This window comes from Cupriavidus pauculus (assembly GCF_022179805.1).
GTDB lineage: Bacteria > Pseudomonadota > Gammaproteobacteria > Burkholderiales > Burkholderiaceae > Cupriavidus > Cupriavidus pauculus_E.
Map to the genome: position 1 here is coordinate 56,091 of NZ_BPUO01000014.1, position 57,671 is coordinate 113,761.

Annotated in this window: 45 protein-coding genes (2 of these 45 cut by a window edge); 30 read left to right on the top strand and 15 right to left on the bottom strand. The window is 64.9% G+C overall.

The window, feature by feature from the left end; translation table 11 throughout:
• The 6 genes in view from MFF62_RS24095 to MFF62_RS24120 are tightly spaced (at most 1 nt apart) and all read right to left on the bottom strand, a layout consistent with a single transcriptional unit that may run on beyond the window.
• Positions 1 to 77 carry the start of a DUF3833 domain-containing protein gene (locus MFF62_RS24095; RefSeq protein WP_238265643.1) on the bottom strand. It extends 460 nt beyond the left edge of the window, so the window shows 77 of its 537 coding nt (coding positions 1-77); it begins with the start codon at positions 75 to 77; its stop codon lies beyond the left edge, outside the window.
• Complete coding sequence (locus MFF62_RS24100) at positions 74 to 1,339, bottom strand: MFS transporter (protein ID WP_238265644.1); 1,266 nt, start codon at positions 1,337 to 1,339, stop codon at positions 74 to 76. Before MFF62_RS24100 ends, MFF62_RS24095 begins: the two co-directional genes overlap by 4 nt.
• Positions 1,336 to 1,857, bottom strand: a complete 522-nt coding sequence (locus MFF62_RS24105; protein ID WP_238265645.1) for a chalcone isomerase family protein — start codon at positions 1,855 to 1,857, stop codon at positions 1,336 to 1,338. Before MFF62_RS24105 ends, MFF62_RS24100 begins: the two co-directional genes overlap by 4 nt.
• Position 1,858: 1 nt before the next feature.
• On the bottom strand, positions 1,859 to 3,088 hold the full coding sequence (locus tag MFF62_RS24110) for an SAM-dependent methyltransferase (RefSeq protein ID WP_238265646.1): 1,230 nt from the start codon (positions 3,086 to 3,088) through the stop codon (positions 1,859 to 1,861).
• Positions 3,085 to 3,915 (bottom strand): DUF1365 domain-containing protein, encoded by an 831-nt coding sequence (locus tag MFF62_RS24115; RefSeq protein WP_238265647.1) that lies wholly within the window; start codon positions 3,913 to 3,915, stop codon positions 3,085 to 3,087. The genes MFF62_RS24110 and MFF62_RS24115 overlap by 4 nt, the downstream gene beginning before the upstream one ends.
• A complete protein-coding gene (locus MFF62_RS24120; RefSeq protein ID WP_238265648.1) occupies positions 3,912 to 5,204 on the bottom strand; it encodes an NAD(P)/FAD-dependent oxidoreductase in 1,293 nt (430 codons plus the stop codon). Before MFF62_RS24120 ends, MFF62_RS24115 begins: the two co-directional genes overlap by 4 nt.
• Before the next feature lie 110 nt (positions 5,205 to 5,314).
• On the opposite strand from MFF62_RS24120, the gene MFF62_RS24125 reads away from it, so the two are divergent.
• Positions 5,315 to 5,926 carry a TetR/AcrR family transcriptional regulator gene (locus MFF62_RS24125; RefSeq protein ID WP_238265649.1) on the top strand — a complete coding sequence of 204 codons (612 nt, stop codon included), beginning with the start codon at positions 5,315 to 5,317 and terminating at the stop codon, positions 5,924 to 5,926.
• 2 nt (positions 5,927 to 5,928) lie between these two features.
• Here the strand turns inward: MFF62_RS24125 and MFF62_RS24130 are convergent, their stop codons facing one another.
• Positions 5,929 to 7,125, bottom strand: coding sequence for a hypothetical protein (locus tag MFF62_RS24130; RefSeq protein WP_238265650.1), 1,197 nt, complete (start codon positions 7,123 to 7,125; stop codon positions 5,929 to 5,931).
• 435 nt (positions 7,126 to 7,560) lie between these two features.
• Here MFF62_RS24130 and MFF62_RS24135 point away from each other — a divergent pair, with 435 nt between their 5' ends.
• The 15 genes from MFF62_RS24135 to MFF62_RS24205 all read left to right on the top strand — a co-directional run bounded on the left by MFF62_RS24135 (position 7,561) and on the right by MFF62_RS24205 (position 33,961).
• On the top strand, positions 7,561 to 18,768 hold the full coding sequence (locus tag MFF62_RS24135; RefSeq protein ID WP_238265651.1) for a VCBS domain-containing protein: 11,208 nt from the start codon (positions 7,561 to 7,563) through the stop codon (positions 18,766 to 18,768).
• The gene (locus MFF62_RS24140; RefSeq protein WP_082926183.1) at positions 18,765 to 20,489 is read left to right on the top strand and encodes a TolC family protein; all 1,725 of its coding nucleotides are present in this window, start codon (positions 18,765 to 18,767) and stop codon (positions 20,487 to 20,489) included. The genes MFF62_RS24135 and MFF62_RS24140 overlap by 4 nt, the downstream gene beginning before the upstream one ends.
• Positions 20,486 to 21,274: an efflux RND transporter periplasmic adaptor subunit gene (locus tag MFF62_RS24145; protein WP_238265652.1), complete on the top strand. Its 789-nt coding sequence runs from the start codon at positions 20,486 to 20,488 to the stop codon at positions 21,272 to 21,274. The genes MFF62_RS24140 and MFF62_RS24145 overlap by 4 nt, the downstream gene beginning before the upstream one ends.
• 4 nt (positions 21,275 to 21,278) lie before the next feature.
• Positions 21,279 to 22,646, top strand: coding sequence for an efflux RND transporter periplasmic adaptor subunit (locus MFF62_RS24150; RefSeq protein ID WP_238265653.1), 1,368 nt, complete (start codon positions 21,279 to 21,281; stop codon positions 22,644 to 22,646).
• Positions 22,647 to 22,653: 7 nt separating this feature from the next.
• On the top strand, positions 22,654 to 24,777 hold the full coding sequence (locus MFF62_RS24155) for a site-2 protease family protein (protein ID WP_238265654.1): 2,124 nt from the start codon (positions 22,654 to 22,656) through the stop codon (positions 24,775 to 24,777).
• A 144-nt stretch (positions 24,778 to 24,921) separates the two neighbouring features.
• Positions 24,922 to 26,037 carry a hypothetical protein gene (locus tag MFF62_RS24160; protein ID WP_238265655.1) on the top strand — a complete coding sequence of 372 codons (1,116 nt, stop codon included), beginning with the start codon at positions 24,922 to 24,924 and terminating at the stop codon, positions 26,035 to 26,037.
• A 42-nt stretch (positions 26,038 to 26,079) separates the two neighbouring features.
• On the top strand, positions 26,080 to 26,661 hold the full coding sequence (locus tag MFF62_RS24165; RefSeq protein ID WP_238265656.1) for a UGSC family (seleno)protein: 582 nt from the start codon (positions 26,080 to 26,082) through the stop codon (positions 26,659 to 26,661).
• Positions 26,661 to 26,996 (top strand): thioredoxin family protein, encoded by a 336-nt coding sequence (locus tag MFF62_RS24170; protein WP_238265657.1) that lies wholly within the window; start codon positions 26,661 to 26,663, stop codon positions 26,994 to 26,996. Before MFF62_RS24165 ends, MFF62_RS24170 begins: the two co-directional genes overlap by 1 nt.
• A gap of 63 nt (positions 26,997 to 27,059) precedes the next feature.
• Complete coding sequence (locus MFF62_RS24175) at positions 27,060 to 28,289, top strand: CaiB/BaiF CoA transferase family protein (RefSeq protein WP_238265658.1); 1,230 nt, start codon at positions 27,060 to 27,062, stop codon at positions 28,287 to 28,289.
• 60 nt (positions 28,290 to 28,349) lie between these two features.
• A complete protein-coding gene (gene trxB / locus MFF62_RS24180) occupies positions 28,350 to 29,324 on the top strand; it encodes a thioredoxin-disulfide reductase (RefSeq protein WP_238265659.1) in 975 nt (324 codons plus the stop codon).
• 57 nt (positions 29,325 to 29,381) lie between these two features.
• A complete protein-coding gene (locus tag MFF62_RS24185; RefSeq protein ID WP_238265660.1) occupies positions 29,382 to 30,365 on the top strand; it encodes a Bug family tripartite tricarboxylate transporter substrate binding protein in 984 nt (327 codons plus the stop codon).
• 87 nt (positions 30,366 to 30,452) lie between these two features.
• Complete coding sequence (locus tag MFF62_RS24190) at positions 30,453 to 31,385, top strand: LysR family transcriptional regulator (protein WP_238265661.1); 933 nt, start codon at positions 30,453 to 30,455, stop codon at positions 31,383 to 31,385.
• A 143-nt stretch (positions 31,386 to 31,528) separates the two neighbouring features.
• Positions 31,529 to 33,211 carry a thiamine pyrophosphate-binding protein gene (locus MFF62_RS24195; RefSeq protein WP_238265662.1) on the top strand — a complete coding sequence of 561 codons (1,683 nt, stop codon included), beginning with the start codon at positions 31,529 to 31,531 and terminating at the stop codon, positions 33,209 to 33,211.
• Positions 33,208 to 33,510, top strand: a complete 303-nt coding sequence (locus tag MFF62_RS24200) for a hypothetical protein (protein WP_238265663.1) — start codon at positions 33,208 to 33,210, stop codon at positions 33,508 to 33,510. Before MFF62_RS24195 ends, MFF62_RS24200 begins: the two co-directional genes overlap by 4 nt.
• Before the next feature lie 109 nt (positions 33,511 to 33,619).
• A complete protein-coding gene (locus tag MFF62_RS24205) occupies positions 33,620 to 33,961 on the top strand; it encodes a hypothetical protein (RefSeq protein WP_238265664.1) in 342 nt (113 codons plus the stop codon).
• Here MFF62_RS24205 and MFF62_RS24210 read toward each other — a convergent pair.
• Positions 33,928 to 34,257 carry a hypothetical protein gene (locus tag MFF62_RS24210; RefSeq protein WP_238265665.1) on the bottom strand — a complete coding sequence of 110 codons (330 nt, stop codon included), beginning with the start codon at positions 34,255 to 34,257 and terminating at the stop codon, positions 33,928 to 33,930. The two genes, MFF62_RS24205 and MFF62_RS24210, sit on opposite strands and share 34 nt — an antisense overlap.
• Positions 34,258 to 34,499: 242 nt before the next feature.
• On the opposite strand from MFF62_RS24210, the gene MFF62_RS24215 reads away from it, so the two are divergent.
• The 5 genes from MFF62_RS24215 (at position 34,500) to MFF62_RS24235 (ending at position 40,594) form a co-directional block, all read left to right on the top strand.
• A complete protein-coding gene (locus MFF62_RS24215; RefSeq protein WP_238265666.1) occupies positions 34,500 to 35,117 on the top strand; it encodes a glutathione S-transferase family protein in 618 nt (205 codons plus the stop codon).
• Positions 35,118 to 35,162: 45 nt separating this feature from the next.
• Complete coding sequence (locus MFF62_RS24220) at positions 35,163 to 37,250, top strand: 2Fe-2S iron-sulfur cluster-binding protein (RefSeq protein WP_238265667.1); 2,088 nt, start codon at positions 35,163 to 35,165, stop codon at positions 37,248 to 37,250.
• Positions 37,251 to 37,315: 65 nt separating this feature from the next.
• The gene (locus MFF62_RS24225; protein ID WP_238265668.1) at positions 37,316 to 38,230 is read left to right on the top strand and encodes a LysR substrate-binding domain-containing protein; all 915 of its coding nucleotides are present in this window, start codon (positions 37,316 to 37,318) and stop codon (positions 38,228 to 38,230) included.
• Between the two features lie 175 nt (positions 38,231 to 38,405).
• Positions 38,406 to 39,416, top strand: coding sequence for a helix-turn-helix domain-containing protein (locus MFF62_RS24230; RefSeq protein WP_238265669.1), 1,011 nt, complete (start codon positions 38,406 to 38,408; stop codon positions 39,414 to 39,416).
• A 176-nt stretch (positions 39,417 to 39,592) separates the two neighbouring features.
• Positions 39,593 to 40,594: a hypothetical protein gene (locus MFF62_RS24235; protein WP_238265670.1), complete on the top strand. Its 1,002-nt coding sequence runs from the start codon at positions 39,593 to 39,595 to the stop codon at positions 40,592 to 40,594.
• A gap of 46 nt (positions 40,595 to 40,640) precedes the next feature.
• On the opposite strand, the gene MFF62_RS24240 is transcribed toward MFF62_RS24235, so the two are convergent.
• The 5 genes from MFF62_RS24240 to MFF62_RS24260 form a co-directional block, all read right to left on the bottom strand.
• Positions 40,641 to 41,090, bottom strand: a complete 450-nt coding sequence (locus MFF62_RS24240; RefSeq protein ID WP_238265671.1) for a YidH family protein — start codon at positions 41,088 to 41,090, stop codon at positions 40,641 to 40,643.
• Positions 41,091 to 41,119: 29 nt separating this feature from the next.
• Entirely contained in the window at positions 41,120 to 41,983 is an 864-nt protein-coding gene (locus tag MFF62_RS24245; RefSeq protein ID WP_238265672.1) for a hypothetical protein, read from the bottom strand.
• An 82-nt stretch (positions 41,984 to 42,065) separates the two neighbouring features.
• Complete coding sequence (locus tag MFF62_RS24250) at positions 42,066 to 43,577, bottom strand: arylsulfatase (protein ID WP_238265673.1); 1,512 nt, start codon at positions 43,575 to 43,577, stop codon at positions 42,066 to 42,068.
• Positions 43,578 to 43,675: 98 nt separating this feature from the next.
• The gene (locus tag MFF62_RS24255) at positions 43,676 to 44,698 is read right to left on the bottom strand and encodes a formylglycine-generating enzyme family protein (RefSeq protein WP_238265674.1); all 1,023 of its coding nucleotides are present in this window, start codon (positions 44,696 to 44,698) and stop codon (positions 43,676 to 43,678) included.
• A gap of 104 nt (positions 44,699 to 44,802) precedes the next feature.
• Entirely contained in the window at positions 44,803 to 45,000 is a 198-nt protein-coding gene (locus MFF62_RS24260) for a hypothetical protein (protein ID WP_238265675.1), read from the bottom strand.
• Between the two features lie 44 nt (positions 45,001 to 45,044).
• Between MFF62_RS24260 and MFF62_RS24265 the strand changes: the two genes are divergently transcribed.
• On the top strand, positions 45,045 to 45,548 hold the full coding sequence (locus MFF62_RS24265) for a hypothetical protein (RefSeq protein WP_238265676.1): 504 nt from the start codon (positions 45,045 to 45,047) through the stop codon (positions 45,546 to 45,548).
• A gap of 2 nt (positions 45,549 to 45,550) precedes the next feature.
• Here the strand turns inward: MFF62_RS24265 and MFF62_RS24270 are convergent, their stop codons facing one another.
• Positions 45,551 to 46,471, bottom strand: a complete 921-nt coding sequence (locus tag MFF62_RS24270) for a LysR family transcriptional regulator (protein ID WP_238265721.1) — start codon at positions 46,469 to 46,471, stop codon at positions 45,551 to 45,553.
• 120 nt (positions 46,472 to 46,591) lie between these two features.
• On the opposite strand from MFF62_RS24270, the gene MFF62_RS24275 reads away from it, so the two are divergent.
• The 3 genes from MFF62_RS24275 to MFF62_RS24285 all read left to right on the top strand — a co-directional run bounded on the left by MFF62_RS24275 (position 46,592) and on the right by MFF62_RS24285 (position 52,304).
• Positions 46,592 to 47,344, top strand: a complete 753-nt coding sequence (locus MFF62_RS24275) for an SDR family NAD(P)-dependent oxidoreductase (RefSeq protein WP_238265677.1) — start codon at positions 46,592 to 46,594, stop codon at positions 47,342 to 47,344.
• Positions 47,345 to 47,772: 428 nt separating this feature from the next.
• Positions 47,773 to 50,568, top strand: coding sequence for a hypothetical protein (locus tag MFF62_RS24280; RefSeq protein WP_238265678.1), 2,796 nt, complete (start codon positions 47,773 to 47,775; stop codon positions 50,566 to 50,568).
• Complete coding sequence (locus MFF62_RS24285) at positions 50,565 to 52,304, top strand: phospholipase D-like domain-containing protein (RefSeq protein ID WP_238265679.1); 1,740 nt, start codon at positions 50,565 to 50,567, stop codon at positions 52,302 to 52,304. Before MFF62_RS24280 ends, MFF62_RS24285 begins: the two co-directional genes overlap by 4 nt.
• A gap of 466 nt (positions 52,305 to 52,770) precedes the next feature.
• On the opposite strand, the gene MFF62_RS24290 is transcribed toward MFF62_RS24285, so the two are convergent.
• The gene (locus MFF62_RS24290) at positions 52,771 to 53,685 is read right to left on the bottom strand and encodes a LysR family transcriptional regulator (RefSeq protein WP_238265680.1); all 915 of its coding nucleotides are present in this window, start codon (positions 53,683 to 53,685) and stop codon (positions 52,771 to 52,773) included.
• A 92-nt stretch (positions 53,686 to 53,777) separates the two neighbouring features.
• Between MFF62_RS24290 and MFF62_RS24295 the strand changes: the two genes are divergently transcribed.
• The 5 genes from MFF62_RS24295 to MFF62_RS24315 all read left to right on the top strand — a co-directional run.
• On the top strand, positions 53,778 to 54,755 hold the full coding sequence (locus tag MFF62_RS24295; protein WP_238265681.1) for a Bug family tripartite tricarboxylate transporter substrate binding protein: 978 nt from the start codon (positions 53,778 to 53,780) through the stop codon (positions 54,753 to 54,755).
• 14 nt (positions 54,756 to 54,769) lie between these two features.
• A complete protein-coding gene (locus tag MFF62_RS24300; protein WP_238265682.1) occupies positions 54,770 to 55,744 on the top strand; it encodes a hydroxyacid dehydrogenase in 975 nt (324 codons plus the stop codon).
• A 47-nt stretch (positions 55,745 to 55,791) separates the two neighbouring features.
• Complete coding sequence (locus tag MFF62_RS24305) at positions 55,792 to 56,499, top strand: RraA family protein (RefSeq protein WP_238265683.1); 708 nt, start codon at positions 55,792 to 55,794, stop codon at positions 56,497 to 56,499.
• Between the two features lie 249 nt (positions 56,500 to 56,748).
• Positions 56,749 to 57,555, top strand: a complete 807-nt coding sequence (locus MFF62_RS24310) for a major royal jelly family protein (RefSeq protein ID WP_238265684.1) — start codon at positions 56,749 to 56,751, stop codon at positions 57,553 to 57,555.
• Between the two features lie 12 nt (positions 57,556 to 57,567).
• Positions 57,568 to 57,671: the 5' portion of a hypothetical protein gene (locus MFF62_RS24315; RefSeq protein ID WP_238265685.1), read on the top strand. The gene runs 97 nt beyond the window's last position; 104 of the gene's 201 nt are visible here — the first part of the coding sequence; it begins with the start codon at positions 57,568 to 57,570; the stop codon falls past the right edge of the window.

Below are 57,671 nucleotides of genomic sequence, written 5' to 3' on the forward strand. Positions count from 1 at the left end.
TGCGAGACGTCCGGGGCGGAACAGGCGGCGCACAGCACCGTGGCACTCGTGACGGTCCAGCGGGCAAGGGGTCTCATGGCGACGGCTCCGGTGAGATGCGCCTGCGGGTGGTCAGGCAGGCCATGGCGCAGAGTTTCAGCAGACACGGCACGCCGGCGTACATCCAGGCCAGTGCATGCCCGGCCTGGCCCGAGGCCAGCGTGCCGGGCTGGTAACCAAGCGATGCCAGCACAGGCAAGGTCAGGCCGGCCAGCGCCAGGCACAGCTTGCCCAGCAGGGTCCAGACGCCGTAGTAGGCGGCGGGGCCTTCGCCGGCCGGGATACGCGTGGCCAGCAGGACTGGCGGCAGCGCCAAGTCGGCACCCAGCGTGAGCCCGGAGATCGCGCAGATGACGAGGAACGGCATCAGATCGCCGGGACCCAGCAGGCTGGCCCAGGCAAATGCGAGCACGGCCAGCAGCATGGCGATGCGCCACGCCTGCAGGGTGCCGATACGCGCGGCAACGCGTACCCAGCCAGGCAGCCCCGCCGCGCCAGCCAGGAAGTAGAGCGTCAGGCATGGCGCCACGGCTGCGGGTTCGCCCAGCCGATCCTCGATGAAGAAGATGGCGAGCGTGGCGGGAACGGCAACCGCCAAGCCATTAAGGAAGTAGGGCGGCAACAGCGCCCGAAACGCACGGTTGGCGCGCAGTGAGTGCCACGGCATCGGCGTGGGATTCGGCGCGGCCTGCCATGCTGGCGCGAATCTCACTACGATCCACAGTCCGCATAGCAGCAGCACCGCAAACAGTGCCGAGAAGACGGTCATGGCCGTGCGTGGCACGGCGTCCGGCGCGGACAGCAGCCACGCGGGCAGGGCGCTGGCAAGCAGTACGCCGACCAGTCCCGCGCCTTCGCGCCATGCCGCCGCACGGGCAAGCGTCCGGTCGTCGCCGGATATCCGTGCGCCCCAGGCCAGGTAGGCGACGTTGAGCAGGCTGTGCCCCACGTAGATCGCCACGAGTGTGACGGCGAGCCAGATCGCCAGCCACGTATCCCCCGAGACCGGTGGCAGCCATAGCGCCGCGAAGGCGATGCCCAGCAATAGCGCGCCCAGCCACATCACCGGAAGCAGGCGGCGGCGTTGGACAAGGGTGTCGATCCATCGGCCCAGCAGCGGGTCCTGGGCGGTGTCGAACAGGCGCGCCGCGAACATGACTATGCCGGCGAGCGAGAGCGACAGGCCGAGCCGCGTGGTGTAGTACGCGGGCGCCTGGACGTAGACCGGCAACGCAGCCATGGCTAGCGGCAGGCCAAGCGCGCCGTAGGCGGCCAGTCGGGCGTTGCCGGGCGCGTTCATTCCGATTGCCCCAGCAACTTCAGCCGCAGGGCCGGCGCCCGCGTGGCGGGGTCTAGCCAGATGGCAAAGAACGCGTGCGCGAGCGCCGCGTCGTCGATCTGGCCGGTCTCGCGGTCATTGGCGTAGAAACGGGCACCCTGGCCGGGCAGGTAGACGCCGGTCAGGCTGTCGCCGGCACGGACATCGACCAATATCTGGCGCAGTGCGTCGCGCCAGCGTTCAAGCGTGGCGTCGGTGATCTTCGAAGCGCCGATGCGTCGGATTTCATCGACGCTGCTCTCGGCCAGCGTCCGGGCGGTGAAGGCCCGGGCGTAGGTAATCCGCAGCGCAAAAGGAGCGTCCAGGCTGGGCGGCAGGCGGGCGGACCAGAGCTGCGCCGTGTAGAGGCGCATGCCAAACCAGCGGTACTCGCCCTCGCCGCTAAGCTGCGCCTGCGGCAGTTCCGCGCGCCAGCCCTCGGCCGCCGCGCAGCCAAGCGAGGCCATCGCCAGCAGGAGCGCGGTCAGCAGGCGGGGCATGCTATGCCTCACGCGTGAGCAGGAACTGCATCACGTCCGTGCGGTCTTCGTCGAAGCCTGCCTCGCAATAGCACAGGTACAGGTGCCACAGGCGCATGAACGCATCGTCGAAACCCTGCGCCATCACGCGGTCGTGGCGGGCCGTGAACTGTTCGCGCCAGAGGCGCAACGTCTCGGCATAGTCGTGGCCGAAGGCCAGCACGGTTCGGGACGTCAGGCCAGACCGGGTGGCCGCCCGGGCAAAGCGCTCGGGGCTTGGCAGCATGCCGCCCGGAAAGATGAACTCGCGGATGAAGTCGCTGCTGGCACGGTAGGCGTCGATACGGTGCTCGGCCATCGTGATCGACTGGACCAGCGCCCGGCCACCGGGGCGCAGACGCTTGTTCAGCATGTCGAAGTACGTGGGCCAGTAGGCTTCGCCCACCGCCTCGAACATCTCGATGGACACGATGGCGTCATAGCAGCCGTCAAGATCGCGATAGTCGCGCAACTCCAGCGTGACGCGGTCCGTCAGGCCGGCTTGCGTCACGCGTTCTTGTGCCAGTGCCAGCTGCGCGGGCGATATCGTGATGCCGTGCACGCTTACGCCGCGCCGGGCCGCATGCAACGCGAAGCCGCCCCAGCCGCAGCCGATTTCCAGCACGCGCATGCCGGGCTGCAGGTCCAGTGCGTCGACGATATGCGCGTACTTGGCTTTCTGGGCGTCGTGCAGCGACTGTTGCGGGTTGTCCGCAAACCATGCCGCGGAATAGGACCACGTGTCGTCGAGCCACAAGGCATAGAAATCGTTGCCCAGGTCGTAGTGCGCGTGGATATTGCGACGGCTTCCGGCGCGCGTGTTCTTGCGCAGCAGATGGCGCAGCTGATACCAGCGGCGCGACAGCCAGTTGCCGGCGACGGTACGCGGAAGCGCGTCCTCATTGCGGAGGGCCAGCCGCAGCAGCGCGGTGACGTCGGGGCTTTCCACCCAGTGATCGCGCCACGCCTCGGCAAAGCCGATGTCGCCGGCACGCAGGATGCGTGCGCAGGCGCGCCAGTCTCGCAGTGTCAGTCGCGCCCCCGGCGACGCATGCGGATCGCCGAAGATCGTCTCGGTGCCGTCCGGCAGCGTCAGCACCAGATGCCCCACTTGCACGCGCGCCAGCGTGGCCAGGAATACGCGGCCGGCGATCGGCATCTCCGTGGACAGGTGGCGGGACAGGGCGCGCAGGCCGAACGTGGAGCGGATCATGGGCGAATATCGTCGAGCGACGATTCCGTGGCCGAGCAGGGCGAGGAGGGCGAGGACGGCGAACGTTGGGCGTGCGCGGGCGGGTGCTTGCCGTGGAAGGGCACGCGCAGCAGCCAGAGCCGCAGCGCCTGCCAGTGGATGCGCGCGGTGACCGACAGCGTGAGCCACGGCTGGCGCAGTACGGCGGCCAGCATTGCTGCGCCTGTCAGCGGGCGTTTGTGTCCGCTGATCGCGGTGCGCAGCAGCATGCCGTCATCGTCGAGGTAGTCGATGCCGACGAACGACGTGGTATCGGATTCGCGCAAGTGCATGGCGTAATGGCCGCGTACGTCGTTGAAGGGCGATACGTGCAGCAACTTGCGCGTGGCCAGCACCGTCCTGTCGTGGATCGGGCCGAGATCCGGGGCTGTCACCATATAGACGTGGCGGCCGCCAAACGTGTTGTTGACCTCGGCCACCAGTGCGCGCAGTTGCCCGTCGCGGTCATGGCAGAACCAGAAGCTCACGGGGTTGAAGACGTAGCCGAAGAGGCGCGGGAAGGTCTGGAGCCAGATCGCACCGTCGTCGGGTAGCCCCATGGCGCCTAGTTGCACCCGCATCCAGGCCGAGAGATCGCTGCCGTCGCGCGGACCGTAGTCGCGGGTGCGCAGGCCGATGAGGGCAGCCCGGTCCACGCCGAACCACCATGTGTCGAGCAGCGGCAGGGCGTCGATATCCAGCCGCAGGCAGAACACCGGATAGACAAAGCGGTGCCGCACCGGCCGCAGGCGGTCGTGCATGACGCGACAGTTCAGCAGCCAGGCTTGAGGGGCGTGAGGGACGTTCATGGCCGGGCCCACTCAGGCAGCGTGCCGAAATCGCTGGCCACGCGCAGCGCGGACTTCAGTCCGTCTTCGTGGAAGCCGTAGCCGGTCCAGGCACCGGCGAACCAGGTACGGCGGGTGCCTTGCAGCGCCGGCAGCGCCTGCTGGGCGGCAATGGCACGCAGGTCGAACAGCGGATGCTGGTACGTGAAGCGGCGCAGTTCGGTGCCGGGCGCGGGGTCGCGGAACGCGTTGAGCGTGACCACCACGGGCGTGCGGAACGGCAATGGCTGGAGTTGGTTGACCAGGTAGCTGACGCAGACCGCCCGCGACATGTCGGCACGCTGCCCGCCCAGGTAGTTCCAGGCGGACCATACGCGCGGGCGGCGCGGCAGCAGCGTGGGATCGGTGTGCAGGATCGCCACGTTAGGTGCGTAGCGCACGGCGCCCAGCAGATCGCGTTCGGCGTCGCTGGCGTCCACGAGCATGCGCAGGCTGTCCGGTGCGTGGGTGGCCAGCACGATGGCATCGAACCGTTGCGTGCCGTCGTCGGTCATGACGCTCACGCCATCGTCGTCACGCCCGATTGCGCGTACCGCGGCGCGCAGGCGCACGTCGGCAAGCTGCGTGGCGATGCGTCGAACATACTCGCGCCCGCCGCCGGACACGGTGCGCCACTGCGGCCGGTTGGTGATCTGCAGCAGCGCATGGTTCAGGCAGAAGCGCAGGAAGGTGGCCGCCGGAAAGCGCAGCACATCGGCCGTGGCGCAGGACCAGATGGCCGCCGCCATCGGCAGCAGGTAGTGCTGGCGGAAGGGCACGCCGTAGTTGCCGGCGATCAGCAGGTCGCCGAGCGAGCAGCCGGTATGGTCCGCGTGCACGAGGTTGCGCCGCGCGGCGCCGTTGAAGCGAACGATATCGCGCAACATGCCCAGAAACGTGGGCGAGAATGCGTTGCGTCGCTGCGCGAACACCGTGTTCAGGCTGGTGCCGGCCCACTCCACGCGCCCGTGATCCATCGACACGGAAAACGACATGTCGCTCGGTTGCGATGCCACGCCAAGCGCGTCGAACAGGGCGACCAGATTGGGATAGGTGCGGTCGTTGAATACCAGGAAACCGGTGTCGACCGGGCCGGTCTGGCCGTCCAGCGTGACATCCACGGTGTTGGTATGCCCGCCCAGGTAATCGCCCGATTCAAACAGCGTGACCTGGTGCCGGCGGGACAGAAGCCATGCAGTGGCCAGGCCGGAAATTCCTGCGCCGATCACCGCGATGCGCTGTCCCTGTGGTGTGACTGATGAAGCATTCACGACCCGTTCCCCTTTGATCTTGTGCTTTTCCGGTGCGTTTTTCGCAGCCGGTGCTAAGATGAGGCTACCGCTTTGGAAAGAAGACTACTACATAGTAGCGAGATTTACTAATGAGTATTTTCGGCAGGCTCAGCTTCAAGGACCAGGCATTCCAGTTGCGTGAGGACGCCATCCTGGACGCGGCCACGCGCATTCTTGCTGGCAAGGGGTTCGACCTGATGACCATGGATGACGTGGCAGGCGAGGTCGGCATTTCCAAGCCCAGCCTCTACAAGCACTTCAAGTCGAAGGACGAACTGGTGGGGGCGGCGATGATCCGCCTGATCGACGGCGCGCTCACGTTCCTGGATGAGTTGGCGCCGGACCTGACCGCGCTGGGGCGGCTACGGGCGCTGCTGGAGTGGGCGCTGAAGGTGCGGCTGGAAGGCGGCCTGCCGTTCCTGCCATCGACGAGTCCCGCCGTGCGCGACATGCTGACGCGCAACCTGCGCTACGTCACGCGCGTGCTCAAGCTAAACGGCATCCTCAAGGGGCTGGTGGCCGACGCCAAGAAAGCGGGCGATCTCGACAGCAAGCTCCCCGACGACGTGATCCTGTTCAGCTACTACTCGCGCACGTGCGATCCGGCCGTGGAATACCTGCGCGTCTACGCCAAGATGGACAACGAGGCGATCGTCAGCCATATGCTGGGCGTGTGCTTCCACGGGATCGGCGCGAACTAGCCTTACAGCAACGTCATCAGAAGCTTGCCGAGCGTGGCCTTGAGCGGCAACTGCGAGCCTGCCAGCACAAGCATGGGCAGCGCGGCCGGCACCACCCCGGAGAGCAGCACCAGCTTGTTCACGAGCACGCCGCGCATGGCCGCCACGGCTTCGTAGATGGCGTGGATATCGGCCACCGGCCCGAGCTCCGGGGCATCGAGCAGCGGGTCGTCGGGATCGCCGGGCTCGCCGTGAATCCATCGCCGGTCCACCTTGCGGCCATGTTCGGCCAGCAACGCGCCGTAGTCGAGCAGGGCCTGCCTGCGCGTGTTGGCGAGCAGCGGCGTGAAGGTCAGCATGGGAATCATCACCAGCACCGTCAGTACCAGCACCAGCGTGCCCATCTGGAAATGCAGCGATGGCAGGGCCACGCCGTGATAGACCACTTCGTGGCCCCAGGCGGAGGCCATCACCGCTGACACGGCGAACGAAAACGGCGCGAAGATAAACGGGATGCGGGACAGGAATCCCAGACCGCCTACGTGATCGGGATGGGTCGGCACGATGCGCAGCGGCAACGACGCGATGCGCATCAGCAGCACGGTGGCCAGCACCAGGCGCCACAGCCAGGCCAGCAGCAGCACATTGAATATCGGCCGTGCCACCAGCAGGAACCACCAGATCGCAAAGCCGCTGGCGCCGCCCATGTCGCCCCAGCGCACCTCGTCCGGATTGGGCGAGACCGATACCGCGATGGCCCAGGCCGCCACCAGTCCGCCGATGATGATCCATGGATAGGCGCGGTCGCGCAGCCGGGCGCCGCTGGCGATGATCGCCTGGAAGCGCGGCGCGAGTTCGGCGTCTATCAGGCCGTTGCGCACCAGTTGCGTCAGGCACAGCGGCACCACCTGATGCGCAATGGCCTCCGCGCCGATCAACAGCGGAATGCCCACCAGGCAGCGGACGTGCAGCGAGTAATGCGCGAGCAGGTATTCGCCGTCGGAGCCGATCATGCGGTCGTTCAGCAGTGCCCAGATGGCAAGGGGCAGCCACGTCAGCATGCTGAAGAACAGGGCGCGCCGGATGATGCCCGTGCCGTGCTCGGGGATCAGGCCGATACGGCGCTGTAGCCGGTACAGCCAGTCACCGCGAACCAGCGAGAACGATGCGGCGATCTCGACGCCGTCCGTGGCATGAACTGCTGGATGACTGGTTTGCATGGTGACTCTCGATCGTCCGTCGCCGCATGTCTCGCGCATCCTTGCAGCGCCGACCTTGCGCGGGAAGTGAATTCTTTGTTCGAACGATCTTAGATGTTTGGGAATCTGGCCGGTATCACGATGGCGAGTGCAACACGTGCGCCATTGCCTATGCTGTGGAGAACGGGTGGCTGGATGGCGGTCTCGTCATCGCGCAAAGTGCCGTTTGCGCTCCATCCGGACGGATTGTGTCGAAGGAAATAATCTCGGCTTGCAGAATCATTCACTTCCTTAATTTCTCCGTAAGGAGAAGTATTCGTATGTAGTCCAGGATTGGGCGAGTTCTCGGACCCTTGTGGTCGAAAGTGAAGGCGAAGATTCATGCGACCCCGCCGGGACATGCGGCGGGACCAGGCAAGGCGGGGCTATGCATCTGCCAAAAGGACGACGCTCCCAATGTCCGATACCAGTACGACGTTTCTGCCGGCCAGCCGTGCGCTCGCACTAGAACTCCGCCTGCTATATGACGCCGCTGCGGGTGTCGCCGTCGAGCATCAGCAGCAGGCACAGCAACCGCAGCCCGACGGCGCGCCGCCGCCCACCCAGGCGCCCGATGCCCATGACGCCCATCCCGCCGGCAAGCAGTTGCTGGTGATCGATGCCCGGGTCAACGGGGCCAGCGAACTCGCGCAAAGTGCGTCGCCCGGTACCGAAGTGCTGGTGGTTGAGGCGGGACAGGATGGCGTGGCCGCAGTGCTCGCCGCGCTGGAACGCATCGGCCAGGTCAGTTCGATCCAGATCCTGGGGCACGGCACGCCCGGTGAAATCACCCTCGGCACCAGCGAGCTGACCGCCAGTTCGGGCGATACCGGCCGTGCCGCCGGCTGGGCCAGTCACCTTACCCAGGACGCCGACATCCTGTTGTATGGCTGCCGCACCGGCGCCGGCGCGGAAGGCGAGGCGCTGATCCAGCGGCTGGCCAGTGTCACTGGCGCGGACGTGGCCGCCTCGACCAACGATACGGGTTCGGCCAGTTCGGGCGGCGACTGGGTGCTGGAAGCCAGCACCGGGCCGATCGAAAGCCACCTCGACGTCAACGCCACCGAACTCGACCACTACAGCGGCCTGCTGGCCAATGCCGCCCCGACCACAACGCTGGGCAGCACTGGCGAAACCATCCTGATCGGCGGCGATGCCTCGGTCAACGTCACGTTTACCAATCCATCGTCGCAACCGGGGTACGCGCCGTATCTCGACGTGCTGATGCCCACCACTGGCTATGACGGCGACGATGGCGTGAGCTTTGTCTCGGCGACCTATCTCGGCACGCCGCTCGTGGCCCACGTGGTGACGTTTGGCGCCGACGGCACCGCACTGCACCCGATTGCCAAGGACGCCAGCGGCAATCCGCTCGTCATCCGCGCCTCCGACTACGGCTACCGCGCGGGCGACCAGCTCGTGGTGCTGGAACTGCCTTACGCCAGTTTCAGCAATGGGCAGCCGTCGGCGACGGTGACCATCAACGTCCATATGAGCGACCTGGCCGATGCCAACAAGCCGCACGTCATCAGCGTGCGCGGCGGCTTTCAGTTCGGTAACGATGCACTGGACAACCCCGCGCAAGACCCGTCGCTGGTGGAGACCGCGTTCGACACCTTCACGCTGCAGTCGACCCCGCTGGAACTGACGCAGACCACCGACATGGTGGAAGGCGAGACCGCCACCGGCGAGAACTTCGAGCATTCGCTGACCGTCACGGCCACGCCGGCCCCCGGCCAGACCTTGAACAACGTATCGATATCGCAGAACCTGCCCGGCACGATCCTGGTCGACAGCATCACGCCGGCCGCGGGCGGCAATATCACGTCGCTGACGCTGGCCGACGGCACGGTCTACACGAACGCCGGCGATATTGCCACGGTGCTGGCTGGCGGCGCTTACGTGAAGTCGTACACGGTGGTCTACGCCGCGATCACCGGGCCCACCAATACCGTGGTGCGTTTTATCGTGCCCCAGACGGACAGCGACGGCAGCAACGTGCTCGACCCGGTCAGCGGCGACGACCGCGGCATTACCGTGGCCGCGCCGCAGGCCACTGCCGACTGGACCCCGCTGGACCCGCGCGATGTTCCCCTGGCGCCCGCGCCGCCGTTCGTCGAAGTGGCGGCCAATGGCGACCCGCTGAGCTTTACCGCCAAGTCGATCACACTGCACAAGAGCGTGAGCATTGGCAGCGATACCGGCACGGCCGGGCTGTCGCCGGGCGACACGCTGGCCTTCCAGTACGACATTGCCGTCTCCGACTATTTCGCGTTCGGCCAGACCCTGCTGCGCACGGGCCAACTCACCATCACCGACACGCTTGGCGACGGCATGACGTTCACCGGCACGCCGGTCATGACGTTCCAGCAGAACGGCCAGTCGTACACGGTGCCGCTGGTCTTTACCCTTGGCGCCAAGGGGCCAAACGGCACGGTCATCACATTCGACCTAGCGCGGTCCATCCGCAATGCTGGCCTGCCGATCGGCATCCTGGCCGGCGACCTGTCGGGCAACAACACGCGCGAAGGCGCCACCATTGCCACCATCCGCTACCAGGCCACGGTGGACGAGGCGTATCAGGCCACGTATCCGCAGAGCGAGATCAACGAGGGCGACAGCCTGGGCAATACCGCCCAGATCGACGGCGTCGTGGCGCTGGACGCCTTCAACTCCGGCGGCGACCAGTCCGATGGTTCGCAGACCACCGTCACTGTGCCCACCAGCTCCATCAGCACCGACGTGTTCCTGGTCAACGGCGTGCCGCCCCAGGGCGACTTCGAATTGCACCCCGGCGATGTGGTCACGTTCCGCATGAGCTATGACCTGACCACTGGCGACTACGAGAACTTCAAGCTGACGGCCTATCTGCCGTTGCCACTGTTCGATGCCAATGTGAGCTGGAGCAATGGCATCGGCGTCAACCAGTGGAGCGCCGGGCCGGGCGACTCGCATCCGGGCTCGGTGATCAGCGTGACGCCTGGCCCCGGCAATTCCGTGATCTTCGATTTCGGCAGCTTCGTGCTGCGCGGCAATATCGTCGGCAACAACCGCATCGAGCTGCTGTTCACGATGCGCGTGGGCGACCAGCCATTTGCCGACCAGCGCTCGATCACCGTGCTGGGCCAGTCGCAGCAGACCACCACCATCGGACAACAGCCGCTGATCAGCACCGATCCGGCCCTGGTGCAGTCGGTGGCCGAGCCGACGCTGAACATCAAGCACGGCGTGGTGTCCAGCACGGGCGGTACCGTCAGCGGTACCACGGGCACGTGGTCGGCGGCGGGCACCGGCGGCGCGGCCTTCACGGGGGCGGTGACCGACCTCGCGGCCGTGGACGGCATGGTCACGAACATGGATGCCGGCGACATCATCCGGCTGGCCACCGCCATCGAGAACACGGGCGGCGGCGGGGCGTTCGATGTCAGCACCACCATCACACTGCCGTCCGGACTGGCCTTCCTGAACGGCAGCCTAAGCGCGGCTAACCTGCGCATCAGCCGGGGCGATGGCACGCTGCTGGTGGCGGGCGTGGACTACACGGTCTCGGGCAACAGCATCACGTTCCTCGATGCCAACAATCAGGCATCGTTGCTGGCGGGGCGTCCCGGCAGCGTCAATGACACCAGCGGCGCCAACGTTGTGGTCATTACCTACGACACGGTGGCGCAGCAGGGCGTACTGGCCGGGCGGAACCTGCAGAGCTCCGGGGTGCTTACGCACTACGCCAGCGTGAACGGCGGCACGGACTTCACGCCGACCGACCTCGTCGACACCGCCGCCGAACTGGTGGCCGTGCCCGTGGTGACCAAGTTCTTCCAGGACGGCACCAGCGTGCCGGCCGACAGCGCGTCCAGCGCCAGCCAGACCACCGGGGCCAACCTCGTCGTCGGCGAGACCATGGTCTACGACATCGTCGTGACGCTGCCCGAGGGCAGCACGCAGAGCCTGTCGCTGACCGATATCGTGCCGGCCGGCATGATGCTCGACACGAGCTTTGGCAACGGCGGCTACCAGCTCATCACCACGCGCTCGGGCAGCGGGGCGCTGGCGGGGGATTTCAACGGCACGGTGACCGTGGCAAGCGTGGGCACGACCGACGGCAACCCGGTGGCCGATGGGTCCGATGCCCGCATCGTCTTCAGCGCTAGCAGCGCGCTGGGCGATAACGTGGTGACCAACAACAGCTTTGTGATCCGCGTGCGGCTGGTGGCCAGTAACGTGATCGGCAACCAGTCCGGCACGCAACTGCCCAACAGCGCCAGCGTGACCTACACCGATCCGGACGGCGATACGCCCAACGGCACGACCGGCGTGGACCGTACCGTCAGCCTGACCGGCGCGCGTCCGACGGTGAGCGTGGTGGAGCCGACCCTGGTGCTTGGCCAGACCGTGGCGACCACGGGTTCCATCGCCGGCGTGGACCGTGGCGACGTGATGACGTACACGATCACCATCAGCAACGGCACCGGCTCCGGCGATTTCAATGCCTATGACGTGCAGTTGCGCGACGTTTTGCCGGAGGAACTCGATGGCGTGACGATCATCGGCGTGACGCTGTCGGGCGGTGCGACCATTTCGGGCCCGGGCGATTTCGTGATCGTCAACGGCGTGCTCCAGACGGCGGCGGGCAGCAAGCTCGACATCCCGCGCGGCGCGAGCGTCGTGATCCAGATCCGTGGCACGGTCAACGCACTGGTGGGTACGTCGGGCTCGATCGACAACCCGGTCAACGTAAGCTGGACCAGCCTGAGCGGGGCCGTGGCCGGCGAACGCACCGGCGCCGATGGCCTGCTCAATACCGGCGTGTTGAACGACTACCAAGTGCAGAACGTCAACGAGACCCGCGTGGCGGCGGGCGGCGCGATCAGCCACGTGGGCGGCATGCTGGACACGCCGCTCGGCACGCCCACCACCGCCGATCCGGAAGATTTGGCCGTGGGTGAGATCGTCCACTACCGCGTGGCCATCCTGGTGCCGGAAGGCGCCACGGCGGACACGTCCGTCCAGGTCGTGTTGCCGGAAGGCATGACGTTCATCAACGATGGCTCGGCGCTGCTGAGCTTCATCTCCGATCCGACCGCTGGGGGCTCGCCAGGGCTGCAGACGCTGGACGGCAGCTTCATCATCGGCGGCACGCTGTATCTGAACGGTGGCGTCAATAATGCGGGCGATACGCTGCTGCAGGGTGACCTGAGTGGCCCGCTGCGCGCGCAGGGCGTGATCGATCCGTCGCGGATCGACACCAGCAATCCACGCGTCGTCACCGTGCGCCTCGGTTCGCTGGTCAACAGCAACCAGGACGCCGATTTCGAGGGCTTCTACTTTGAATTCAATGCGCGGGTGGACAACAGCGCGGGCGTGCAGGCCGGCACCCAGCTACCCGTGCACGCGGTCTTCCTCAGCGGCAGCACCGTGCGCACCACCACCGCTGACGTGATCGAGCGCGTGGTGGAGCCGCAGATCACCAACCTCGACAAGTCGGTCATCGCCTTCAACCCCGGCGTGGGCACGCCGTTCGGCACCGCCACCTACAGCCTGGGATTCAGCAACACCGGCACGTCCACAGCCTACGACGTGGTACTGAGCGACGTGCTGCCGGCGGGCGGGCAGGGGCTTGCGGTGCAGAGCGTGACCATCGACGGTGTGGCGTTCGCGCCCAATGCGCTGCCGGCCGGGTTCACGCTGACGGCGACCGGCAACCAGCTCACGCTGAACATCGCCGCGCTGCAGGCCGGCCATTCGGTGGGCCTGATCTATACCGCCAGCCTGCCCAACAACGTGCTGCTGGCCGACACCAGCGCGACGGTCACGTACACCAGCCTTCCCGACACCTTTTCCAATTTCGCGGGCACCGCGGTCGGCACGGCGGGCAGCGTGACCGGCGAACGGACCGGCAGCCTGTCCGGACCCAACGACTACCAGGACGCCGACGGCGCTGGGGTGAGCTACCTGAGCGGCACGCTCTGGAACGATACCGATTCGGCCACGACCAGCAGCACGCCCGACGGTCCCGGCATCGCCGGGCAGACCGTCACGCTGACCTGGGCGGGCGCCGACAACGACCTGACCACCACCGCCGACAACCAGGTCTACACCACCACCACTGACGCCAACGGCTTCTACAGCTTCGGTGTGCTGGGCCGTGGCGTATTCCGCGTCGATGCACCGCCAACCATCGCGCTGGCGAACCCCACTGGCACGGTCAATGCCCGCATCGACAGCGATGGCGCCACGCAACTGGCGCGCATCCAGTTCACCGATGGCGACGGCGGCGTGGCCGTGGCGGGCAATGTGGGCTACGTGGAACGCAACGACCCGCCCGTCAACAGCCTGCCCGCATCGCCGTCCGTCAACGAGGACACCCCGCTGGCCATCGTCGGCCTGACCATCAGCGATCCGGACGCCGGCACCGGCCTGATCAACGTCACGCTGTCCGTGTCGCACGGCGTGCTGACGCTGAGCCCGGGCGCGGCGGCGATCGTGGCCGGCGCACTCGGCACCGGTTCGTTCACGCTGCAGGGCAGCCAGGCCGACATCAACGCGGCGCTGGCTACGCTCGTATACACGCCATCGGCCAACTTCAATGGCAACGAGACGCTGGTGATCCGCACCGATGACCGGGGCCAGCGCGGCGACGTGGACGGCGACGGCATTCCGTTCGAGCCGACCGACGACAACCTGAGCGACACCGATTCGCTGGCGATCACCGTCATCGCGGTCAACGATGCGCCGATTGCCGTGGCCGATGTCGATACGGCCGTGGAAGCGGGGGGCACCAACAACGGCACGGCTGGCGTCAACCCGACCGGCAATGTCATTGCGAACGACATCGACGTCGACATCGCCACCAACCAGGACGTGCTGACGATTGTCAACGTGAGCTTTGGCGCCACCACCGTCACGGTGGCACCCGGCGTCACGCCAAGCCTGATCGCGGGCAATTTCGGCGTGCTGGAGATGACCGATACCGGCGGCTACCGGTACGTGGTCGACAACAACAACGCCGCCGTGCAGGCGCTGCGGCTGTCCACCGACAAGCTGACCGAAGTCTTCACCTATACCATCACGGACCTCGCCGGCGTCACCAGCACAGCCACGCTGACCATCACGATCCAAGGCGCCAACGACACGCCGACGGCCGTGAACGACACCGGCGACGCCACCGAGGCCGGTGGCGCTGCCAATGGCACCCCGGGCAGCGACGGGCTGGGCAATGTGCTCGGCAATGACACCGATGTCGACGCCGGCGACAGCAAGTCCGTGACGCGCTTTGCGTCGGGCGTGCTTGGCTCGCTCGGGCCGATCGTCGCCGTGCCAGCAGGCGGCACGGCCGATAGCGGCGGCGCGTCCACGTTGGGGCAGTTCGGCACGCTGCGCATCGGCGCCGACGGCAGCTTCCACTATGTGATCGAGAACAACAATGCGCAGGTGCAGGCGTTGAACGTCGGCGGTACGCTGACCGATACCTTCTCGTACGAGGTGACCGACGTGGGCGGCCTGCGCTCGGTGGCCGTGCTGACCATCACCATCCACGGCGCCAACGACAACCCGGTGGCGGTGGACAATGCCGCCAGCGCATCGGCCGCCCAGGTGGACGTGGGCACCGGCACGGTGATCGGCACACCCGTGAACCCGACCGGCAACGTGATCCTCGACGAGCGCGTGCCGGGCGCGAGCGGCGAGATCGACAGCGACGTCGACAATCCCGTCGCCTCGGACGTGGTCAGCCAGATCCGCCCGGATGCCACCGGCGCGACGGACACCGCCGTCACGGCCGGAGGCGTCACGATCAACGGCGCCTACGGGCAACTCGTCATCAATCCCGATGGCAGCTACCAATACCTCGTCGACAGCACCAATGCGGCGGTGGTGGTGCTTGGCCCCAACGACACGCTGCAGGATGCGTTTGTCTACACGCTGCTCGACCCGGGCGGCGGCACGTCGACGGCGCGCCTGATCGTGACCGTGCACGGCGTCAACGACAACCCCGTGGCCAATGACGTGTCCGCCACGGCGAGCGAAGCAGGCGGCGTGGCCAACGGCAGCGGCGGCGCGCCCGCCACCGGCGACGCCACGGCCAACGACATCGATCCCGACGGCGATACGATCACTGTCGTCAACATCGCGTTCGGCGGCACTTCGCTTGCCGTGCCGGTCGGCGGATCGGTGACCATCGCGGGCCTGTACGGCAGCCTGACCATCAACGATCACGGGGAGTTCACCTACAACGTGAACGACTCGCTGGCCGTGGTGCAGGCGCTGCGGCGGCCCACCGACACGCTGACCGAGGTTTTCACGTACACCGACAGCGACGGCGCGCTGACCAGCTCGGCGCTGATCCACATCCGCATTACCGGTACCAACGACAACCCGGTGGCCGTCAACGACGCCACCTTCGCGCTGGAAGCCGGCGGCGCGGGCAATGCGGGCCTCGATCCGGTCGGCGACGTGCTGGCCAACGACAGCGATGTCGATGCCAATGGCGAGACCAAGGTCGTCGCCGGCGCCCGCGCGGGCGTCGAATCGGCCGGGGCCGTCGCCGACAGCATGTCATCATCGATCCAGGTGGTGGGCCAGTACGGCACGCTGGTGCTCAATACCGACGGCACTTTCCGCTACGTGGTGGACAACGCCAATCCCTTGGTCGACGGGCTCAATATCGGCCAGTCGCTTTCGGAGACGTTTACCTACAAGGTGCGCGACGCGGCCGGCGCCACCGACCTGGCCGAACTGGTGGTCACGATCAACGGCGCCAATGACCCGCCCGTGGCGGCCCCGCAGCGCGCCGACGCGTTCGAAGCTGGCGGCCTCGCCAACGGCACGCCGGGCAGCAATCCGGCAGGCAACCTGCTGGTGGCCAGTACCGACGTGGACGACTTCACCCGCACCGTCACGGCGTTCCGCACCGGGGACCGAAGCGCGACTGGGTCGGTGACCTTCGGCACCATCGGCCAATTGCTGCGCGGCCACTACGGTTCGCTGCTGGTGAATACCGACGGCAGCTACCAGTACTTTGTCGACAACGACGACCCGACCGTGCAGCGGCTGCGCACGGCTGGTGACACGCTGACCGAATATTTCACGTTCTTCGTCACCGACAACGGCGGCCTGAGCGACTCGAACAACCTTGTCGTCGTCATCCACGGCGCCAACGACACCCCGATAGCGGTGGCGGACGGCAGCACCGCCATCGAACGCGGCGGCACCTTCAATGGCACGCCGGGGCAGGCCGCTATCGGCAACGTGCTCAACAACGACACCGACATCGATAGTGGCGACTCCAAGACGGCCACCGCCATCCAGACGTCGGGCGGCGCGACCGGCGTCATCGGCACGTCGCTCACTGGACTCTATGGCGGGCTGGTTCTCAACGCCGACGGCAGCTACGTCTACAGCGTCAACGACAGCCTTGCGGCGGTGCAGGCGCTAAAGGCGGGCGAGTCACTGACGGAGACCTTCACCTACACGATGCGCGACACCGGTGGCTTGACGAGCCAGGCCACGCTGACTATCACGATCCTCGGCCGCTACGACGCGCCGGTTGGCGTAGACGACACCACCGACGCCACGCCGGCTTCGTCTGTTACGCCGGCCATCGATGCCACCGGCAACGTACTGCCCAACGATACCGACGTCGATGCCGCCGACACCCGCGCGGTGAGCGGCATCCGTGCCGGCGCCGAAGCGGCTGGCGGGACGCTGACCGACGTAGGCACCGGCACCGTGCGCGTGAATGGCCTGTACGGCTTCCTCGAAATCGGTCCGGACGGCAGCTTCCGCTACCACGCTGACGAAACCAATCTCGTCGTCCGGGCACTGTCACCCGGGCAGAGCCTGACCGAGCGCTTCACCTATCAGGTGGTAGACGGCGGCGGCCTGGTCGACCTGGCACAACTGACCGTGACCATCCACGGAGTCAACGACCTGCCGCATGCGCCCGATGTGCTGACGCTGGCCGTCGAAGCTGGCGGCGTGAACAACACCACGCCGGGCCGCGATCCGGTGGGCAACGCGCTGGTCAACGCCACCGATCCGGAGAACGGGCCACTGACCGTGGTGGGTATCCGCACCGGCTCGGAGACCGGCAGTGGCACGGCCGGCTTGATCGGCGTGCCGTTGCGCGGCCAGTACGGCACGCTGGTGCTGCGCGCCGACGGCAGCTTCACTTACATCGTCGACAACGACCTGCCGGCGGTACAGGCACTGCGCAACCCCTCGGACATCCTGCTCGACAACTTCACCTACACCATCAGCGACAACTTCGGTGGGCAGGACCAGGCCAATCTGCGCGTGCTGATCTTCGGCAAGGACGACACGCCGGTAGCGGTCAACGACCAAGGCGCGGCCATCGAGGCCGGCGGGCATCTGAATGCCGTCCCGGGGGCCGACGCGGTTGGCAATGTGCTTGCCAACGATACCGACGTCGATGACAACGACACCAAGACCGTGACCGTGATCACCGGCCCGACCGGCGACGGCGTGGTGGCCGGTGCCACGGTGGGCCGCTACGGCACGCTGACGGTGCAGACTGATGGCAGCTACCGCTACGTGGTGGACAACGACAACCCCACCGTACAGGCGTTGCGCACGGCGGGCGAGACGCTGACCGAGGTCTTCACATACACGGTGACCGATGCCGGCGGCCTGTCGGCCGTGGCCACGCTGACGATCACCATCGCCGGCCAGAACGATGCGCCGGTGGCGCACGACGACGCCGGTGCCGTGGACAACACGCGCGCCGAAACGTCCACGTCCGGCAACGTGCTGCCCAACGACAGCGATGTGGATGGTGGCGATCATCTCGAAGTGATCGGCGTGCGTCCGGGCACCGAGGCGCAGGGTGGGACAGCAGTCCCGCCGGGCACGCGCATCGCCGGTGCCTACGGCTTCCTGACCCTCAATGCGGACGGCAGCTACACGTACGAGATCGACCTGACCAATCCGGCCGTGCTGCAGGCGGCGGGCCGTGGCCCCATCCTGCAGGACACGTTCACTTACACCATTGAGGACCTGGCAGGCGCGACCGACCAGGCGCAACTGGTCATCACGCTCAATATCGACGCCCCGTACGTGCCGCCGCCGACTTTCAACTATTTCTCCGATCTGGATGAGCCGGGGAGACGCGGAGGCACGAACCTGGGCGTGGACCCCGTGGTCTTCGTGACGCCGGAAGTGCGCGACGCGGCCCGCGCGGGAGAAATGGGCAACTTCTACATTCGCGGGGAGCGTCCGGACCTGTTCCTGCCGCCGGAGATCCGCGCCACATCCATCGCCGCCGGGCTGGGGCAGGACCCGGACAACGCGTTGATGCTGCAGTCCACCTTGCGGCAGCTCCAGGCGATTGCCAGTCTGGAGGCCGCCCGCATGGCCGGACGACACGGCGTGGTTTCGCTATCGGCCGACGGCTGGTTGCCCGACCCGTCGGTGTTCGCGCTGAAAGGCATTGAGGCGCGCCCGGAGAAGCCCGCCGAGAAATCCGAGCCGCAGCGCGGCAAGCCCGGCCAGCGCGCCAAGCCCAGCGCCACCGGGCCGCGTGCCGCGGCGTCGTTCAGCGAACAGGTCCGCCAGCTTGCCGCCCGCGCTGTGACGCCGGCAGACGGTTCCAGACAGGAGCAACCATGAAGCGACGCTTTCACCGGCCGATCCTGCTGGCCGTCGCCTCCACGCTGATGGGGACAGCGTGCACCACGGTCACCACGCCGCAGCCTTACACACCGGACCAGGTCCGGCAGCGTGCGGCGGACGACCGGCGCGACATCTACAACGAGCAGGAGCCCGTGACACACCCGATCACGTTCTACGAGGCCGCGGCGCGGGCGCTTAAATACAACCTGGACTACCGGCTGAAGCTGATGGAAAGCTCGCTGTCGCGCAGCCTGGTGGACGTGACGCAGCACGAGATGCTGCCCAAGCTGGTGGCGGGGGCCGGCTACACGTGGCGCAACAATGATTCCGGCGGCACGTCCGTCGGCATCGAGGACGGACAGGTCAGCTTGCGTCCGTCGACGTCGGAACAGCGCTACCACCGGCTGGCCGATCTCAACCTGACATGGAGCACGCTCGACTTCCTGGTGGCCTACGAGCGCACGCAGCAGAAGACCGACCAGGTGCTGATGGCCGAGGAACGGCGCCGCAAGGTCGTCCAGAACGTGCTGCAGGACGTGCGCAATGCCTATTGGCGCGCGCTGGGCGCGCAGCGGCTGATCGGCAACGTCGACGGCTTGCTGGTGAAGGTCAACGACGGCCTGAAGAACGCGCAGGAAGCCGAGGAAAAGGGCTACCTGCCGCGTGCCCAGGCCCTGGCATACCAGCGCGCGCTGCTCGATGCGGTGAGCCTGCTGTCCACGCGCCGGCAAGACCTGGAACTGGCCCGCGCCGAACTGGCGGCGCTGATGTCGATGCCGCCGGGCGAGAAGTACGAACTGGCCGACGGCCCCGAACTGGCCATGCCGTTCGACCGCTTCGACATCGGTGCGCTGGAACAGGCCGCGCTGGAGAACCGCCCCGAGGTCATGGAGGAGTGGTATCGCAAGCGCGTCAGCGAGAACGACATCAAGATCGCCAAGGCCGAACTGTGGCCGAACCTGACGCTGGACCTGGGCGGGCACTACGACTCCAACGACCTGCTGTTCAACAACACGTGGGCGGCGGTGGGCGTGCGTGTGTCGTACAACCTGTTCAACCTGCTGAAGAAGCCCGCGCTGGATGCTGCCCAGGATGCCCAGAACAAGGTGTCGGACATGCGCCGGCTGTCGTTGTCGATGGCGGTGCTGACGCAGGTGCGCGTGGCCGTGCAGCGCTACCACCTGGCGCGCGAACAGCTCGACTTCGCCGATCGCAGTATGAAGGTGGACGGCCGCATGCGCGACTTTGCCGAAGCCAGCGCGCGGGTGTCGGCGGACTCGAAGCTGGAGTTCATCCGCGCCGACGCACGCTGGTTGCTGGCGCAGTACCAGCGCTATGCCGCGTACTCGGAGGCGCAGGCCGCGTGGGGGCGCCTCTATAACTCGATCGGGCTCGATGTGATGCCCGACCAGATCGGCAGTCACGACGTGGCCACGCTGGCGGCCGGCATCGAACGGACACTGCAGGGCTGGGAGCAGCAGACCTTCCAGGCGCCGCAATCGCAGCAGACGCCGCCATCACCGCAATCGCCGCAGGGGCCGCAGCCAGCGCCGACAACGGGCGGGCCGCAAGTCTCGCAAGGTGCGACCGTTTCCGCGACGGTTGCGCAGGTTCTCCAGATGTCGTTGCCATTGCCATCCACACCGCCTCGGCCGCCGATGACTCCAACTACCGTTCAACCCGTCCAGCCATCCCAGCCAACATCGACCAATCCATGATCGCGCCTCTGGCATCTTTTCACACCCGGATGGCGCTGCGCCTGGCCACGGCCACGATGGCGGCGATGGCCATCCCGGCGGCGGCTGCCGCACCGGGCACCGACCCCGGCGCCATCCGCGTACTGCTCAGCGCCGACCCCGAGAGTACCGTCGCCGCCACCATGAGCGGCACCATCGTCAAGCTGCTGGCCGCGCTGGGGCAGACGGTCGGCAAGGGCAAGGTACTGGTGCAGATGGATTGCGCCGAATCCCGCGCCCGTCAAGGCATGGCCGAGGCCGAACTGGCGGGCGCCGTTGAAACGCTGCAGGCCAAGTCCGCACTGCGCAAGCTGGACGCCGTGGGGGATACCGAACTGAACCTGGCCAAGTCCGCCGCCGACCGTGCAGCGTCCGCCGTGACGCTGGCCAAGACACAGGTAAGCCACTGCTCGGTGGAAGCCCCATTTTCGGGCCGCGTGGCCAAGGTCTATGTGCGGCCGCATGAGAGCGTAAACGCCGGGGCGCCGCTGGTGGACCTGGTCAGCGACGGCCCGATCAAGCTGCGGCTGAACATCCCGTCGACCATGCTGCGCACCGTGAAGATCGGCACGTTGTTCACCGTCAGCATCACCGAGACCGGCAAGAGCTATGGGGCGCGGGTGTCGGCCATGAACTCGCGGGTGGATGCGGTGGCGCAGTCCATCGAGATCGAAGGGCGCCTGCAGGCACCGGCCACCGACCTGTTGCCGGGCATGAGCGGCGTGGCGCAGTTCCCGCCGGCCACGGCAGTCACGCAGGCGAGGTGACGCCATGCAGGCACAGCCCCAGGGTGACGTCGTCCTGCTGCTGCAGCTCGCCGAGCTGGAAAGCCTGTCGCGGCAGGCCGATACGGTGCAGCAGCTCAGCTTCCATATCGCCAACGATGCCTATCCGTTGCTGCGCTACCGGCAGGCGCTGGTGTTCGAATCGCATGCGGGCGGCCTGCGCCTGCTGAACATCTCGGGGATGGTGTCGCTGGACGAGCAGTCGCCCTATGTGGTGTGGCTGGGCTATGCGCGCACGTGGTTGCGCCAGCGGCTGACCAGCGGCGAGCCCCAATGGCTGACGCCGGCCGACGCCGCCCAGGCCAGCGAGATCGTGCGTGGCGGCTGGGAGGAGTGGTGGTCGGGCGGCATCTGGGCGCTGCCACTGAAGACGCGTGGCGGCCAGGTGCTGGGCTGGGCGATCTTCCTGCTCGATGCGGTGCCGTCGGCGGGGCACAGTATCGTGATGACGCGCCTGTCGCAGGCGTGGGGCTATCACTGGGAGATGCTGGCCCGGCGCCAGCCAAAGCTGTCGCGCTGGTGGGGCACGCGAACTCGCCGCATCGCCATTGCCGTGGCGTTGCTGGTGCCGTTAATTCCCGTGCGGCAGAGCGCGCTGGCGCCCGCCGAGATCACGTCGCTCGATCTGCAGATGGTGAGCGCGCCCATCGAAGGCGTCATCAAGGTCATTCACGTCAAGCCGAACCAGACCGTCAAGGCAGGCCAGCCGCTGTTCTCGCTGGACGACACCACGCTTGCCCACCGGCTCGACGTTGCCGCACAGGCCGTTGCGGTGGCCGACGCCGAGCTGCTGGCCGCGCGGCAGAGTTCGTTCCGCAACGACGACAGCAAGGCGCAACTCACCACGCTGCAGAGCAAGGCCGAGGAGCGCCGCGCGGAACTGGAGTCGATCCGTTCGCAGCTTCAACGCCAGACCGTCTTTGCCCCGCGCGATGGCGTGGCCGTGTTCGCCGATATCAATGACTGGCTCGGCAAGCCCGTGGTGACTGGCGAGCGCATCATGCAACTTGCCAATCCTGACCAGCCCGCGATGCTGATCCAGCTTCCGGTGGCCGACGCCATGACGCTGGCGGTGGGCGCCCCGGTAAGCCTGTTCCTGACGGTGCGACCGTTAAAGCCGCTGACGGGCACGCTGATCGAAACCAGTTACCAGGCGGTGCCGACACCCGAGGGCGTGCCGAGTTACCGCCTGCGTGCCAGCATCGACCCCGCCGAAAACGCTGAAAACGCCGAACCCGGCGTGGCCCGTATCGGCCTGAAAGGCACCGCGCGCATCAAGGGTGGATGGTCAGTGCTTGGCTATGAAATCCTGCGCCGCCCGCTGGCCAGCCTGCGGGCGCTGACGGGCCTGTGAGCCGATCATGGCCAGCGTCTTGCCCAACCAAGGCCAGCCCAGCCCCGAAGACCTGCCGCTGCCCCCGGTGCGAGATGACCTGCGCATCTTCCCCGGTGCCGCGCATACCGACGGTAGCCCGGCGTGGATCATCGAAGACCCGGTGCGCAACCGGCATTTCCGCATCGGCTGGCTCGAATTCGAGTGCCTGCAGCGTTGGCACCTGGTGCCGGCCGTCGCCGCGCGGCAGATCCGCGAGAGCACACCTTTGCACGCGCTGAGCGGCCAGATCCTCGCCTTTGCCGCCTTCCTGCAAGCCAACCTGTTGTTGCGTCCGGCACCGGGCCGCAGCCAGGACATGGCGGCCTCGCACGCGCCGCGCGCGTGGCTGACGTGGCGATGGTGGCTGCACCACTATCTGTTCTTCCGCATACCGCTGCTGCGCCCGACGTACCGCATGCGATGGGTGTACGCGCATCTGCAATGGATTTTCCGGCCGTCCACAGCGTGGGCGGTGATTGCGCTGACGCTGGTCGGCATTGCCTTGACGCTGCGGCAGTGGGACACATTCCGCCACACGCTGTTCGAATCGATCTCGCTGGAGGGCGCGGTGGGCTTTGCCTGCGCGCTGGTGGTGGCCAAGACGCTGCACGAACTCGGCCACGCATTGGTGGCCACGCATTTTGGGGTGAGGGTGGGGCACATGGGCGTGGCGTTCCTGGTGATGTGGCCCATGCTCTATACCGACACCAGCGAATCATGGCGACTGACTCAGGCGCGCCAACGCCTGGCTATCGCCAGTGCTGGCATCGTGACCGAATTGATCATCGCGGGGCTCGCCACGTTGGCCTGGGCCTTGCTGACGCCGGGCCCGATGCGCCAGGCGTGCTTCTATCTGGCCACGACGAGCTGGGTGCTGTCGCTGGCGCTTAACGCCAGCCCGTTCATGCGCTTCGACGGGTACTTCATCCTGTCGGACCTGCTCGACCTGCCCAACCTGCACGAACGCGCTGGCGCACTGGCCCGCACCGCAATGCGGCGCCTGCTGTGGGGGTGGAACGACCCATGGCCCGAACCGTTGCCAGCCCCGTTGCGGCACAAGCTGATTGCTTTTGCCTGGGTGACGTGGTGCTACCGGCTGGTGGTGTTTCTCGGCATTGCGCTGGTGGTCTATCACCTGTTCTTCAAGGCGCTCGGTGTGTTCCTGTTCGCCGTCGAGATTGTGTTCTTCATCGCCATGCCGATCTGGAGGGAACTGAAAGTGTGGATCCGACGCCGTGCCGAGACGCCCAGGCCGCGTCGCGGCCTGTTGCTGGCCGCCTTGCTGGCGGTGCTGGTCGTGTTGGCCGTGCCCTGGCCAACGGGCGTGCGTGCGCCGGCCCTGGCCCACAGCGCCCGCCAGTGGACCGCGTACTCACCAGTGCCGGCCGAGATGGTCACGCGCACCCCGGCGGGCACGGTCAAGGCGGGGGCGCCGCTGATCCAGCTTCGTCAACCCGAACTTGCCAGCGAGAGCGTCGCCGCCCGCGCCAGCGTGGCGGGCAATAACGCGCGGCTCACCGGGCTGCTGGACTTGCGCCGAGGCATCGAGCAGCAGGCGGCCACGCTGGAAGCCTTGCAACAAAGCCTGGCGCGCGTGCGTGCCGTCCAGGCGGAAGAACACCGCCTGCTGCTGGTGGCACCCTTCGACGGGGCCTGGGTCGATGTGCCGGACGACGTGCGTGAGGGCACGTGGGTGGGGCCGAAGCAAGTGCTCGGCCGGCTGATCGACCCGTCGCACTGGCAAGTCGATGCCTACGTAGGCGAGGCCGACATCCAGTACCTGCGCCTTGGCGCACGCGCGTGCTTCTACGCCGAGACGCATCCGGATCGCTACTGCGGGGTGATCCGCGCGATTTCCCCATCGCGCAGTGCGCACATTCCGTCTCCCCATCTCACCACGCCACACGGCGGACCGATCGCGGCCGTGGAAAAGCAGGGCGTGCTGCTGCCGGAAGCGGCGCTCTACCTGGTGCAGATCGAACTGTCCGATCCATTGCCGTCGCTGACGGAACTGCGTGGGCGCGTCTACCTTGCCGGCGAGTTACGCAGCCGCCTGGGCGACTGGCTGCGCAACGTGCTGAGTGTGGGCATTCGGGAGGCGGGGTTCTAGGGCAGCCACGCCCGGAAGGTGTAGCATCCCGATTTATGCGTGAAACGCAATCACAAGCGTAAATAGTTTGCAGTTGTAATGAATATCGGCTGACATCTAAGCTTCCTCCTACCAACACAACGATGTTTGATAGGAGCCAGAGCAATGAGCGCTGTACTGCAAGAAGGGTCCGTGTCCAGCCGTGTCCCTGCCGGTGTGGACCTCGTCGAATACTATTACGAGCGCGGATTCAGCGATGGCCTGCCGGTCGTTCCCCCCACGCAAGAGAAGATCGACGACATCGTCGCTCGCCTGGGCGGCGATCCGACGTTCGTGGAAGCCCGTATCGCGCCGCGCTGGGGCGAACTGACACGCGAAGTGCTGGCAATCAATATGGTGATGGCCGGCTGCAAGCCCGAGTACACGCCGGTGGTACTCGCTGCGGTGAAGGCGTTGACCGACCAGGCTTTCAACCTCAATGGCGTGCAGGCCACGACCCATGTGGCGTCCCCGCTCTTGATCGTCAATGGGCCGATTGCCCGGGAAATCGGCATGAACGGCGGCGTCAACGCCTTCGGCTCGGGCAACCGCGCGAACGCCACCATTGGCCGGGCAATCCGCCTCATCATGCTGAACGTCGGCGGTGGCTGGCCGGGCGATCTGGATAAAAGCACGCTCGGCCATCCCGGCAAGTACACCTACTGCGTGGCCGAGAACGAGGCGCAGAGCCCGCTCGCCCCGTATCACGTGGAACACGGCTACAAGCCCGAGGACTCCACGGTGTTCGTGATGGCAGCGGAAGCGCCGCACAGCGTGACGAACCACATCTCGAATGACCCGGAGGGGATTCTCGACACAATGTGTTCGGCGATGAGCACGATTGCGTCCAACAGCGCGGTGCTGGGCGGACACATCGCCGTCGTCCTGGGTCTCGAACACGCCCAGACCATCGGCAAGCACGGCTGGTCGCGTGCCGACGTGCGCAATTACCTGTTCCAGAACCACGGCAACCGCTTTATCGACCTGGCTTACGGCCATCGCTACGGCAAGGTCTACAACCGCAACCTGCCGAAGTACTACAAGCGCGAAGACGACACGCGCATTCCCATCATCCATAGCCCCGACAACATCCATCTGTTCGTGATGGGTGGTGAAGCCGGGCGCTTCTCGGTGCTGATCCCTGGCTGGGGCCACATGAGCAACCCCGTCTTGTGGGCCGTCGAAGGCAGCGGTGCCGGCGAGAACGGCGCCGAATGTGTGGGCGGCGCCTGCGCGCTCTGACCCCGGCCGAACGACTATCCAGAAAAGCACCAGGAGATCCTCATGTTGATGAAGAGCGAAGAATCCACCGTCGAAGTGTTTGATCCGCGTGGCGCATTGCGCTTCGACGATGCACCCGTTTCCGAGCGCAAGACGTCGCTGAAGAAGTTGCGCCTTGGCATCCTCGACAACTCGAAGTGGAATGCCAACAAGCTGCTGCGCGGCGCCGCTGCGGCGTTGGGCGAAGACATCGATTTCGCGGCCGTGAACTATTACGTGAAGCACAGCTTCTCGAAGGACGCGACGCCCGAGCTGATCGCCCAGATCGCCGAAGAGAACGATGTGGTGCTGACCGCGATTGGCGACTGCGGGTCGTGCTGCTCGGCGTGCATCCGCGATTCGATCGCGTTGGAACGGCTCGGTGTGCCGAGCGCGGCCATCATCACCACCGAGTTCGTGCGCGAAACCGAGTTGACGCGTCAGGCGGTGGGCATGAAATCGCTGGAGCCGGTGGTGATCACCCATCCGGTGAGTTCGATTACCCAGGAAGAAGTGGCCCAGCGCGTGGCGCAGATCAAGGAGCAGGCGCAGCAGGTATGGCTGGGCACCAAGGAACCGCTGAAGACCCGGGTGGAGCTGCAGTGATGACGACTGCTACGGCCAATGGCGCCAGCATGCACGACATCGACGCGCTGATTTCCCAGAGTGGCGCGCCGGTCCTGGTGGATTGCTATAGCCCGGATTGCAAACCCTGCGCGGCGCTGGCGCCCGTGCTCGACGACGTCGTCGGTGCGATGGCCGGCCGCATGACCGTGGAGAAGGTCGACGTGGTGGCCCATCCCGATGTGGCGTCCCGCTTTGGTGTCCGTGGCGTGCCGACCTTGCTGCTGTTCCGGCGTGGCAGGTTGCAGGCCACGCGCACCGGCGCCACCACCCGTACCCAGCTGTTGACGTGGCTGGCCGGGCAGCAGGTTCTCTGACGGTCTCGCGCGAACCCGCGGGGCAACTATTGCCCCGCGGCATTCTGATGGAGGTAAGCAGTCATGGGTGCACTGTCGCATCTGCGCGTGCTGGATCTGTCGCGCGTCCTGGCCGGGCCATGGGCGAGCCAGATCCTGGCTGACCTCGGGGCCGAGGTCATCAAGATCGAGAAGCCCGATGCCGGCGATGACACGCGCGCCTGGGGGCCGCCCTGGGTGGCCGCGCCGGAGTGGGGGCATCAGGACCGCCAGTCCGCATACTTTGCCGGGGCCAACCGCAACAAGCAGTCGGTCGCCATTGACTTGAGCCACCCTCAAGGCCAGGCGATGGTGCGGGCGCTGGCGGCGCAATGCGACGTGGTGATCGAGAACTTCAAGGTAGGCGGACTCCAGCAATACGGCCTCGACTACGAAACGCTACGCCAGGTCAATCCACGCATCGTCTATTGCTCGATTACCGGTTTTGGGCAGACGGGGCCGTATTCGCACCGTCCGGGCTACGACTTCCTGGTGCAGGGCATGGGCGGCCTGATGAGCATCACCGGCCGTCCCGATGGGGAGCCCGGCGAAGGTCCCCTGAAAGTGGGCGTCGCGCTGACCGACATCATGACGGGCCTCTACGCCACCGTCGGCATCCTGGCGGCACTGTCGCATCGGGAAACATCGGGCAGCGGGCAATACGTGGACGCGGCGCTGCTGGATGTGCAGATTGCCTGCCTGGCCAACCAGGCCATGAACTTTCTTGCGAGCGGCGCCCAGCCTCCGCGCCTGGGCAACGGGCACCCGAACATCGTGCCGTACCAGGACTTTGCCACCGCCGACGGCCACATCATCATCACCGTCGGCAACGAGGGACAGTTCGCCCGGCTATGCGCTGTCCTTGGCCAGCCCGCGTGGTGCGAAGACCCGCGTTTTGCCTCGAACAGCGCCCGGATTGCCCATCGATCCGAGCTGATTCCGATGATCCAGGCCGTGCTTGGCACCCGGAGCACCCAGGACTGGCTCGGGAGGCTGGAAGCCAGCGACGTGCCTTGCGGTCCCATCAATACCCTCAGCGATGTGTTCGCCGACCCCCACGTCATCGCGCGCGGCATGAAGGTTGAACTCACCAATGCTGATGGATCGCGAGTGCCGGTGGTGGCAAGTCCCATCCGCCTGTCCGACACGCCGGTCGAGTATCGCAGTGCGCCGCCAGCGCTCGGCGCCAACACGGCCAGCGTGCTCAAGGACCTGCTCGCCATCGACGAGGCGCAAATCCGGCGTCTCGCACAGGAAGGCATCGTCCGGATCTGATTCCAGCACCCGACACCCGCCGCCCGACATCCGTTCACCGTATCCATTCGAAGAGTTGCCATGCGTTCCAAAGAAGCGAATTCCCACGCCCGTGTTCTGATCCTCGGCTCGGGGCCTGCCGGCTATACCGCCGCGCTCTATGCCGCCAGGGCTAACCTCTCGCCCGTTCTGGTGACCGGCGCCGCGCAAGGCGGCCAGCTAATGACCACGACCGACGTGGACAACTGGCCCGCCGATGTGGGTGGTGTGATGGGCCCGGACCTGATGGAGCGCTTCCGTCAGCATGCCGAGCGGTTCGATGCCCGCATCGTTTTCGACCATATCGAAGCGGTGGATCTGAGCACGCGCCCGTTCAAGCTGCACGGCGAGGCCGGCACGACCACCTGCGATGCGCTGATAGTGGCCACCGGGGCATCGGCGAAGTACCTGGGCCTGGCCTCCGAAGAGGCTTACCGGGGTCGAGGCGTCAGCGGCTGCGCTACCTGCGACGGCTTCTTCTACCGGAACCAGGACGTCTGCGTGGTGGGGGGCGGAAACACGGCGGTGGAGGAGGCGTTGTACCTGTCGAACATCGCGTCAAAGGTACATCTGATCCACCGCCGTGACAGCTTCCGCGCCGAACCCATCCTTGTGTCGCGGCTGATGGAGAAGGTCGAATCGGGAAAGATCCATCTTCACCTCTGGCACGAGCTGGACGAAGTGACCGGGGACGAGTCCGGGGTGAGCGGCGTCCGGCTGCGCGATGTCCGGCATGGCGGCGAGGTGCAGCTCATTGTGACGGGCTGCTTCATCGCCATCGGGCACAAGCCAAATACTGACATTTTCAACGGGCAACTGGAGATGCGCGACGGCTACATCGTGACGCGTGCGGGCAGGGATGGCCTGTCCACGATGACGAACATTCCAGGCGTGTTCGCGGCGGGGGATGTCCAGGATTCCGTTTATCGCCAGGCGATTACGTCGGCGGGTAGCGGCTGCATGGCCGCGCTCGATGCGCAGCGCTTCCTTCAGGAAGACGTGCCGACAGCCATGTAGTGGTTCCGCATGCGGGAGACAGCCTCCCGATCATCAAAAAAGAGACAGGAGACAAGCATGAACAGGCGCCAGTTTATGAAGACGGGCGTGGCGACGCTCGGGTCCGCCCAACTCGCGGGACTTCCATCGCTGTCCTGGGGAAACGGATATCCCTCAGGGCCGGTCCGGGTCGTGATTCCGTTTCCGGCGGGCGGCCCCACGGACGTGGTCGGCCGGCTCGTGACGCAGCCCATGGCCGAAATCCTGAAACAGCCGCTGGTGGTCGACAACCGGGGCGGGGCGAGTGGCACGATTGGTGCCGACATGGTCGCCAAGGCGGCACCGAACGGTCTAACGCTGCTGATCAACGTGTCGGCCCAGGTCATCAATCCGTCGCTGTACCCGAAGCTGCCGCATGATCCGCTGAAGGACTTTACGCCGATCACCAGCCTGGCTTCCACGCCGCTGCAACTTCTGGTTCCCGCCGACTCGTCCATCCACAATGTCACCGACCTGATCCGGTACGTGAAGGCCCGGCCCAGCGGTTGCAGCTTCGCGTCGTCGAGCAATGGCGTGCCTGGTCACCTGGCGGGCGAGCTCTTCAAGATGCTCACAGGCATTTCCGCCGTCCACGCACCGTACAAGGGGAGCGCTCCAGCCTTGACCGACCTCATCGGCGGCCAGGTCACGTTCATGTTCGACTCCATGCCCGCGTCCTTGCCGTTGGTGAAGGCCGGCAAGCTGCGCGCGATCGGCGTGACAGGCACGCGTCGTTCCAAGAGCCTGCCCGACGTGCCGACGCTCGTCGAGAGTGGCTTTCCGGAGATGACCATGACTACCTGGTATGGGCTCTGGGGTCCGGCCAAGACGCCGCCGGAGATTGTCGCGGTGATCCAGTCCGCTGCAGCCAAAGCGCTCGGCACTCCGGAACTCAAGGCGCGCCTCGCAGACCTCTCGGCCGAACCCATGGGCGAATCGCCCGAACGCTTTGCAACCTTCTGCAACCAGGAGGCAGACCGGTACGCGAAGATCATCAAGGCGGCTGGTATCCGGCTCGCGTAGTCGCCTTCAAGGTGGCGGGGCGGTGCGCTTTCCTCGGGTGGGGTGCGGCATAATCGCCATACCCTTCAGTGCCGGACATCCGCCACCATGAACAAGAATCTCGTCCCCGACCTCAGTGCCCGCGAGTTGCAGGCGGTCTGCGCCATTGCCGACGAGGGGAGCCTGCTCGCCGCTTCGATCACGCTGGATCTGTCGCAACCGGCATTGACACGTACGCTGCAACGCGTCGAGGCCGCGATCGGGGTCGAACTCTTCCGTCGCACGACGCGCAAGGTGGAGATCACGCCAGCGGGACTGGAATTCGTGGCGCTGGCCAACCGTGTGCTGGCCGATTTGCGGATTTCCTTCGAAGGGATGCGCGAGATTGCCGACGAGCAACGGGGGCAGGTGATCATCGCGGCGGTGATGTCGGTGGCCTCCACGCACCTGCCGGTCGTGGTGGCGCGCTATCGGGAATCCCGCCCCCGGATCGAGATCCAGGTGCGTGAAGGCGTCCATGGCACGGTGCTCGATTCCATTCGTAGCGGCGTCGCCGATCTTGGCCTCACTTACGTCGACGACGTGCCGGCGGAGTTCTCCGCTATCGCGTTGGGGCGCGAAGCCTTTCATGTGGTCATGCCGGCCGACCATCCGCTTGCTTCCCGCAAGACCCTGACACTGGTCGAGGTGGCGAACCATGCCATGGTCTCGCTGCCCAAGGAGGCACAGACGCGTCGCATGCTGGACGGCGCGGCAGCCGCCGCAGGATTGAACCTCCAGCACGCGGTGACGGTGACCCAATTTGCCACGGTCATGCAATTTGTTCACGCCGGCGTGGGAGTGGCCGTGGTGCCCGGCGGCGCCATCCCCGCCGCGCTCGCTCCGGGGCTGGTGCTCAAGCCGCTGGCGCAGCCCGCGCTGACGCGCAGTATCGGCGTGATCGTGCTGAAGGATCGCGGGCTGACGCCAAGCGCCGAAGGCTTTCTCACCCAGATCAAGGCGCATTGGCAGGCGCGGCCGAAAGCGCGACGGGCAAGCTGATCTATGCGATTTTCGCAATCATTTTGCGTAACAGATTGACGTTGTAAAGAATCGCGCGGCGCCCCTATCCTGTCTCTCAAGACTACACGTTCATTGGAGACAGGATGCAATCTCGAAGCTTCCCGCAGGGACAGGGACAAGCCATGACCAAAGCGCGTCTGAGCGGCCGCGCCGCATTCTTGAAGCTGTTGCGGGATGAGGGAGTGACCCACGTCTTCGGTAACCCCGGAACCACGGAACTGGCGCTGATGGAGGCCATGCCGGAAGCGGCGGGGATCGAATACGTGCTGGGCCTGCAGGAGTCGGTGGTGCTATCCATGGCCGATGGTTTCGCCCGGGCCACCGGGCGGCTGACCGCAGTCAACCTGCACTGCACGCCTGGCCTCGGCCACGCGATGGGCGCGCTCTACAACGCGAAGTTCTCGAGCTCGCCCATGATCGTCACCGCAGGCCAGTACGAGCTGGGGTATGGGTTGTTGGAGCCGATGCTTTATGAGCCGCTGGTACCCATCGCAGAACCGTTGGTCAAGTGGGCCTACGAGATCCAGCGTGTGGAAGACCTGCCGCGCGTGGTGCGGCGCGCGGCCAAGATCGCCTTGACGCCGCCGTGCGGCCCGGTATTCCTGAGCTTGCCCGGTAGCATCCTGGACGACGTCGCGGAGCTGGATATGGGATTCAGCACACGCGTCGACGTCCTGGGCTGCCCGTCGGCACGTACGCAAGCGACGTTGGTCGAGGCCATCGTCGCGAGCCGGTCGCCCGTCATCATTGCCGGCAGGGAACTCGCGGAGCAGGACGCGTTTGCCGAGGCCCAGGCGTTTGCCGAGTTGATCGGCGCGCCGGTCTACCACGAGCCCATCCCGTACAACACCCGGTTCCCGTCCACGCACGCGGCGTTCATGGGAGACCTGTCGCGTAACCAGTCGAAGGTTCACGAGACCCTGGCCAGGCATGACCTGCTGATCGTGCTGGGCGGCGACCTGTTGCGGATGTCGGCGTTCAGTGAGACCGATCCCTTGCCAGCCAACCTGAAGGTGCTGCACATCTCGGAGCGCGATTGGGAACTCGGCAAGAATTACCCCACCCATCTTGCTGTACGCGCCGGGATCAAAGAGACGTTGACTAACCTGTTGCCGCAGGTTGCCGCCGCACAGACCCCTGAAGCCAAAGCGGACGCGCGCACCCGCCTGGGCCGCCTGCGCGACGCGAACTGGACGGTGCGCAGGGAGGCATTGCGTGCCGAGCTATCGTCGATGCGAACCGCGACGCCGATTGATCCCCGCGTGCTTGTCATGACGCTGGCGGACGCCATCCCGCCTGAGGCAGTCGTCGTAGAGGAGGCGCCGACCACGGCGCCACACTTGGCCAGCTTCCTGAGGGTCACGCGGCCGCGCGACTTTTTTGGCCTGGCCAGTGGTGGACTGGGCTTTGCCATGGGTGGGACCGTCGGGGCCGCACTCGGTAGGCGAGAAACCCCGGTCGTGGCACTGGTCGGCGACGGCAGCGCCATGTACGCCATCCAGGCGCTATGGACCGCCGCACACGAGCAACTCCCGATCACCTATGTCATCGTGAACAACCGGTCCTATCGAATCATCAAGGAACGGCTGGTGGCAATGCGGCACTGCGACGCGTTCCTGGGCATGGACCTGGTCAATCCAGCCCTCGATTTTGTGGAGATCGCAAGCGGGATGGGCGTTACTGCGCAGCGCATTGTAGACCCATCGGAGCTTGGTGCAGCGCTACGGGACGCCATCGCATCGCGGCAACCACGGCTGCTGGAAGTGATCGTGGATGCCGGCACGCAGGCGGTTGGTCAGGGATGAGCATCCGATCCACGGAACTGCTGTGGAAAACCCGAGCGCTGGTAGCGGTGCTGAAAAATGCCGGGGCGTCGCATGGAGAACATGCCGAGCGCCTGCTATCGCATGCCTTGCTGCGACAGTCGCCTCTGGAAATTGCCACGGTAATCGGCGCGGCCGCCGAACTCCGCATCTTTCCTACGGAAGTCCAGATGCAGCGGTGTCACGCCATCGTGTCGACATCCGACGACGTGGCAGTGCGCGCGATGATCTGGGTCGTGCATCATCGCAAGCGGCGTTTGGGTAATACGGAGGGGCGCTGAGCCGATGTGAAGATACGATGAAGCCGGTGGGACGCAGCGGCTTCTCCGTGGCCACATCCGGCTATCGGACCATGCACGGACTGAAACCAATCACTCCGTGTGGCGCCTTATGATCGCCGTGTTCCTTCTGATGGCTTTGGCAGCCGTCCTCGCATCGGTGCATTTTCTGATCTGGCCGGGGAAGGGCAGACTGCCCTGGCTTCGCCGCCTGTACTGGCTGGCTTGTGTCTGCCCGTTCTACCTGGGCGGCTACCCGATGTACTGTCTCGCGGCCGATGGCATTGGCGGAGGACTTTTCAGTATGGCCCTCATGGTGTTCCTGCTTGGCATGGCGATGACGCTGCTGGGCGTGATTGCCAAGGTGGTGTATGCCCGGGTGCGCCGCCGCGTGCCGGCATCGTCCCGGGCTGCTCCGCTTCATCGGCCGTGCGGAACGGGGCGCGGCGGATGAGGTCGTGGCGGATTGGGCTGCGGCGAATAGCCGGGAACCTCGATGTACGGTGCGACGATCAGCGGGTACTGTCCCCCGCCGTTGAACTGCTGATCGTACGCAGGCGAAGCCGGCTGTGTGGCCATGAGGCCTCCCGGTGCGACCGGCCCGGTGTGCAATTCCGTCGCATTGCGCTGGCCTTTGCCGATCCCGCGCTGGGTGCTCAGGCTCTGTGACTGACTTCCCCCATCCGAAGCGGCATTCGCTGCAGTCGATGCCAGCGTCGCGAGCAAGATGATCGCCGTGATTCTCAGCATGTGTACTCCACATCGTCTTTTACGTGCCAACCCAACACTACGGCAGGCAGGCCCGAAACTTTAGGGCGGTCGACATTTCGAGGTTCAAGATTGGCGATGGCCCACGGCGTCGTGATATCGCGATGGAGGCCGTGCGAACTTGCAATACCGGGGGCCACCTTCCAATCTAGTCTTGCGCCTGTGCCGTGCCCACCGGGCCGCGCGCATCCAGCCAAATCCAACCTTCCTCGGGGATTGCCGCTATGAAGCTCTACTACCATCACCTGTCTGGCCATTCGCACCGTCCGCGCCTGTTCCTGTCGTTGCTGGGCGTGGAATACGAGGCGATCGAGGTGGATCTGGCCGCCGGTGCGCACAAATCGCCGGAATACCTGAAGTTGAACCGCTTCGGGCAAGTGCCGGTGCTCGTCGACGGCCAGGACGTGATTGCCGATTCGAACGCGATTCTGGTCTACCTTGCCAAGAAGTTCGGCAAGACGGACTGGCTGCCCGAGGCGCCGTTGCCGGCAGCAGCCGTGCAGCGCTGGCTGTCCATCGCCGCCGGGGAGATTGCCTACGGGCCTGCCGCCGCACGGCTGATCACCGTATTCGGCGCGCGCCACAACGCCGAGGAAGTGATCGGTCGGGCGCACACGATACTGAAGCTGATCGAGGCGGAACTCGAAGGCCGCCAGTTCCTGGCGCTGGACCATCCCACCATCGCCGACGTGTCGTTGTATGGATACATTGCGCGTGCGCCCGAAGGAAACGTCGACCTTTCGGCCTATCGCAACGTGAATGCCTGGCTGCAGCGGGTCGAGTCGCTGCCCGGCTTTCTAGCGTTCACGAAGACACCGGCGGGACTTACCGCCAATCAGTGACCCCGCACCAGTAGAGTCCGGCACGACACGCGATGGAGGCAGGCGATGGCAACGGATACCGCGAACGAGAAGGCTTCGCCCTGGCATGCGGGCGAGCTTTCCATGCAACGCAAGCTCGGGGTTGCCGAGCGGATGGCCGATGTCGGGCGGCGCGTGATTCGCGACTACATGCCGGACCAACACCGGCAGTTCTTCGCGGGCCTCCCGTTCCTGGTGCTTGGCGCCGTGGACGAAGCAGGCGACCCCTGGGCCACCGTGATTGCCGGTCGACCGGGCTTCACGCAGTCTCCCGCCAGCAAATCGTTGCATGTCGCTGTGGTGACGGATCCGCGCGATCCCGCCAGTGCCGGGCTGGTCGACGGCGCCGGGGTCGGATTGCTCGGCGTGGAGTTCCAGACGCGCCGCCGCAACCGTATGAACGGCGTGGTGACGAACCGCACTGGCACGGGATTCGACGTGACGGTCGCCCAGAGCTTCGGCAACTGCCCGCAGTACCTTCAACTGCGAGACCCGGACTTCGCACGCGACCCGTCCGAACCGTCGGCGGCGCCTGCGCAGAAGCTGGCAGCCCTCGGACCGCGCGAGCGCGCGCTTATTGGTGCGGCGGACATGTTGTTCGTGGCGTCGTACATCGATGGCGAGGATGGCGCGCCACGCCAGGTCGATGTATCGAGCCGGGGCGGCAAATCCGGCTTCGTGCGCGTGGGCGATGACGGCATGCTCACGGTGCCCGATTTCGCGGGCAATCTCTTCTTCGCCACGCTGGGTAACTTCCTGGTCAATCCCAGGGCGAGCGTGGCCTTTGTCGACTTCGAGACCGGCGACATGCTGCAGTTGAGTGGCACCGCCTCGGTTTCGCTCGACGACCCCGAAATCGGCGCGTTCCAGGGCGCCGAGCGGCTATGGCACTTTATGCCGAGGCAGATCGTGTTCCGCCCCGATGCCTTGCCGCTACGCTGGAAATTCCTGGAGAACGGCTGGTCGCCCAACTCGCTGATGACCGGAAGCTGGGACCAGGTCGCCGAGCGCCTGAAAGCCGCAGCGCTGGCCAATGCATGGCGGCCGTTCCGCGTGGTCGACATCGTCGACGAGTCGTCCACGATCCGCTCGTTCCACCTGCAGCCCGACGACGGTGCCGGACTGCTCCCGCATGTGGCCGGGCAGCACCTGCCGATCCGCGTCAGCCCACCGGCCTGCGGCAAGCCGGTTATTCGCACGTACACGATTTCCGTGGCGCCATCGGACGGCATCTATCGGATCAGCGTGAAGCGCGAGGGGCTGGTCTCCGCACACCTCCACGACACGCTGCAGGTGGGCAGCGTGATCGAGGCGCGTGCGCCGGCCGGGCAGTTCGTGGTGGATGCCGCCGAACGCCGTCCGGCCGTGCTGCTGGCGGCGGGCGTCGGTATCACGCCGCTGCTGGCCATGCTGCGGCACGTGGTCTATGAGGGGCTGCGCAAGCGCAGGGTGCGCGGGACATGGATGTTCCAGTCCGCCAGATCGCTGGGCGAGCGGGCGTTCACCGAGGAAATTCGGCGGCTTGCCGATGCGGGCGAGGGCAAGGTGCACGTGGTGCGGGTGCTGTCGGAGGTTTGCGACGCCGTGGAAGGCCAGGACTACGATTTCGCCGGGCGCATCGACATGGCGCTGCTGCGCCGCACACTACCGTTCGACGACTTCGACTTCTATCTGTGCGGGCCGCCCGGGTTCATGCAGGCCACCTATGACGGGTTGCGCGATCTCAACATTGCCGACGCGCGCATCCATGCCGAGGCATTCGGTCCCGCTGGCCTCACGCGGCGGCAGGAAGCTGCCACGGCAGCGGCAGTCGGGCCGATCCGAACCGCCGCGCAGGTGCCCACGCCGGTAGCCTTCGTCCGTTCCGGCAAGGAAGCGCGCTGGAGCCCCGGCGACGGCACGCTGCTGGAGCTCGCCGAAGCGCGCGGCCTCAGTCCCGAATTCAGTTGCCGTGGCGGCACATGCGGCACCTGCCGCACCAAAATCGTTGAAGGGGCCGTGGCTTATGCAACCGCACCCGCCTTCAGCACGCCCGACGATGAGGCGCTGATCTGCTGCGCCGTGCCCGCCGACCAGGCGTCCGGCGGAGGTCCGCGCCTGCTGCTGGACCTTTGAAGCCGCCGGCCGGCCGCACTGAGGTAAGCTGGTGCCCGCGCCAATACGGCGGGAGACAAACAGTCATGGGCATTCGCGAGATCGAGATCTTTCGTGCGGTGATGACGTCGGGCAGCATGAGCAAGGCCGCCGTCCTGCTTGGCGTCTCCCAGCCGGCCGTCAGCCAGGCCATCCGCAAGCTGGAGGGCGCCGCCGCCGTCAGCCTGTTTTCGCGAACGCGTGGCCGGCTGGAGCCCACCCCCGCCGCCAGCGCGCTGATGAGCGACGTCGACCGCTTCTTTGCCGGCTACGAATACATCGAACATCGCATACGGAGCTTGCGGTCGTATGGGCTCGGACGCCTGACGGTAGCCATCAACCCGGCGTTCGGGCTTGGCTTTATCTCGCGGGCGATCGCCGCCTTCGAGGCGGACAAGCGCGGCGTGCAGGTCTCGCTCCAGGTCATGAACACTCACCAGGTGCACGAAACGGTGTCTGCCGGAAAGGTAGATTTCGGTCTGATGGCCACGGGGCTGTCCATGGCCGGGCTGGAGCATTCCCCGTTCGCGCACTTGCGCGCGGTGGTGGTGATGCGTGACGGCCATCCGCTGGCACGTCGGCGCACGGTGGTCCCGCAAGACCTGGAGCGGCAACCGTTTATCGCGCTGAATTCGGCAGACCCGACGCGCATCTCGCTGGAAACCCGCTTTGGCGAGACCGGTGTCTTCCTAAAGCCGCTGGTGGAGACGCCGAATTCGCACACGGTGTGCGAACTGGCACTGGCTGGCGTGGGCGTCGGGGTGTCGCATCCGTTGGTCGCGGCCGACTACATGGGCCGGGGACTGACCATCCGGCCGCTGTCGGTCGACGTGGTGCTCAACAGCGTCATTGCCTTCCGCGCAGGCTCGCCGCTCTCCGAACACGCCAAAGACGTCATCCGCCAGATGCGCGTGCAACTCGCGCAGGAGTCGTCCGCGTTGGCCGCGAAGATGGCCGCCTGATCCCATAAGCACGGCTTATCGACCACCTCGCCGGGCGATATTGCGTTGCGGCGAAGCGTTTACCAAAATGGCTGGGAGCACCACCCTATAAGCGCAGCCTATGGCCCGACCTGCCAGGCACCGCCGTCACGCCGGCGGCGATCGGGCCGCCGCACGCCAACCCTCCCGAAGTGCCATGAGACGCGATTTGTCCTGTGCCGATACGATTGCCGCGACCGATGCCGACGCCGAAATCGAAGTCGAATCCGAGTGGCGCGGAGGTTCGCATCTGCTACGCGAGGGATCCGTGGCGACCTGTGCATGGGGACGGTGGAGCGACCGGCGCCGCGAGCCGCGCACGCTCACGTCGCCGCTGCTGGACGGCCACTACACGATCGAGATCCTGTTGTCCGATACGGTGGTCGACTATCACATGGGCGGCACGGCCGCCTTCATGCGGGGTGGGCAGTTCGGCGCCGCGCAGGTCACGCCGCCTGGCGTACGGGTGCAGTGCCGATTCGAGAGGCCCATGGAATCGGTGCTTCTCTACGTGCCCGTCGCCACCATGCGTGACACCTTGCATCGATGCGGGCAGCACGTACCTGGCGGATTCACGCTCGAAGATCCGCGCTTTCGTGCCGACCCGATCCTGGGGCGCTTCGTCGGCGCCCTGGCCGAAGCGGCGAGCCTGCAGGATCCGTCGACTGCGCTGTTCATCGACCATGCATGCCGCACCGTGATTGCCTATCTGGTGCGCGCGCAACTGCAATCGGCGCGTGCCGTCGAGCGGCCCGTCGGGCTGCAGGCATGGCGGCTACGCAAGGTGATGGATTTCATCGGTGCCAACGCTACCGAACCGATCTCGCTGCAGGCAATGGCGGAGCACGTCGGGCTCAGCCGCATGCACTTCGCTGCGCAGTTCCTGCTGGCCACCGGCATGACGCCACATACCTATCTCACGGAGGCGCGGCTGGAAATCGCCAGGCGGCTGCTGTCGGAAGGACAGCTTGGGCTGGCGGCCATTGCGGTGCAGGCGGGCTTTCATTCGCAGGCGCATTTCACCAGCGTGTTCCGCAAGTCCACAGGTACCACGCCGGGGCGATGGCGCACACAGGCGATGGACGCCGCAATCGATGGAGGCCGGCAAACGCTGCGCGCCTTGCCCTTTATCTCCGAGTCGGCGCGCCCTGGTGTAGACCAAGTTTGATGACTGGATGTATTTAATGTACTTTTTATTAAAGATATTCAATTGTGTCGACAATCCCCACTTTGGTTGGGGGCGCCGGCGACGCCACACCTGACTAGAATTGCCCCCGGCTCAAAATCCGAACGGAAATTTCGGGCCAATCAAAACTCAAAAATAAGTCGTCAGGGGAATTCAAGATGGGTATGGGTAAATGGATGGCCAGCTGCGCGCTGGCTGCAATGCTTTGCGCTTGCGGTGGTGGCGGAGATGACAGCAACACTGCGCTGAGCGTCAGTTCCACGGGCAGCACGTCGCAAGGTACGACGGTTGGCAACGGCCAGGCTGCGACAATGAGCGTCCAGTCGGGCGACTTCCTCACGCTGCGGACGAGCGCGCCGGTCAAGTGGGCGGTGGCCGTCACCAGCACGCTGACAACGGTGGCCAACCAGACGCTGAACGATACCCTCTGGTCCGGAAACCTGGTCAGCCCGACCGGTGACACGATCCAGCTCACCGCCACGCTGGTGAGCGATCCGAGCAAGGTGTTCAAGCTGAACCTGACGGTGTCGCCGCAGCGCTACACGGCCCCGGCACGGAAGGTCGGCGAAGTGGCCACGTTCACGGAAACGTCGCAGCGCCTGGGCGGCGCCGGCGGTACGCAGCATGTCGCCTACACCACGACGGCTGTCACCAATGGCAACTCCACGGTCAATAGCGTCATCACCGATACCAATACGCCGGACCAGAGCTACACGCAGGATCAGGATGGTAACCGCCTGACGCGTACCTATCTCAGTAACAACAACGTGTGCACGTACACGCCCAAGCGCGATTTCTACAGCTTTCCGATGTATGTCGGGAAGTCGTGGACCGATACTTGGAGCTACAGCTGCGTGCTCGGCTATCGCGAGAAGGCCAGCGTCAAGGCCAATGTTGCAGGCTACGAATCCATCACGGTGGCAGCCGGCACCTACAACGCGCTGCGCATCAACTACGTGATCACGTACACGGAATCCAACGATACCCAGTTGCCGAACGGCAGCCAGGGCACGGCAACGTATTCCGAAACCGTCACGAGCTGGTGGTCCCCGGAACTTGGCCGCACGGTCAAGTGGGTCTCGAACTACGGCTATGCCGCCGGCTTCTCGAACGCTTCGTTCATGAAGGTCTATACGCAGGAACTGCAGAGCGTGAAGTAACGTAGTTTGCGTACGAAGAAAAGGGCCAGCTTCTGCTGGCCCTTTTTTATTGATCCAGCACCAGCGAGAGCAGGGCAAACGCACCCAGCGCCGCGAGGATAAGCGCTACCCAGTAGGCCAAGTTCCACTGCGGCATCAGGCCCTCGCGCCGCAGCGCGCTGACGCGGCGGCGGTGCTGGACCACTGCGGCAATCAGCGCGCCGGTGCCGATCAGCACCATGGCCGTTCCCACGGCTCGAGGCGACCATGTGCCGCCAAGCCGGCCGACGATCGGGCCGCCGCCGTGTTGGCCCTCCAGGTACTGGAAGAACTTCGCCAGCGTAAAGCCGAAGCTGATCATCGACAGCGACGTGCGCAGCCACGCCATCAGCGTGCGCTCCACCGCCAGGAAGCTGCGCTCAAGCGCCAGCGTGGTGCGTTGCCGCGCCAGGAGCGTGTTTTCGTTGGGGTGGGGGGCTTGCTGGTCGGCAGGCTCGCTGCCAGTAGGAATCGTCATCGCGGACATCTCCTGGACGCGGCGCCGCCTCAGTTCACTTGCGGATCGCCGGCAGCCTGCGCGCGCTGCCATTTCACGTATGGAATCACCACCAGCGTGCACACGATGAGGTACAGGGCCAACGTGGGGATGAACTGTTCGTCGGGGAAGTTGGCCGACGCGATGGTGAGGGCGATGGCAGGGTGGCGGGCGGTGGACGACAGCGCTAGCACCGGCGAATGCTCCCGTTCCGGGCCGCCGAGCAGATGCCCGACCACCAGGCCGAGCAGTACGAAGGCAATGATGGCGACCACCACCCAGTGGCCGGTGGCGGCCAGGATCGCCCGCCAGGTGCCGGCCAGGATGACCACGGCGCCGGCGATCAGCAGGCACGTTGCCACCTTGCGCACGGGCTGGGCAAGCCTCCGGGCAAGGCCGGGCAACAGGGTGGAGACGAGCAGGCCGGCCAGCAGCGGCGCCACGATCATGGTCAGCACGATCTTGAGGATCGCCCCGGGCCGCATCGACAGGGACAGGTCGAACACGCTCTCCAGCAGCACGCCCCAGAGCGGCACGGTCACGACGGAACTGAGTCCGAGCACCACCAGCAGTGCCAGCGCATACGGCGCCATGCCACCGGCCTTCGATTGCTTCTTCGGCAGCATCGGCGGAACGGGAGAGATCGACAGCACCGTCAGCACCACGGCAGCGGCGTGAGGCAGGTTCAGGCTTTTTACGCAGACCACGACCACGACCGGAACAATTACCGCCGTGGCCAGCAGCGAGCGGCATAGCAGGCCCGGCCGATGAAATAGATAGGCCAGGTCGGCGCGCGTTGCCTGGAGACCGTAGGAGAACACGGTTCCAAGAATCGCCACGTGGAACGCGAGGAGAACAAGGGCCTTGGCATCCATCGACTTTCCTGGCAGTGAGGCGCCCGGGGCGCGCCGTGCGGTGCGTCGCCCCGGGCTGGCCGATCCCAAGCGGACGCCGCGCCTAGCGGCTGCCGCCTCCGGCCGCGTCCATCATCTTTTCAACCACCTGATCCACGCCGAAACTGGCGGCCTTCTGCCTGGGCGGGAATTCCTTGAATGTCTGCAGGAATTCGGCCACCCCGGCCTGTGCCGGCACCAGGATGAAGACGTGTTCCAGCAGCCAGTCATAGTAGGTATTCGACGTGACGTCGGCCCGCTCGTAAGGGTCGGTGCGCAGGTTGAAGATCTTGGGCACGCGTAGCGTGACCAGCGGTTCCGCCCATATTCGCAACGTTCCGGTCGCGCGCTGCTCCATGAAGACAACCTTCCAGTTGTCGTACCGCAGGCAGGCCAGGTCCCCATCGTCGGTGAAGTACAGGAAGCCCTTCCGGTCGGGCTTGGCGGCTTTGCCTGTGAGGTAGGGCATCAGGCTGAAGCCGTCTAGATGCACCTTGAAGTCCTTGCCGTTCGCCTTGTGTCCCTTTGTCAGCTTCGCTTTCACATCGGGATCGCCGGCGGCATCGACTATCGTGGGCAGCCAGTCCAGGTGGCTGACGATATCGTTGCAGACCGAGCCCGGCTTGATCACGCCCGGCCAGCGCACCATGCAGGGCACGCGGTATGCGCCTTCCCAGTTGGAGTTCTTCTCGCTGCGGAACGGCGTCATGCCGGCATCGGGCCACGAATTCATGTGCGGGCCGTTGTCGGTGCTGTACATGACCATGGTGTTGTCGGCAATGCCGAGGTCATCCAGCAGCTTCAGCATTTCGCCGATGTGCTTGTCGTGCTCGACCATGCAATCGTGGTATTCCGACTGCCAGCGTCCGGCCTGGCCGCGAATGCGGTCCTCGATATGCGTGCGGAAGTGCATGTGCGAGGTGTTGAACCAGACAAAGAAGGGCTTGTCGTCCTTGTGCGCCTTCTCGATGAATTCCTTGGCCGACTTGAGGAATTCGGTATCGACGGTCTTCATCCGGTCTTTGGTCAACGGACCGGTATTGTCGATCTTCTGGCCGCCTTTGCCGTCGGACCAACAATGCAGTACGCCGCGCGGCCCGAAGTTCTTCCTGAAGTTGGGGAAGTCCTTGTCAGTCGGATAGTCGGGCAGTTCCGGTTCCTCTTCGGCGTTGAGGTGGTACAGGTTGCCGAAGAACTCGTCGAACCCATGCATGGTGGGCAGATGCTCGTCGCGGTCGCCGAAATGGTTCTTGCCGAACTGGCCGGTGCTGTAGCCCAGGCCCTTGAGCAGTTCTGGAATATTCGGGTCCTCGGCGCGCATGCCTAGCGGTGCGCCGGGCAGGCCCACCTTGGTCAAACCCGTGCGCAGGCCGCACTGGCCGGTGATGAACGACGCCCGGCCCGCGGTACAGCTCTGTTCGCCGTAGTAGTCGGTGAACAGTATGCCTTCCTCGGCAATCCGGTCGATATTGGGGGTGCGATACCCCATCAGGCCCTTGGTGAAGATACTGAGGTTGGACTGACCGATATCGTCACCCCAGAGGATCAGGAAATTCGGCTTCTTTTTCTCTGCCATGGCATTCTCCTTTGCGTGTCGAAGCCGCCGTTGCCGGCAGCGAATTCTCCCGGCGCCCCGGTACTCACCGTTGTGTCCGGAGTCTATGCATGCATTCGTCAGTCCTGGCCGGCGGGGTCCTCGCGTACCACGCAACGAAAGCCCAGGTGGCAGGTGGATGTGTCGATGGCCTGCGGCATCCTCGCGGCGGGGCGGTAGCGCCGGCAGTAGTTCGGCGCGCACAGGTACGAGCCGCCTTTCATGACCTTGCGGGGAATCTGCACCTGCGGCGCGCATGGATCGAAGCTGGCTTCCGGCGTGCCGCCGCGCGGGTTGTCGAGCGTGCAGCAGGTCTTCACGATCTTGCCGTGGTCCTGGTACCAGTCGCTCGTCCATTCCCACACGTTGCCGGCCATGTCATAGAGGCCGTATCCATTCGGCGCGAACGAGCCCACGGGCGCGGTCCACTCGTAACGGTCTTCCAGCAGGTTCTGCCACGGGAAGTCGCCTTGCCAGGTATTGGCCATGTGCTTGCCACGCGGGGCGAAGGTGTCGCCCCAGACGAATTCGGCGCCATCGAGCCCGCCGCGCGCGGCGATTTCCCATTCGGCTTCGGTCGGCAAGTCCTTGCCGGCCCATTGCGCATAGGCCATGGCATCGGCGTAGGCCACATGCACGACGGGATGGTCCCAGAGGCCCTTCAGCGAACTGGACGGTCCGCGAGGATGGCGCCAGTCGGCGCCCGCCGTGTAGACCCACCAGTTGTAGTGATCGCGCAGATCCACGCGGCCAGGCGGCTTCTGGAACATCACCGACGATGGCGCCAGCATTTCCGGCAGCGCGCCGGGATAGTCCTCGGGGTTGGCGGGACGCTCAGCCAGCGTGATGTAGCCGGTGGCTTCCACGAAGCGGCGGAAGTCGGCATTCGTCACCGTATGCCGGTCGATCCAGAAGGGTCGAACGCTGACCTTGTGCGCGGGGGCTTCTTCGGGATAGTGGCTGTCCGACCCCATCAGGAACATGCCGCCCGGAATCCGGACCATGCGTTTCCGGTCAGCGGGTGCAGCGGGGGTGAGTACTGCGGCATCGTTGGCGCCGCCATCGGGGCGGTCGGCAACTTCCTTGCGCAAGGGTTGGGCCATACGTCATCCAGAGTTGGAAGAGGGGGCTCGTATCGACTGACCGTCACTGTCCAACGCTCCGCACCTGCCGGACCGCTGACCTCAACTATGTTCGGCGGCGGTCGTCAGAAAGCAAAGTGAATTTTTTTGTGCAGATGTTGAGACATTGCGGATTTATCGGCGACGTTGGTTGACGCCAGGGCGCGGCGCTGGTCGGGTTGTGCGACCGGCCTGGCGCGACCTTTATCGATGCCGGCTTCGTGTTTCTCATGCAGCACATGGATACCCGGCGTAAAGCGTTTTATCCCATACTGGCAAAGCATGCAGCTGTGTCTTTCACCCACTCGCAATGCACCGGAGCCAGAAAATGAAGAATCTGATGCGCTTCTTTACGGTCATCCATGGGCTGATGGCAATTCTCTTTACCTGCGCCGCACTGATGCTGATTGCCATTGCAGCCCGCATGGGGTGGGACGTCTTTTCGAGTGAGTGGGACCAGGCCAGCGCGCAATGGATCATCGAGGCATTGGGGCTGCTGGCCGGCGCCGTGGTGGCGTTGCAGATCGCCGAGACCATCGTGGAGGAAGAAGTCATTCGCGAAGCCGACGTGAGCGCGCCGACCCGGGTTCGTCGCTTCGTGTCGCGATTCCTGGTGGTGGTGGTGGTCGCGCTGGCCATCGAAGGGCTCGTGGCGACGTTCAAGGCGCTGCACGACGATCCGACGCAGCTTCACTATGCGGCCGGGCTGATTGCATCGACCGCCTTGCTGCTTGCCTCGTGGGGGCTGTTCGTCTATCTGAACCGGGCAGCGGAGGAACTGGAGCCGGAAGCCATGGAAGAGGCGAAGCGCGAAGACAAGAAGGTGAAATAGCGTCAGCCAGTGCGCTGTAGCCAGGCGGGCGAGGACAGATGTTCGACAAAGTAATCGGACAGCGCGCTAACCTTCGCCGGCCTGGCCCGTGCCGAGGGCGTGACGAAATACAGTCCGCCACGGGTGAGATGCCAGCCCGGCAGGATCGCCTCCAGCCGCCCGTCGGCCAGATACTCGCCCGCCATGAATTCCGGCAATTCGGCAATTGCCTGCCCGGCCAGCAGCATGGGCAGCAGCGCCTCGGAGTTGGTCACGCGCAACGGACCTGCCGGCGATATCGGATGCTCTTCGCCGGCGTCGTTGACGAAGCGCCAGACATCGCTGCGCGCCCGGTAGGCATAGGAAAGGCATGGCCTGCCTGCCAGGTCGCGGGGATACGTCGGGCGGCCATGCTGCTCAAGGTACGCCGGCGACGCCACGACAAGCTGCGAAACCGGGCACAAGCGCCGGGCAATCAACGACGAGTCCGGCAATGCGGCAATCCGCAAGGCGGCATCGAATCCCTGGGCGACGATGTCCACGGTGGCATCGGACAGGTGCAGATCGATCGAGACTTCGGGATAGGCCTGGAAGAAGCCCGGTAGCAGCGGCGCCACCCAGCGCAGGCCGAAGGACATCGGCACCGCCAACCGGACAAGGCCCCGAGGCTGCATCGACATCTCCCTTGCGGCACTTTCGGCCTCTTCGGCCTGCCGGTAGATCTCGCCGGCCTTTTCGGCAATCGTCGTTCCGAATTCGGTCAACGCCAGCTGACGGGACGTGCGGTTGAACAGCCGGGCGCCCAGCCGCTCCTCCAGCCTGGCAACGCCGCGCGACACCGTCGCCACGGATACCCCCATGGCGCGCGCCGCTCCGGCGAACGACCCTTCTTCCGCCACTTTGGCGAACATCGCCAACCCTTCGAAATCCGGAAATCTGATCATTTCATATTTGCAACGATAGTTTGCGATCGATTCTATTTCGAAAAGATCGGGGCGTCGATATTCTTCTTCCATCGCATCCAGCGATTCGCAATCGACGAAACCCAGACAAGGAGTATCACCATGACCCGCAGACTCGAAAACAAGATCGCACTCGTAACCGGCGGCACCAGCGGCATCGGCCTGGCCACGGCCAAGCGCTTTGCCGCGGAAGGCGCCCATGTCTATATCACCGGCCGCCGGCAGGCCGAACTCGACAAGGCTGTCGCCGCCATCGGCAACGTCACCGGTGTTCGTGTGGATTCGTCGAAGCCCGAGGAACTGGACCAGCTCTACAAGCTGATCCGCGCCGAGAAGGGCCGGCTCGACGTGCTGTTTGCCAATGCTGGCGGCGGCTCGATGGTGCCCCTGGGCGATATCACCGAAGCGCACTACCACGACACGTTCGACCGCAACGTCAAGGGCACGCTGTTCACGGTGCAGAAGGCGCTGCCGTTGCTGGCCAAGGGCGCATCGGTGATTCTGGCCGGCTCCACGACGACCATCGAAGGGACGGCCGCATTCAGCGTGTACTCGGCATCGAAGGCAGCCATCCGGGCGTTTGCACGTAGCTGGATTCTCGACCTGAAGGACCGTGGCATCCGCGTCAACACGATCAGCCCGGGCGCCACGCGCACGCCGGGACTGGTCGAACTGGCCGGCCCCGATGCCGCGCAACAGCAGGGGCTGCTGGACTACCTGGCATCGCGCATCCCGATGGGCCGCGTGGGCGAACCCGACGAGATCGCGGGGGCTGCGCTGTTCCTGGCATCGGACGATTCCAGCTTCGTGAATGGTGCCGAACTGTTCGTGGACGGCGGCCAGGCGCAAGTTTAAGTCGAGGCTGGCCACGCGCCTGCCGCCTGCTCTCTGATGGAGGCGGCGCTGACGCTGTGGCCAGTTGTACTGGAACTTATTGAATAAATACTCGAGTCGGAGATAACTCGGAATCAAAGACCGGCAGTCACGCGCCTTCGCTTTTTGAGCCGCCCCATATCGGAGAACTAAAATCCACTGTCCCCTGATCTGCTCATCTTTCATGACGGACGAGTGCGGCGTTCTTGCGATTTCCTATCCCATCCCCTAAACCTGCTAAAGCTCAGAAGAACAAGGGGCAAACATGCGCTCGGGGATCAGGACCTGTCTGGCGACGAATTTGCTCAACGGCTGTATCCAAATACCAATCGGCAAATACTGGTCGTAACGGCCGGCTTCCGCAAAGGAGGCCTAAGTCCACTGTTCCTGCATTACGCTCGGGAGGCGCCATGCCCACGAACAAGCGCATTATTGACCTGTCGGACTACACGTCCGTTCTTCCCTACGCCAGTGAGCTCTTTGGCGTCTACCAGCCGTTGATCGGCTGGAAATCGAAGCGCGTTCTGAAGCGCATGAACAAGGGAATGATCACTGGTCCGTCGTCCCGGCTTGCCGCATTGGCCGGACGCTATCAGGGCATTATCAGCGCGCGTTTCGACGCCTGCACCATCAATCGGGACAATTACCAGCCGGGCGTGGAACGGCGGTTCACCCTGCGCCCGCAAACGGACAGCGTCCTGCTTTCATCGATTTCGAAACTGCTGGGTGAAGCCGAGAAAGTTCCTGATGCCGACGGCTGGCGCAAGCTCATCAACGCGGACAGCCTGAAACGTATCCTGAACGAAGACGTGTTTTCTTTCCATGCCGGCGCGTTCCGCGAGCGATGCATGCAGTACGCACAGCTCCATCGCGGCAGGCAGGACCCCGCGCTGCAATCCGAAGTGGTGGACGTTCTCAAGACAGAATCAGCCATTGCCGGCGCGCTGATCGGCTATGTCGAGCACGCATTGTTCGACAAGCTGGAGGCCTTGTTCTATTTCGCCAGGACACCCAACGAGGACGTGATGGCCGCCGTGAGGGAGGGCGATTACAACGACCCCTATCTCAGCTTCGATCCGAAGAAGGACATCAAGGACGTCAGCCTCTCGCCGGTGGGTGTCGTCCACCTTTATCGTCAGTATTTCTTCGAACTCGATACCTTTCTCGGTACGCCCGTCAGCCACGTCTGGCTAAGCCCGGGTTCGAGCGTGGAGCTGATCGAGGTCAGCACGCGCAAGACCATCACCGAAAAGACCATCGAAACCTCGCTAGAAACCACTACCAAGACCGAACGAAGCACTACCAGCCAGGAAGAAATCAGCGAAGCCGTCAAACAGGACAACAAGGATGACATGAAGCTGGGTTTCAGCACCACGGTCAACCAGTCCTGGGGCACGGGAAATGCCACGGCCACGGGCAGCCTGAACCTCGACAAGACCCAGCAGGTAGCCCGCGAGCAGACGCAGAAGCGCTCGCGCCAGCAGACCGAGAAGCTCTCGACGGAAATTCGCCAGAACTTCAAGACGTCATTCCGGACGGTTACCGAAAATACCGATACGACCAGCAAACGCTACCTGCTCAATAACGCCACCAACGAACTCATCAATTACGAGCTGCGCCGCAAGATGCGTCAGGTCGGCGTGCAGATCCAGGATATTGGCTCGTACCTCTGCTGGGAATCCTTCGTGGACGAACCGGGCATGCAACTCGGGCTGCCGGATCTCGTGCATATCGCGACGCCGGCGGACCTGGTACTGGTGCCGAACCCCAAGCTGATCCCCATGCCGCCGCAGACCATCCAGGTCGGTTTCACTGGTGAAATGGAATGGTTCTTCCCCGAAAACCAGCGACAGTGGAATGGACCGGATGGTTTTCACCGGCTCAATACCATCGGCATACCGTCGATACCGGACGGCTACGAAGTCCAGAACAAGGGTGTCGTCATCGATATTGCGCAGGAGGTCGTTGTCATGGAGGACGACGATTCGGAATTCTTCAAGGGAATCACGGCCAGGGGCAAGCTCACGAACGACGGACTGTACGTGGACGTTGGCCTGGTTCTTGGTGGCGGAGGACTGGCCTGGGACGAGGGACGGATCCGGTTCAAGGTCAGCGGCAGCATCGATTGCAAGCTCAACGATGCGAAGATGAGCGAAATTGCAACCGCGAACGATGCGTTGATTTCCGCAAAACTCGTCGCCGACAACGAAAACCAGCGCAAGCAGGAGGAGGCTTTCCGAAAGACAGCCTCGGATCGAATCGCGCTGGCCAGCAAGATCACCAAACGGAAATTCGAGGATTTGCGTGAAGAAGAGCGGACCATCGTGTACCGCAACCTGATCAAGTCGCTGATGACGGAGCAGCATTACAAGAACCTGCCGGATACACAGACGGGCTTTGAAACGCGCCACGTGCTCTCGGAGCTGATCAACTCGATCTTCGATATCGACAAGATGCTCTATTTTGTCGCGCCAGAATGGTGGAAACCCAGAAAACGCAGCAGGCTGAACATCGGGGATGCTGCCATTGCCGACTCGATCAATGGCTCCCTGGTGAACTGGTCGGACAAGCAGCAGCGCTCGGACAATTACTTCATCACGGAAAAATCGGACCCGGCCCCATTGGGAAGCTCGCTGGGCTGGATGCTGCAACTGGACGGCGACGATCTTCGCAATGCCTTCCTGAATGCCCCCTGGGTAAAGGCCGTGATCCCGATTCGCCCGGGCAAGGAAAAGGCTGCGATCGCCTGGCTGCAGAACGTGAATGTCGAGGGCTCGGACGGGCTGGACGCCATTTACTCCGCGCCTGATGACGAATTGGTGCGGATCAACGTGTACCTGGGGTCCGGCAAGGTGCCGCGCCAGTTCACGGATGCTGAATGGGCTGCGATTTCCGCGGACACCGCGCCCGCTCCGGTCACGATCAGGCAGGCGCTGGAGTTTCTCTGCGCGGAGGTTAGCTACAAGGAAGACGTTTCAAAGACGGTATCCAGATACCCCAAGGAAGAGATCAATGACGACAACAAGGTACTGGCCACACCAATAGAGAAAGTATATGAACACGGCTTCTATCCCTTGAAGGGGGGATTCAAGGCGGTGGTGGAAGATTATTTCGAAACCATCAGCCAATGGATCGAGGTGTTGCCGACCGATCAGGTGGTACCAGTGGAGGTGAAATACGACCCCAAGACCGGCAGGCAGCTATGAGCGGGGAGGAATGGTTCTCGACCGATTCCGGCAAGGGCGTTGGCCGCATTTGCAAGAACGCCTGGGTACAGTCGTTTGTCGATGCCGATGAATACTATGCCGACCTGCGCAAGGAAGTGGAACAGACGGCCACGGGAGACACCATCTGCTGGATTGGCTTTGACGCCGACGGCGATACGCCGATGCCTGTTCAACCGAACAATGAAGAGGAAAAGAGCTGCCCGGCCCGTAAGCCCGGCGACGGGGACAAGACCTGGTTTGATCTGCTGAAAGAGGCGGACAACCGCGGCGTGAATTGCCGCGTACTGCTGAACGTGCATCCGTCACCCAAGCCGGCTGACAGGTACAAACGCGGGTTCGATCTGGTCGCGAAGCTCAATACCTTGAATCATTGCTGCGCGATCAATGACTCCAGGTATCTATACCTGAATGGCACACATCACCAGAAAATGGTGCTCGTCTACAACGCCAGAAAGGGATTGGTAGCGTATTCGGGCACCTGCGACGTGGAGACATCCCGTATTCGCGACAAATGGTGCGAGGTCCAGTGCAAACTCATGGGCGATGCGGCGGCAGAGTTGTATTCCATATTTCACCAGCGATACAGGGAACACACCCAGGTGTTTGCCAGGATTGGCAGTACCAATGCCTACCTGAAGCCGGTGGAACAACTGAAAACGACGGCCCCGCAGAGCGGCAACTTCCTGGTACAGGTGGGCACCACTTACGGCAATCCGCGCCGGAGCAATCCATTCTTTCCATTGCTGCCCCGCTTTTCATGCCCGAACCGGCAGGTTGTGCATGGACCGCATCGCGTGGAGTTATCCAGTGATAGTGTCGATTTGCTGAGTTCGCCGCACGTCTACACCATGATTGGCAACGATTTCTTCGTGGGAAAGGAAGCCGGGGCCAAACAGCTGATCGAGGAAGGGTTGAAGCAGGGCGAGACTTATTCGTTTGCACCCAACGGCCACACCGGCATTTATTACATGGTCAAGCAGGCGCTGGAGACGACGAAGAAGTTCATTTACATGGAAGACCAATACCTTGTGTGCGATAGCCCGATGGGTAACCTGGAATCCATGCTGGCATTGCTGGTCAACAAGGTCAAGCAAGACGCTTTCAAGAAGCTGATCCTGTTTTGCACGCGTGTCGACGACATCAACGACGAGTTCCAGGGGACGGCCTGGCAGCATCGCAGCAATTTCATTTCACAACTGGTGGCAGCCGCCCCCGACAAGGTGGAGGTCTGCCAATACAAGACCAAGGGGGCTGTGGGTTGTGGCGGCAACGACTGGAGCGGCATTTTCTACATCCACTCCAAGACCTGGATCTTCGATGACGAACTGCTGATCACGGGGTCGGCGAATTGCAATCGCCGCGGTTACTCGCATGACAGCGAATGCGATATCGCCATTTATGATCAGAACAAGATGTTCGTAAAGGACTTGCGCAAGCGGATCTGGAAGCGCAGGCTCAACGTCAAGGGATCAGCCGCAGCCCATTGCAGGACCGTGATCTCGACGATTTTCTGTCTGCCTGCAGATATTGGGGCGATCCAGACAGGTTCGGGATGGCCATCGAGAACAGCAAGCAGGTGTCTTTTCGTCCCACGAAATTTTCGGACGTGGATATGGCCACTTTTGCCGCAACGCTCACGAGCGACCCCACGGCGCCGGCGTTCTCGAACGACCCGGGCAACCAGTCGTTCATCAAGTCGCTCATCGGGCGGCTGAAGATGGATGCGTTGTGGAGTCTGGCAGTTGATCCTGATGGCTCTTGAAAGCGTCGCCAGATTTCAAATCATGCCGTGGAAAAGTAGTGGCAGGGCAGGAGCGGCAAGCTCGCAATGGTTGATTGCGAGCCGCCACGCTTCCGCCGTGCCGGAGAAAACCTGATTTCGTCAATAGTTGACCGACCTCACGCAGCGAGCTTTCAGCGGGAGGGCCTTCCCCCCAGGAGGGCATCCATGGGGCTCTGTGTCGCCTGCATGAACCAGGCGACGCCGGCCGGGCAGGCGGTAGTGCTGCCGGAGGCGCCTATCTCGCAAGCCGCGGGCAGATACCACGTTCCCGCAGACACGCCGCCAGACGTGCTGCCGTTGCAGGCGTTCGCTGCGTTGGTCGATCCCGTGCAATCCATGCTCGTGAAGCAGGGTGAGGGGGCACGTCAGTGGCGGGCTGGGCGTCCCTGGCTGCCCCGTCACTCCATCAACCCTGTGCTGAACAGCGCTTCGCCTCGGTCCTGCAGCAGTGCCAGCAAGCGAAGCGCGGCCGGCGACAGGTAGCCGTGCCGCCGATAGGTAACGCCGAGCTTGCGTCGCAGGGTGGCTTCCTTCAGCGGCACTTCGCTCAGCACCTGCGCATGTTCATTGAGCGTGTGCCGCGACAGAAAGCTCAGCAGTTCGGTCTTGGCAATCAGGCGCGGCAACAACGGAATCGAGTTGGCGCCAATCTGCGCGGACGGCTTGGGCAGGCCGTGCGACTGGAAGGCGGCGTCGAGCCACTGGCGGCTCGGAATGGATGTCGATGGCAAGACCCAATGCCATCCCAATAGCGACTTGAGGGTGACGCGTGGCAAGTCGAAGACGGGGTGCCCACGGCTGGCCACCACCACCACGACGTCTTCGACGATGGCATGGCTGACCAGCGCATCGTCCTCTTCGGCCATCATGCCGATCAGCAGGTCCAGCGAGCCTTCCTTGAGGCGCTCGCGCAAAACCAGGCTAGGCGCCACGGTGATGTCGATCGTCGTGGCCGGGGCTTCTCCCAGCAGGAGATTGCACAGTTCGGGAAGCACATGCTCGGCGGCAATCGGCCCGCTACCGATCCGCACATGCCCCGCATTGCCCTTGGCAAAGTCTCCCACCTCGCGCAGCGCCTCGTCGGCGGCGCCCCGCAGCATGCGCGCCCGCGCCAGCAGCACCTCGCCCACTGGCGTGAGTTGGATGCCGCGTCCCTTGCGCTCGAACAGTTCGCTTTCGAAGGCAGCCTCCAGCCGCTGAATCGCCTTGGTCAGCGCCGGCTGCGTGCGCCCGAGCTTTTCGGCCGCCTGCCCGACGTGTCCGAGTTCCGCCACCGCCTCGAAGTATTTCAGGTCTCGGAGCTGGATATCCATTTCATAACTCACAGGAATTGATGGATGAATATTAGCAAATAGACGGAATGACTTGGGGCCGCAAGAATACGTCCACAACGAAAGGAGACACGATGCAGCAATCCCGAATTCTTCTCGCTGCGGCGATCCTGGCGCTGGGCGTCACTGGCGCGCATGCCGATACCTGGCCGTCGCGTCCCGTCCGCCTCGTGGTGCCATTTCCCCCGGGCGGCGGCACCGACGCCGTGGCACGGCTGATCGCCGAGAAGATGTCCACGCAGGCGCACTGGACCGTGGTCGTGGAGAACCGCCCCGGCGCGGGGGGCAACGTCGGCCTGGATGCGGTGGCCAAGGCAGCGCCCGATGGCTACACGATCGGCCTGGGCCAGACGGCCAACCTGGCCATCAATCCTGCGCTGTACGCGAAGATGCCGTTCGATCCGCTCAAGGATTTCGCGCCCATTTCCACCGTGGCGTCGCAGCCCGTGGTGCTGCTGGTCAATGCCACGTCGCCGTACAAGACACTGAAGGATGCAGTGGCGGCGGCAAAGACCAAGCCCGAAGTGCTGCGCATGGGCACGCCAGGCAACGGCACGGTCTCGCATCTGGCTGGCGAACTGCTGGAGCGCCAGGCCGGATTCAAGCTGCTGAACGTGCCCTACAAGGGGGCCAGCCCCGCGATGATGGATCTGCTCGGCAACCAGGTGGAATTCAACTTCGCCAATACCGCGGCCGCCATTCCGCAACTGACGAACGGGAAGGTGCGTGCGCTGGCGGTCAGCTCCGCCCAGCGTGTTCGCAATGCGCCGCAACTCGCCAACGTCCCCACCATCGCCGAATCCGGCTATCCCGGCTTCGAGGCCATCACCTGGACCGGACTGGTCGCCCCGGCAAAGACGCCGGTCGCCATCGTCGAGCGGATCAATGCCGAAGTGCGCAAGGCGCTGGCGACGCCGGAGGTGCAGGACAAGCTTGCCCTGGAAGGCAGCGCCGCGATGGGGAGTACGCCGGCGCAGTTTGCCAACTACCTGCGCACCGAACACCGCAAGTGGGGCACGCTGGTTCGCGACGCCAACATCAAGCTCGACTGAATCTGGATTTACCCATGCATACCATTCTTGTCACCGCTCCCCGGCTGGCACCTGCGGGTGCGAGCCTGCTGGATCGCGCCGGCGCACGCGTCATCTACCTGTCCTCGGCCGACGCCGAACAGGAGGTCGAACGCATCATGGCCACCGAGCCCGTGGATGCGGTGATTTCGCGCACGGTCACGTTGTCCGGGCAGGCGATTGCGTCCTGTCCCACGCTGAAGGTCATCTCTAAACACGGGGTTGGCGTCAGCAATATCGATGTGGAAGTAGCCACCCAACGCGGCATCCCGGTCTATGTGACGCCGGGCGCCAATGCGCAATCAGTGGCGGAGATGGCGCTGGGCCTGATGTTCGCGGCCGCGCGGCGGATCGGCTGGATGGACAGCGAACTGCATGCGGGCCGCTGGTCGCGTGCGCAGGACGGCGTCGAGTTGCAGGGCAAGACCATTGGCCTGATCGGCTTCGGCCAGGTTGGCCAGCGGGTGGCTACGGTCTGCATGGCGCTGGGCATGGATGTCGTGGCCTACGATCCGGCGCTGGCCGGCGGGCGCAGCCCAGTGGAGGGCGCAGCCATCGCGGCGTCGCTGGACGAGTTGCTGCCGCGCGCCGATGTCCTGAGCCTGCACGTTCCGCTCAATCGCCATACGCGCGGCATGCTTGGCGATGCGCAGTTCAGCCTGTTGCCGAAGGGTGCCATCCTGGTCAATACGGCGCGCGGCGAAGTGGTCGACGAGACCGCGCTTGCCGCCGCGCTGCAGGATGGGCGCCTGTTCGCGGCCGGCCTGGACACGATGGCCGTCGAGCCGTTGCCCGCCGACAGCCCGCTGGCCACGTTGAAGAACGTCGTGCTGACACCGCACGTGGGGGGTTCCACGCCCGCCGCGCTGGCCGCAATGGCCACTGGCGCCGCGCGCAATGTGCTCGGCTGGCTGGACGGCCAACCCGTGGATCGCGCCGCCTGCGTCAATGCGCAGGCGCTGTTCTCCTGATTCCCATCATTCCCACCGTTCCCATCATTCATTCCACCGACACCGACATGACCTCATCCGACAACACCTCGCCCGTGCAGTGGCCGGCCGGCTATCGCATCAATCCGCGCGCCGAAGGCCCACACGCTGACATCGTGGCGGCCTTCCGGGAGATTCCCGTCGCAGCTATCGGCGATTCCATGAGCCGCAACATCGGCACGATCGGGCTGCGCCAATACCATCGCCGGCTGGAGGCAGTGCTGTGCGGTCCTGCAGTGACCGTGCGCGTGCGTCCCGGCGACAACCTCATGATCCACAAGGCCCTGATGATGGTGAAGCCAGGCGACGTGCTGGTGATCGATGGCGGTGCCGATGTCACGCAGGCGCTGGTCGGCGGGCTGATGCGAACCACCTGCGTGGCCAAGCAGCTCGGCGGGCTGGTCATCGATGGCGCGGTGCGCGACCTGTGCGAATGGGCGGAGGAGGGCATGCCGATCTTCGCCAAGGGCCATACCCATCGCGGCCCGAGCAAGGATGGTCCTGGCGAAATCAATATTCCAGTGTCGTGCGCAGGCCTGGCCGTCATGCCGGGCGACCTGATCGTGGGCGACGCCGACGGCGTGATTGCCGTGCCGGCGGCCGAAGCCGCATCCGTGCTCGAACGTTGCCGTGCCCATCTGGCCAAGGAAGCCAAGATTCGGGCGGACAACGCCGCCGGCACCTCGGACCCCGAGCGCTTCGACGCCGCGCTGCGGGCCAAGGGCCTGCCGGTTTAGGCGATCCGCCGCATTTTCACCACGCAGCATCACAACACCACAACATGGATCGAAGAGGAGACACACCATGAAAGCAAGACCGAGCATCCATCGCAAGCCAATCGGCGCCCGCCATTTACTGCGCAGCGCGCTGATCGCGCTGCCTGCCATCGCACTGCTGGGCGCCTGCGCCACCACTGACTCGATGCCGACGGCACACGACGCCCGCGTGGTCGAGGTGGCCAGCTCCGACCGCGTGGTCAACGCGCGGTGGCGACCACAGCCGACGGCAGCCGCCTGTTCGTATCGATGCCGCAGGTGGAGGGCCCCGGCGCTCAGGTGGCCGAGTTGAAGTGCGGCAAGTTTGTGCCGTATCCCAACCTGGAGTGGAGCCTCTGGAAGGACGGTGCCGATCCGCGTGCCACGTTGCTGCACGTGAATACGGTGCGTATTGGCCCTGACGGCGACCTGTGGGTGGTCGACGCGGGCGGCTTCCGCGTAGGTGGCAAGGCCGTGCCCGGTGCCGCCAAGATCGTTAGCATCGACCTGAAGACCAACCGGATCCGTCGCACCTACCAGGCGCCGGCATCGGTCATCGGCGAGTACAGCTACTTCAACGATATCCGCTTCAACGGCCGCAAGGCCTACATCAGCGATGCGGCGGCCACGCATCCCGGCATCGTCGTGCTGGATCTCGATTCGGGGGCGATGCACCGCGTGCTCGATAACCACCCCTCCACGATTGCCGCTCACGCGATGATCGCCGACGGCGGACGTGTCATCCGCCTGAAGGACCCGATCCCTGACAGCGCAGGCAAGCCGACCTACAGCAAGTACGTCAACATCGACCAGATCGAGGTGAGCCCCGATGGAAAATGGCTGTACTTCCAGCCCATCGGCGGCCCGCTTGCGCGCGTGCCGACCGCACTGATCAACGACCCGGGCGTGCCGGCGGACAAGTTGTCGGCAGCGGTCGAAAAGGTCGTGGATACCTGGATGGCGGCCGGCAGCGCCATCGACGCCGAAGGGAACATCTATATGTCGAAGGTCACCAACCGGAGCGTCATGCGTGTGTAATCCGACGGCAAGGTGTCGACGCTGGTTTCCGATCCGCGCCTGACCTGGATTGACGCGATGTGGGTGGCAAACGACGGCAACCTGTACATGCCTGCCGCGCAGCTCGACCGTACGTC

What these genes read in the sequence shown, in the direction of transcription:
- MFF62_RS24100 (WP_238265644.1), bottom strand. Translation starts at nt 1,339, where the DNA reads ATGAACGCGCCCGGCAACGCCCGACTGGCCGCCTACGGCGCGCTTGGC.
- MFF62_RS24105 (WP_238265645.1), bottom strand. Translation starts at nt 1,857, where the DNA reads ATGCCCCGCCTGCTGACCGCGCTCCTGCTGGCGATGGCCTCGCTTGGC.
- MFF62_RS24110 (WP_238265646.1), bottom strand. Translation starts at nt 3,088, where the DNA reads ATGATCCGCTCCACGTTCGGCCTGCGCGCCCTGTCCCGCCACCTGTCC.
- MFF62_RS24115 (WP_238265647.1), bottom strand. Translation starts at nt 3,915, where the DNA reads ATGAACGTCCCTCACGCCCCTCAAGCCTGGCTGCTGAACTGTCGCGTC.
- MFF62_RS24125 (WP_238265649.1), top strand. Translation starts at nt 5,315, where the DNA reads ATGAGTATTTTCGGCAGGCTCAGCTTCAAGGACCAGGCATTCCAGTTG.
- MFF62_RS24130 (WP_238265650.1), bottom strand. Translation starts at nt 7,125, where the DNA reads ATGCAAACCAGTCATCCAGCAGTTCATGCCACGGACGGCGTCGAGATC.
- MFF62_RS24135 (WP_238265651.1), top strand. Translation starts at nt 7,561, where the DNA reads ATGTCCGATACCAGTACGACGTTTCTGCCGGCCAGCCGTGCGCTCGCA.
- MFF62_RS24140 (WP_082926183.1), top strand. Translation starts at nt 18,765, where the DNA reads ATGAAGCGACGCTTTCACCGGCCGATCCTGCTGGCCGTCGCCTCCACG.
- MFF62_RS24145 (WP_238265652.1), top strand. Translation starts at nt 20,486, where the DNA reads ATGATCGCGCCTCTGGCATCTTTTCACACCCGGATGGCGCTGCGCCTG.
- MFF62_RS24150 (WP_238265653.1), top strand. Translation starts at nt 21,279, where the DNA reads ATGCAGGCACAGCCCCAGGGTGACGTCGTCCTGCTGCTGCAGCTCGCC.
- MFF62_RS24155 (WP_238265654.1), top strand. Translation starts at nt 22,654, where the DNA reads ATGGCCAGCGTCTTGCCCAACCAAGGCCAGCCCAGCCCCGAAGACCTG.
- MFF62_RS24160 (WP_238265655.1), top strand. Translation starts at nt 24,922, where the DNA reads ATGAGCGCTGTACTGCAAGAAGGGTCCGTGTCCAGCCGTGTCCCTGCC.
- MFF62_RS24165 (WP_238265656.1), top strand. Translation starts at nt 26,080, where the DNA reads ATGTTGATGAAGAGCGAAGAATCCACCGTCGAAGTGTTTGATCCGCGT.
- MFF62_RS24170 (WP_238265657.1), top strand. Translation starts at nt 26,661, where the DNA reads ATGACGACTGCTACGGCCAATGGCGCCAGCATGCACGACATCGACGCG.
- MFF62_RS24175 (WP_238265658.1), top strand. Translation starts at nt 27,060, where the DNA reads ATGGGTGCACTGTCGCATCTGCGCGTGCTGGATCTGTCGCGCGTCCTG.
- trxB (WP_238265659.1), top strand. Translation starts at nt 28,350, where the DNA reads ATGCGTTCCAAAGAAGCGAATTCCCACGCCCGTGTTCTGATCCTCGGC.
- MFF62_RS24185 (WP_238265660.1), top strand. Translation starts at nt 29,382, where the DNA reads ATGAACAGGCGCCAGTTTATGAAGACGGGCGTGGCGACGCTCGGGTCC.
- MFF62_RS24190 (WP_238265661.1), top strand. Translation starts at nt 30,453, where the DNA reads ATGAACAAGAATCTCGTCCCCGACCTCAGTGCCCGCGAGTTGCAGGCG.
- MFF62_RS24195 (WP_238265662.1), top strand. Translation starts at nt 31,529, where the DNA reads ATGACCAAAGCGCGTCTGAGCGGCCGCGCCGCATTCTTGAAGCTGTTG.
- MFF62_RS24200 (WP_238265663.1), top strand. Translation starts at nt 33,208, where the DNA reads ATGAGCATCCGATCCACGGAACTGCTGTGGAAAACCCGAGCGCTGGTA.
- MFF62_RS24205 (WP_238265664.1), top strand. Translation starts at nt 33,620, where the DNA reads ATGATCGCCGTGTTCCTTCTGATGGCTTTGGCAGCCGTCCTCGCATCG.
- MFF62_RS24210 (WP_238265665.1), bottom strand. Translation starts at nt 34,257, where the DNA reads ATGCTGAGAATCACGGCGATCATCTTGCTCGCGACGCTGGCATCGACT.
- MFF62_RS24215 (WP_238265666.1), top strand. Translation starts at nt 34,500, where the DNA reads ATGAAGCTCTACTACCATCACCTGTCTGGCCATTCGCACCGTCCGCGC.
- MFF62_RS24220 (WP_238265667.1), top strand. Translation starts at nt 35,163, where the DNA reads ATGGCAACGGATACCGCGAACGAGAAGGCTTCGCCCTGGCATGCGGGC.
- MFF62_RS24225 (WP_238265668.1), top strand. Translation starts at nt 37,316, where the DNA reads ATGGGCATTCGCGAGATCGAGATCTTTCGTGCGGTGATGACGTCGGGC.
- MFF62_RS24230 (WP_238265669.1), top strand. Translation starts at nt 38,406, where the DNA reads ATGAGACGCGATTTGTCCTGTGCCGATACGATTGCCGCGACCGATGCC.
- MFF62_RS24235 (WP_238265670.1), top strand. Translation starts at nt 39,593, where the DNA reads ATGGGTATGGGTAAATGGATGGCCAGCTGCGCGCTGGCTGCAATGCTT.
- MFF62_RS24240 (WP_238265671.1), bottom strand. Translation starts at nt 41,090, where the DNA reads ATGACGATTCCTACTGGCAGCGAGCCTGCCGACCAGCAAGCCCCCCAC.
- MFF62_RS24245 (WP_238265672.1), bottom strand. Translation starts at nt 41,983, where the DNA reads ATGGATGCCAAGGCCCTTGTTCTCCTCGCGTTCCACGTGGCGATTCTT.
- MFF62_RS24250 (WP_238265673.1), bottom strand. Translation starts at nt 43,577, where the DNA reads ATGGCAGAGAAAAAGAAGCCGAATTTCCTGATCCTCTGGGGTGACGAT.
- MFF62_RS24255 (WP_238265674.1), bottom strand. Translation starts at nt 44,698, where the DNA reads ATGGCCCAACCCTTGCGCAAGGAAGTTGCCGACCGCCCCGATGGCGGC.
- MFF62_RS24260 (WP_238265675.1), bottom strand. Translation starts at nt 45,000, where the DNA reads ATGCTTTGCCAGTATGGGATAAAACGCTTTACGCCGGGTATCCATGTG.
- MFF62_RS24265 (WP_238265676.1), top strand. Translation starts at nt 45,045, where the DNA reads ATGAAGAATCTGATGCGCTTCTTTACGGTCATCCATGGGCTGATGGCA.
- MFF62_RS24270 (WP_238265721.1), bottom strand. Translation starts at nt 46,471, where the DNA reads ATGATCAGATTTCCGGATTTCGAAGGGTTGGCGATGTTCGCCAAAGTG.
- MFF62_RS24275 (WP_238265677.1), top strand. Translation starts at nt 46,592, where the DNA reads ATGACCCGCAGACTCGAAAACAAGATCGCACTCGTAACCGGCGGCACC.
- MFF62_RS24280 (WP_238265678.1), top strand. Translation starts at nt 47,773, where the DNA reads ATGCCCACGAACAAGCGCATTATTGACCTGTCGGACTACACGTCCGTT.
- MFF62_RS24285 (WP_238265679.1), top strand. Translation starts at nt 50,565, where the DNA reads ATGAGCGGGGAGGAATGGTTCTCGACCGATTCCGGCAAGGGCGTTGGC.
- MFF62_RS24290 (WP_238265680.1), bottom strand. Translation starts at nt 53,685, where the DNA reads ATGGATATCCAGCTCCGAGACCTGAAATACTTCGAGGCGGTGGCGGAA.
- MFF62_RS24295 (WP_238265681.1), top strand. Translation starts at nt 53,778, where the DNA reads ATGCAGCAATCCCGAATTCTTCTCGCTGCGGCGATCCTGGCGCTGGGC.
- MFF62_RS24300 (WP_238265682.1), top strand. Translation starts at nt 54,770, where the DNA reads ATGCATACCATTCTTGTCACCGCTCCCCGGCTGGCACCTGCGGGTGCG.
- MFF62_RS24305 (WP_238265683.1), top strand. Translation starts at nt 55,792, where the DNA reads ATGACCTCATCCGACAACACCTCGCCCGTGCAGTGGCCGGCCGGCTAT.